Raw genomic sequence first — 55,750 nt, 5'->3', positions numbered from 1 at the left:
ATCGGCTACACACATCATTACATTGGTGTGATAGATTGGAAGTCTTTCTGTGCCTACAGTCTGGAAAGAATGGAATACAACGGGAGTAAATCCGTATTTTGTACAGAATTCTCTGAACAGTTTTTCATCCAGCCTCAAAGAAACAGAGCCGTAAGCAATTTTGTTATCGTGATCAAAAATCATACTTCCTGTTCCTTCCAGAAAGTGTCCCTGGGTTTCAGAGAAAGACCAGTCATCAATTTCAGCCACTTCAAACCCTTGATCTTTGATACTTTCGATAATATCTTCTCTTCTTTCCACTCTTCTGTTGGAAGCGAACATCGGGTACAAAACCACTTTTCCGTCTTTATGGAAACTTACCCAGTTATTCGGGAAAATAGAATCCGGAGTGTGGGGATCCAACGTATCTTTTATAGTGATCACATTAATTCCCTTTTCTCTCAGCTTTCCGACAAAGGTGTTGAATTCTGCCAACGCTTTTGACTGGATGTCAGAGCCTGTCTGTTCTACCTGGAAATAATTATTTTTCGCTGTTTCAGCGTTGTAACCGAATGCAATCGGTTCTATCATTAATACTGTATCTGTTGTTTGCATTTTTTTGATTTAAAAATTAAAAGATTGAAAGATTAAAAACCCCCACTCCCAAACACTAAAACTCTCCAACTCAATTACTCTCTCACAAGTGGCATTGTAGAGCATCTCAGCAAGCCTCCCATTTTAGAGATTTCTCTGTAAGGAATTTCTTCAACAGTCATTCCCCACTCGTTTCTCAGGTGGTCATTCATTCTTGTGAATGCTTTGTCCGAAACGACAACATCAGGAGAAATGGAGAAAATATTCGGGAACATTTCAAACATTTCTTCATCATTGATATGGAAACAGTTTTCTTCTCCAAAAATATCAATGATTAAACGATAGTCGCTTTCATCTACAAATCCGTTTTTATAAATAATACATTTGTCTTCACCTACCGGATTAAATGTACAATCCAAATGAAGAATGCCTTCAAAAGGAACCTTATCGTTTTTCTTCAGTTCCAGGTCAATGATTCTTTTCTTCGGAAAATATTCTTTTAATATTTCAATGGCATATTCATTGGTTCTTGCCGTCTTATAGTTTCTGTAATCTTCACTGAAGCAGGTTCCGATGAAAAGGAAATCATTCCATACGATCACATCACCTCCTTCGATATGTGCAGTTTCGGGAAGATTGATGATCTTTCTCCATGCTACTTTTTCAAAAACGCTTTTATAGGCTTCCTGCTCGTCTGCTCTGTCTGCAATCACATTGGAAATGATCATTTTATCATCAATTACAAAGGCTACATCTCTTGAAAAAACCTGATTGTAATCTTTGATGATGCTGGGACGCAGTACTTCAACGCCATACTTTTTTAAAACCGCTTCAAAAGCGTTCATTTCATTAATAATATCCTCTTCTTTAGGATAAATGTTGTGCTCGATTGAGTAATATGACTTTGCGTCATAACTTTCCTCTAGTGTGGGAACAGGCCCCAATGAATTAGGCTGGCCCAGAACTACTGACTTCAGCCTGCCCGTTTCGTTTTTAATGTTTAGTCTCATAAAGATTTATGCAATACTACAAATATAAGTAAAGGTCTCTACCTGTAAAACTTTTGGATTATTTTATGTATTAAATTTGGTTCCCAAAATCAACACCCTTCGGCAAAATTTGCTTGTATGCAGTGCCAACTTTAGTGAATAGTTCCAAAAACATCTACAACTTACTATTTTCCATCTACATAAGAACAAAAAAATAGATAATCATATTATTTAATTTCCTATATTAGTGATATAATTTTCGCGAAATTATAAACCGTAAAATTGAACTATTAACACCAAAAATCAAGTCATGAACAAGAACAATCCGGTGCTGAAAAACGCACAAAAGTTAGGAAGAGATCAACAAAAATCCGTAATGGGAGGCGCTCCAATCTCAACAGGCAGAAGATGCTGTGAATGGGATGATGCAGGAAACTGTTATATCTGGACTTGCGACAGATGCCAATGTCCTTAATAAACAAAGAAAGCCTGCTTTTTTAAGCAGGCTTTCTTATTGAGCTAATTGATATAAATAAAAAATCCCAAAGCGTGCTTTGGGATTTTTTTATGATGTAAGCAAATATTATCTGCTTGCAATATCGATGTAGTTTCTTTGCTGAGCACCTTGGTAAACCTGTCTTGGTCTTCCGATCGGGTCTCCTTTCAGTCTCATTTCTTTCCACTGAGAAATCCATCCCGGAAGTCTTCCTAATGCAAACATTACGGTGAACATTTCTGTAGGAATTCCTAAAGCTCTGTAGATGATACCTGAGTAGAAGTCTACGTTTGGATATAGTTTTCTTTCTACGAAGTATTCGTCTTCCAGCGCTACTCTTTCCAGCTGCATTGCAATGTCAAGAGCTTTATCCTGGATACCTAATGCTTTAAGGATATCGTCAGCAGCTTTCTTGATGATTTTCGCTCTTGGGTCGAAGTTTTTGTACACTCTGTGTCCGAATCCCATTAAACGGAAGTTATCATTCTTATCTTTAGCTTTAGCAACATATTTAGATACATCACCACCGTCTTTCTCGATAAGTTCAAGCATTTCGATTACAGCCTGGTTAGCACCACCGTGAAGCGGCCCCCAAAGGGCAGATACTCCGGCAGAGATAGAAGCGAAAAGACCTGTGTGGGCAGAACCTACCATTCTTACTGTAGAAGTAGAACAGTTTTGTTCGTGGTCTGCGTGAAGGATTAATAATTTATCTAAAGCATTTACAACTACCGGATCGATTTCGAAATCAGCGTTTGGTAATCTGAATGCCATTTTGTAGAAGTTCTCTACATAGTTCAGGTTGTTATCACCATGGTTTAATGGTAAGCCCTGAGTTTTTCTGTAAGTCCATGCACAAAGGTGAGAAAACTTAGCGATCATAAGCTCAGCAGCGTGATCCATTTCTTCTTTAGAGTTTACGTTAACGGCTTTCGGGTTGAAAGCTGTTAAAGCAGACGTTAAAGAAGATAAAACTCCCATAGGGTGAGCAGAGCGAGGAAAAACATCAATGATTTTTTTCATTTCGTCTGCGATGAAGTTATATTTTTTAATATTGTTGTCGAATGAAGTAAACTGATCCTGAGTAGGTAATTCTCCATGTAATAAAAGATACATTACTTCAGTGAAGTTAGATTTTTCAGCAATCTGCTCGATTGGATAACCTCTGTAGAATAATTCTCCTTTATCTCCGTCTAAGTAAGTGATGTCGCTAATAGTAGCTCCTGTATTTTTGTAACCTAAATCCAGAGTGATTAAACCTGTCTGGTCTCTTAATTTTGAAATATCAATCCCTCTGTCTCCGATAGTACTATCCACGATTGGATATTCATATGAATTACCGTCGTAATTCAATATTACTTTGTTGTCTGACATTATTTATTTATTTTTTTTAAATATACCACTTTCCATAAAATACGGCAAACTAAAAATTTCGCTTGCCGTTATTTATAAATTCGATTAATTATCTTTTGATTTTAAAAGCTTCCAACCCTGGGAAAATTGCAGTTTCGCCTAAAGCTTCTTCAATTCTTAATAACTGGTTGTATTTTGCCATTCTGTCTGATCTTGAAGCTGAACCGGTTTTGATCTGTCCACAGTTCATTGCTACTGCTAAATCAGCAATTGTAGAATCTTCAGTTTCTCCTGATCTGTGAGACATTACTGAAGTGAATTTGTTATTCTGAGCCATCTGTACAGCAGCCATTGTTTCAGAAAGAGAACCAATCTGATTTACTTTTACAAGGATAGAGTTCGCAATATTTTCTTTTACTCCTCTGGATAATCTTTCTACGTTGGTTACAAATAAATCATCTCCTACCAGCTGTACTCTGTCACCAATTTTATCTGTTAACATTTTCCAACCTTCCCAGTCGTTTTCCTGCATACCATCTTCGATAGAAATGATTGGATATTTTGCAGCCAGTTGCGCTAAGTAAGAAACCTGCTCGCTGCTTGAAAACTGAGCTGCGTCCGGAGTCTGGAATTTTCTGTAATCATAGATTCCATCTTTGTAGAATTCCGAAGCCGCACAGTCAAGTGCCAACATAATATCGTCACCTGGCTTATAACCTGCTTTTTCAATAGCTTGAAGTAAAGTATCCAAAGCATCTTCAGTTCCTTTGAAAGTTGGTGCGAAACCACCTTCATCACCTACCGCAGTAGATAAACCTCTTGAATGAAGAATAGATTTTAGGTTGTGGAAAATTTCAGTTCCTTTTCTCAATGCATGAGAGAAAGAATCAGCTTTTACCGGCATAATCATGAATTCCTGGAATGCGATAGGAGCATCTGAGTGAGATCCACCGTTGATTACATTCATCATTGGAACAGGAAGTGTGTTGGCGTTCACTCCACCTACATATTTATAAAGAGGCATTCCCAATTCTGCAGCAGCAGCTCTTGCTACGGCCAGAGAAACACCAAGAATAGCATTGGCACCAAGATTTCCTTTGTTAGGCGTTCCATCAAGATCAATCATAATCTGATCGATATAGTTTTGTTCAAAAACCGGCTGTCCTACTAAATTCTCTGCAATTACTTCTTTTACATTTTCAACAGCTTTCAGAACTCCTTTTCCCAGATATTCTGAACCACCGTCACGTAATTCTACCGCCTCGTGTTCTCCTGTAGATGCTCCTGAAGGTACAGCTGCACGGCCCATTGCCCCGCTTTCTGTAAATACATCTACTTCAATGGTAGGATTTCCTCTGGAATCTAAAATCTGTCTTGCTTCTATGTAAGAAATTGCACTCATTTTTTAATTTTTTTAGTTTAGACAAATTTAATCAAAATTTAACTTTCAAGGGTATTTCACAGCATTTTTTTGAAATAAATCCAAGTTAAATTTTAGTTAATTTATATTATGATAATTCCCCATTTTTAAGGGAATGGATCAGGAATTAAAAAATGGAAGATCATAACAAAACTCACCTTGAAAAGTGAGCTTTATGATACGGTATAGGAGTTATTATTATTTTCTGGGCGTGGGAGATAAAAGACCGGCCAGGGCACCTATTGCTCCTGATGAAATCGTTGCAAATATAGTGACCAGCTGACTATCGGGAGTTTTCCCATTACCCCAGAAAGAGATAAGAATAAGACCTGCTATGATTGCAATAATTGCGAAGCCAAGCATGAGCACTATGATTCTGTAGATCCAGCAATCGGTGTCTTTCGGACTTCTTATTTCCACTTCTTTAATAGCTTCTATGGGATTGGTCCTGAATTTTTCCTGAAGATCACTGCTGTTTTTTAAAGCAGCTTCCAGATCTTCGATACTGTCGTTAATAAGAGTTTTCATGGCCTTTGATTTTATATCAAATTTCCCTCTAAAAAACGGACCAGTCAATTACACAAAAGGGTAATTTATAATTTTGTTTTGAAGACCAGACAGGTTCCGGGATTTCCGGAGATGATTGTACAATCGCCGGATAATTCGCTCATTCTTCGTTTCATATTTCTAAGACCGTTCCCTTCTTTATGGCCGTCGGAAATTCCCTTTCCGTTATCAGAGATTTTCATAGAAAAATTATTTTCTTCCTGCGAAAATGAAAGCTTCAGGCTGTTGGCATGGCTGTGTTTATAAACGTTATTAACGGCTTCTTTTAGACAAAGAAAGAGATTACGCCTCATTTCGGTGGAAATCGGTGTTTCTGCTATGATATTTTCATATTCTGAATACACGATTATTTTTGTTTTCTTCAAAAAGTTTCCGGTATAAAGGACAGCATAATCGATAAAGCTCCCCAATGTGTCATTTCCTGAATTCAGGCTCCACAGCATTTCTCTCATGGAAATATTCATTTCTTCGGAGGTTTTCAGAAGCTCATCGATATCGTTTTGCAGATCATCGTCTTGCGCTTTCTGTTTGAGAAATTCAGCCTGAAGCTTCAATGCAGAAATTCCGGCTCCAAGATCATCATGCATATCGTGGGAGATACGTTCCCGCTCCTGCTCCAGCACCTTTTGTTTTTCCAGTTCTTTCTGAAGAAGCTGGTTTTGATGTTCAGATTCTTTAAGCTGCTGCTGCTGAATAAAAAAAAGCTGTCTTTTGTTATACAGAACAACGATTAAAACAATAAAGATGACAAAAGTTATTAATAAAATAACAGCAATAATATAAGCCAATCTTATTGTATCCGGCAGTTGCTTCATATTGTGTTTTTATTTTCAAATTTCCATAAAGCAATATAGAACATTCCATACATAATGATATTTACACAATACTGCATCACTTTCAGAATTTGCAGAAGCCCCGGATCATTATCCCGAAGAAAAAACATGGGTATAGATCTGAAAATAAAGAAAATACTCCAAAAAAGCAAACCACAGGAAACCCAGAAATGCGGATCGTCCAGAATTTTTATTTCGTCAAAATTCTTTAGTCTGATATACAACCAAACCAACACATTAATGATGAAATAAAAGCATACTAATATTCCTAATGTATTTTCATAGTTAGCACTATAAAACTTTATAAACAGAATAATATACACAAGTATGGCCATCAGAACATACCGGGAAAATACACTGATTTTTTTGGGGAAAATTTTAGCATAGTAGATACCAAAAAAAATAATCAAAAAAATGCTGTAATAATTAAACAGATAAGCAAAGTCAAATTCTTTATTGAATATTTTATAATGGCCATACAGCTCCAGACAAAGCGAAAGAAATAAAAATATCGCAAAATAGTTTTGGCTGGAAAGACCTTTCTTCCCAGCTAAAACTATGGACTTTACAGTAGCCGCCAGGAGTACTGCGATGTATATTATCTGGATTACCATTTTACGGATATAATGACCCCATATCGTAATATCCTTCGTCTGTACTAAAAACCAGTGTCATTTGTTTTTCATGGGTTTCAAAATGTCTATTATATTGGTCTTCGCGAAATTTATCGCCAAGATTATTTTCAAAAACGACTTTCTTCACATCACTGATCTCGCAAAGATTAATGATAAATGTCTCACTATCATCTTTTGACAGGGTATCTATCAGATCAACGATATGATAACTGATATAAAATGTATTATTTCGTCCTAAATAATTAGTCAATACCTGATGTCCGTTCTTAAGATAAAAATCATTAAGTGCTTTTACATTCTCATCGGAGATTTTCAGATCCTTAAGTGAAAGATCCTGCTTGGCATTAATGATAAAATAATTATGCTCATCAATGGTATTTTTCCCCTCTGTTTGCAAAGAGGCCACCATGTAGATCATCTTGTTTTCAGAATTAGGTGTAAGTCGCAACCTGGAATCCCGGGGATCTATCTGTACAAAAGTGAATGTTAAATAGGTCGCTTTAATATCATTCATGAGGTCACAAATATTTTTCAGTAATGAATGTTTTACAGCATAAATACCTCCGAGATTAAAATTCACATTTTGATTTTGCATAAATAGCAAAACTCCCCTTTTAGCACTGTCAATAAAACTTTTTGCCAGAATGTGACTAATGGGCCTCATTTCCGACACATCTTCAACCAGCTGTTCAAGTTTATTACCGATAGGGCCTTCTCTGTAAGCTAAATTGTCATCAAGGATTACCTGACTTGTTGCATTTGAATTTTCCATAATTTCTTAGTTTTTTGATTGATTAAATTTATTAACTGCCTCCACTTTGTTGTTGACGTGGAGTTTCCTGTAAATATTTCCTACGTGCTTCTTGACGGTGTCAATACTGATGAATTTTTTATCTGCAATCTCTTTGTAAAGAAGTCCCTGTGAAAGGAGTTCAAGAATTTCTTTTTCGCGTTCCGTAAGTTCATCAAAGCCTTTTATTTCCGGAAGCTTTTTTTCAAAATGATTCAATACTCTTCTTGCAATAGAAAAGCTCATAGGAGCACCTCCCTGATATACGTCCCGTATCGAAGTAAGAATCTTATCCATACTTTCACCTTTTACAAGATATCCCATGGCGCCAGCCTTTAAAGAATTAAAGATCTTTTCATCATCATCAAAGCTGGTACACATGATAAACTGTGTATTAGGCATTTCTTTTCGTAATTTTTCTATGATTTCAATTCCCAGCATATCCTGTAATTGGATATCCATCATCACAACGTCAGGAGAAATATCGGGTAGATTTGTTATGGCATCATTGCCATCAAAGAACTGGGCAACCACTTTCATATCCTTCTGATAATTGATGACCTTCTTCAACGCATTGTTGTAGTTTTTTTCGTCTTCTACTATGGCTATGGAAATGCTCATGACTTTGTTTGTTTGAAGCAAATTTCAACAGAAAACAATTTGAAATCAATTACACCTTTGTGTAATATTATTATTTGAGTTTGAAGTTATGGCTTAGTGTTTTAGTTGTATTAAATTTAATCAATTTTTCACTTCAAAAACAATATTATTATAAATATTTCATAATAAATCAAAATAAAAAATTACAAATCCGTTTTTAAAATCAATTATTACTCACAATCTGATCAAGGATAGGATGATCAATACTGATTATTGTATGGTGAAACTTAATCTGTTCAAAGATCTGAATCCTGTTTTTGCCTTTTTTCAGCCATACTCCGGGAATGTAAAGTGTTTGCTGAGGACCTGCAGTACTCCAGTATCTTCCTGCATTTTTCCCATTAATAAAAACAATACCTTTTCCAAAATTTCTCATATCAAGAAAAGTATCACCGATTTCTTCAAGCACAAATTCTGCCTGCTGAATAATAGGTGAATGGTCTGCAATTTCTTTATTTTTAAAATGATGTTTTGGAAAAGTATCAAAAGGAAGAGGAAGCATTTCCCAGTTCCCGGAAACTTCAGCGCCATTAATTTTTATGGGGCTGATAATTCCTTTTAAATTATGAGCAATCTCTGCTCCGTAATTGATTCTTCCCATATTTTCAACAAGAATTTCCAGCCGGTCTCCGGATTTTATTTCAATAGCAAGATCATACTTTTTATATACTCTGTTCAATTCGCCTTTCCATTGGCCATTGATGTAAATATTCGCATAATCACGGAGTCCTTTCATTTCCAAAATCCCTTTATGGTCTTTGTCAAACTTTCTTCTGTAAAGAACATATCCGTTTCCGATGTTCAAATCTTCAAACGTCAGTGGCTGGTCATTAATAACAGGTTTCTGATGATCGGTAAGATCAAACAGAGAATTTACTTTTGAAAATTTTATCCGGGGAATGGTGATGACTTTTACTGGTTTTGGAACATCCGGAAGCTTACTTTTATTGAGGGATTGAAAAATTTCTCTCAACGCATTATATTTAGGGGTTGCCCATCCTGCTTCACTGATGGGAGCATCATAATCATAGCTCGTAAGATCCGGCTGGATATCATGATCCTTATCGTAATTGGCACCACTGGTAAATCCAAAGTTGGTTCCGCCATGAATCATATAATAATTAAAAGAAATATCATTTTCTATATAGAGCTTTGTTTGCTTCACCACTTCTTCTGTGGAGACCTTAACGAATGGTTCTGCCCAATGATCGAGCCATCCGGGATAATATTCTGCAACCATATAAGGACCTTTTCCACCATTATACTCATTGATGCTTTTCTTTAAAACAGCAATATCACCTTCTCCGTTTGCGGTAGGTAAAGCACCTTCAATAGATCCTCCTTTAAAAAGTGAACTGCCGTCTGAGGTAAATAAAGGTACCGAGATTCCGCTTTTCAACAGCACATCTTTAATCTTATGACTGTATTCCCTGTGTTCTTCCAACGGAATATCTTTTCGCTGGGCAACGTAAGATCCAAATTCATTCTCTGCCTGTACCATAATAACCGGGCCGCCATTATTAATCTGCAGAGGTACGATCTGCTTTGCCAGCTGACTGATATATTTACGGCATTCCTCTAAGAAAGCTTTGTTGTCTCTTCTTATTTCAAGGTCTTTATTTTTCTGCAGCCACCACGGATATCCTCCGAATTCCCACTCTGCACAAACATAAGGCCCCGGACGAATGATAACGTATAAGCCAACTTCCTGTGCCGTTTTGATGAACTTCTGCAAATCTTTTTCACCTGAAAAATTCCATTTTCCCGGGGCTTCTTCATGATAATTCCAAAAAACGTAGGTCGTAACGGTATTCAGTCCCATTGCTTTCATCATCTCCAGACGATGCTTCCAATACTCCGACGGAACTCTGGGATAATGCATTTCTCCTGAATACACGGTAAATGATTTTCCGTTCAGGAAGAAATGTCCATCTTTAATTTCAAAATTTCCTTTCTGTGAAAACACAGTATTCAAGGAGAAAAATAAAAGAATTATGCATAAATAACGGTTAAAATTTCTCATATTGTAAGGCATGATTTTTGTAAAATTTAAAATATAAAAATCAATTGAATATCAAATAATATAATCATGAAAAAAAGTCTTTTAGCACTGGGTGCTGTATTGGCACTGGCAGTAGTCAGCTGTAAAAAAAGTGAAAGCGGAAATAAAAGCGTTATCAAAACAGACAGTTCAGAAACTGTAGTTACAGACAACAACGGAAAGATAGATTCGGTAACACAAAGTTCTTCGACTGTAGATATCAACGGAAAGAAAAATGAGAAAACCGATTTTGTCTATAAAGCTACTGACGGAACACTGGTGAAAGTAGTATTTAAAAACGATCCGAAAGAAAGTACGGTAGCCATCACCAGCAATAAGAAAACATTTACGTTACCTAAATCGGAAACCAAAGGGGATGAAACGATTTACAAAAAAGATGATATGACGGCAAGGGTAAAAGGAGACAGCCTTCACCTTGAACAAGGGAATAATATTATTGAGCTTAAAAGAACAAAGATTTAAATAAAAAATGTCCTTCAAAATTGAGGAACATTTTTATTTGATAAGTAGTACATAAAAAAAACCATCCGGAATCCGGATGGTTTTTTTTATATATCTGAATGAATATTATTCTTCAGTTTTTTCCTCAGTAGTATCAGCTTTAGCTTCTTCTACTTTCTCTTCAACTGCAGGAGCATCAGCAACTACTGCTTCAGCTTTTTTAGCAGTTGTTGATCTTCTGCTTCTTCTTGTAGCTTTTTTCTCTTCAGCATTAGGGTTGTAAAGCTCGTTGAAATCTACTAATTCGATAAGAGCAGTGTCAGCAGCATCACCTGGTCTGAATCCTGTCTTTATGATTCTTGTATAACCACCGTTTCTTTCAGCGATTTTAGGAGCTACAGTTCTGAATAATTCAGCAACCGCAAATTTATTTTGAAGGTAAGAGAATACTACTCTTCTGTTGTGTGTAGTATCTTCTTTTGCTTTTGTTAATAGAGGCTCAACATATACTCTTAAAGCTTTAGCTTTAGCTACAGTAGTGTTGATTCTTTTATGCTCAATTAGAGAACAAGCCATATTAGAAAGTAAAGCACTTCTGTGAGAAGCTGTTCTTCCTAAGTGATTGAATTTTTTACCGTGTCTCATTATTAATTATTTATCAGCGTCTAACTTATATTTTGCAACGTCGAAACCGAAGTTAAGACCTTTTGAATGCACTAATTCTTCTAGTTCTGTCAAAGATTTTTTACCAAAATTTCTGAATTTCATCAAATCAGACTTACTGTAAGAAACCAGTTCTCCAAGAGTTTCTACTTCAGCCGCTTTCAGACAGTTAAGGGCTCTTACAGAAAGATCCATATCTGCTAATTTAGACTTAAGAAGTTGTCTTGTGTGAAGAGTTTCTTCATCGTACTGGATAGATGCTTTTACAGCTTCAGTTTCAAGCGTGATTCTCTCATCAGAGAATAACATGAAGTGATAAATTAATATCTTAGAAGCTTCAGTTAAAGCATTCTGAGGGCTGATAGACCCATCAGTTTCTATATCTAATACAAGTTTTTCGTAGTCTGTTTTTTGCTCTACACGATAATTTTCAATGCTGTATTGTACTTTCTTGATCGGCGTGAAAATAGAGTCAATAGCAATAGTTCCTACAGGAGCATTGTTTGATTTATTTTGTTCAGAAGGAACATACCCTCTACCTTTTTCAATATTGAAAGTAATTTCGAAAGTTACATCACTGTTTAGGTTGCAGATCACTAGATCCGGGTTCAGAACCTCAAATCCATTGATAGACTTTCCTAAATCACCAGCAGTAATAACCGTTTGACCTGAAACTTTAGCAACAACCTGCTCGTTAGCCTGGCCTTCTGCTGCAGCTTTTAATCTTACCTGCTTAAGGTTAAGAATAATTTCGGTAACGTCTTCGATTACTCCTGGAATAGTTGAAAATTCGTGCTCTACACCTTCTATTTTGATAGATGAAATAGCGTATCCTTCCAGAGAAGAAAGCAACACTCTTCTCAAAGCATTACCGATTGTAAGCCCGAAACCTGGTTCTAAAGGTCTGAATTCAAATTGACCTTTAAATTCATCAGAGTTAAGTAAAATTACTTTATCGGGTTTTATGAATTGTAAAATTGCCATATTATTGGGTTGAGCAAAAATTTGATTAAAAAATTATTTAGAGTAAAGTTCGACGATAAGGTTCTCCTTAATATCCTCCGGAATCTGGATTCTTTCAGGAGCAGAAACGAAAGTTCCTTCTTTCTTCTCATCGTTGAATTGTAACCACTCATAGTTTGACTTAGAAGCCAATGCATTGGTAACAACTTCAAGAGACTTAGACTTTTCTCTTACAGCGATTACATCACCAGCTTTTACCAAGTAAGAAGGGATATTAAGAATTTCCCCGTTCACAGTGATGTGTCTGTGAGAAACCAATTGTCTAGCTCCAGATCTTGTTTTAGCAAAACCTAATCTGTATACTACGTTATCCAATCTTGATTCACAAAGTTGTAATAGAACTTCCCCTGTTACACCTTTACTTCTGTGTGCTTTGTCAAATAGGTTAGCAAACTGTCTTTCTAAAATACCGTAAGTATATTTAGCTTTTTGTTTTTCAGCTAACTGAATTGCATATTCTGATTTTTTAGCACCTCTTCTTTTGTTAGGACCGTGTTGTCCTGGCGGTTGGTTCTTTCTTTTTTCGAAGTTTTTATCATCTCCGTAGATTGCAGCACCAAACTTTCTAGCAATCTTAGTTTTAGGTCCAATATATCTTGCCATAATGGGTAAATTCTAAAAATTAAACTCTTCTTCTTTTTGGTGGTCTACATCCATTGTGTGGCATAGGAGTCACATCAATGATTTCGCTAACTTCAATTCCTGAATTGTGGATAGATCTGATAGCAGATTCTCTACCTGCACCTGGACCTTTCACAAACACCTTTACTCTTCTTAAACCAGCTTCGTGAGCTACAGCAGAGCAATTTTCAGCTGCCATCTGAGCAGCAAATGGAGTATTCTTTTTAGAACCTCTGAAACCCATTTTACCGGCAGAAGCCCAAGAGATAACCTCTCCGTTTTTATTTGTTAAAGAAATGATGATGTTATTGAAAGAAGCCTGAATATGAGCTTCACCAATAGCTTCAACTTTTACTTTTCTTTTCTTAACTACTTTAGTTTGTTTTGCCATAATTCCTAACGATTATTTACTAGCTTTTTTCTTGTTAGCAACAGTTTTTCTCTTCCCTTTACGTGTTCTAGAGTTGTTTTTCGTTCTCTGGCCTCTTAAAGGTAATCCAAGTCTGTGACGTATTCCTCGTTGGCATCCTATGTCCATCAATCTCTTGATGTTCAATTGCACTTCAGATCTCAATTCTCCTTCTACTTTTACGTTTTCAGAGATATATGTTCTGATTGCAGCCAATTCATCGTCATTCCATTCGTTGACTTTCTTGTCTTCGCTGATACCGGCAGCTTTAAGGATTTCAGAAGAAGTACTTCTTCCTACTCCATAGATGTAAGTTAAACCGATAACACCTCTTTTGTTTTTTGGTAAATCAATACCTGCAATTCTCGCCATAATTTAATGTTAACCTTGTCTTTGTTTAAATTTTGGGTTCTTCTTGTTGATTACGAATAGTACACCTTTTCTGCGTACGATTTTGCAATCAGCGCTTCTTTTTTTAATTGATGCTCTTACTTTCATTTTGATAGTATTTATTTTTTACAAATGCCAAATGGAATGTGTATTCCATTTGGCTAATTGTTTTTAATATCTAAATGTGATCCTCCCTTTTGTTAAATCATAGGGAGACATTTCTAGTTTTACCTTATCTCCAGGTAAAAGTTTAATATAATGCATTCTCATTTTGCCGGAGATATGAGCAATAAGGATATGCCCATTTTCCAGCTCTACACGGAACATGGCGTTAGAAAGTGCTTCCACGATCACGCCATCTTGTTCAATATGTTTTTGTTTTGCCATAAATTAATATCCAGTCGTTCTTGATAATTTAGACTGCATTAAGCCATCATAATGATGGTTCAGCAGATAAGTATTAATCTGTTGAACTGTATCTAAAATTACACCCACCATAATTAATAATGATGTTCCCCCGAAAAATAGGGCAAACGCATCTGTCTGAACAAAGCTTCCATGCACAATTGCTGGAAGGACTGCAAAGATAGATAAAAAAATTGCACCTGGCAAGGTAATTTTTGATAAAATATCATCTAAATAATCAGCGGTCTCTTTACCGGGTCTTACTTTCGGTACTAAACCTCCATTTCTCTTCAAGTCATCAGCCATCTGGTTTACCGGAATTGTAATCGCAGTATAGAAAAATGAGAAGATAATAATTAATAGCGCAAACAATACGTTGTACTGCCAGCTAAAAACATTCTTGAAACCTGCAAGAAAAGTGTTAGACTCATCGAATTTTGTTAATAATCCTGGTACGAACATCAATGCCTGGGCAAAGATAATCGGCATTACACCAGCAGCATTTACTTTCAATGGAATCCATTGTCTTGCTCCCTGCATAAGATTTCTGTTTACACCTCCTCTTGCTTGAGCTCTGCTTACATACTGAATTGGAATTTTTCTAACAGCTACTGATAAGATTACTGCTAAAAGAACTACCAACATCCAGAATAATACTTCAATAAGGATCATGATAGATCCCATTCCTCCTTTTCCGTTCTGCACGGCCATCTCCTGTACGAATGCCTCAGGTAATCTTGAAAGGATCCCCACCATAATAAGGATAGAGATACCATTTCCGATTCCTTTATCGGTAATCTTTTCACCCAGCCACATTGCGAATACTGAACCGGCAACCAAAATAACAATACTTGGCAACCAGAACATGATTGAATTTGGCTCTACATAGTATGCAGACTGGAACTGAGCATATGGTAAGAATAATTGAGTAATAGAAGTTAAGTAAGAAGGTGCCTGTACCAGACAAACTCCAATTGTTAACCATCTTGTAATTTGGTTCAATGTATTTCTACCTGACTCTCCATCTTTCTGAAGCTTCTGAAGATAAGGAATAGCCATCCCCATCAACTGAACAATAATAGAAGCAGAAATATAAGGCATGATTCCCAACGCCATTACGGAAGCGTGGCTGAAAGCTCCCCCCGTAAACGACGAAAGCAAGCCAAGGAGACCTGCTCCTTGCTTGTTACCGCCTTGATTTTTATAATGCTCTAAGAGATCTCCCACCTCTGCAAGGTTAATTGCAGGAAGCGAGATATAAGATGCGAATCTATACACAAGGATAATCCCTAAAGTGAAGAGAATTTTATCTCTAAGTTCTTTAAGACTCCAAATATTTTTAAGTGTTTGTATAAATTCTTTCATTAGTAAGTATTATAAGGTAATTGCTTTTCCACCTGCTTTAGCAATAAGCTCTTCAGCAGATTTAGTGAATTTGTCAGCAGAGATTGAAACCGCAGATTTCAATTCTCCTCTACCCATAATTTTCACTAATTCGTTTTTAGAAATTATTCCGTTTGCTACTAAAACTTCTTTCGTGATATCTCCGGTGATGGATTTGTTCTCGATTAAAGTCTGGATAGTATCAAGGTTAACTCCTCTAAACTCTTTTCTGTTTACGTTTTTGAATCCGAATTTAGGTAATCTTCTTTGTAAAGGCATCTGTCCACCTTCGAAACCGATTTTTTGAGAATAACCAGCTCTAGCTTTCTGACCTTTGTGTCCTTTTGTTGAAGTACCTCCTTTTCCACTACCTTGACCTCTACCAATTCTCTTTGAGTTGAAAGTAGATCCTGCAGCAGGTTTTATGTTATTTAAATTCATTTTAATTTCTCTTTTATAAAATTATTTTTGAACTTCAAGTAAGTGGCTTACTGCAGCGATCATTCCTAAGATAGAAGGAGTAGCTTCGTGTTCTACAACTTGGTGAAGTTTTTTTAATCCTAATGCTTCAAGCGTTCTCTTTTGGGTTTTTGTTCTACCAATAGCGCTTCTTACTTGCTTTACTTTAATTGTTGCCATTGTTTTAATTATTAACCGTTAAACACTTTACTTAGAGAAATTCCTCTCATTCTAGCGATCTCTTCAGGTCTTCTGATGTCTAATAACGCTTTGAAAGTAGCTTTCACTACGTTGTGAGGGTTAGAAGATCCTTTAGATTTTGAAAGGATATCGTGAATACCAGCAGATTCCAATACCGCTCTTACCGCACCTCCGGCGATCAATCCTGTACCGTGAGAAGCAGGTCTTAGGAAGATATCTGCACCACCGTATCTAGCAGTAGTTTGGTGAGGGATAGTATGGTTCATTACAGGAACTTTCACAAGGTTTTTCTTAGCGTCTTCAACTGCTTTAGCAATTGCAGAAGCAACCTCTTTAGATTTTCCTAAACCGAAACCGATAACACCTTCTTCGTTACCTACTACAACAATAGCAGAAAATCCGAAAGCTCTACCTCCTTTTGTTACTTTTGTTACTCTGTTAACAGCTACGAGACGATCTTTTAATTCTAATCCTCCCGGTTTTACTCTTTCTATATTATCTAGTCCTAACATATTTTCCGAAATTTAATGATTAGAATTTAAGTCCTCCTTCTCTTGCACCATCAGCAAGAGCTTTTACTCTACCGTGGTATACGAATCCGTTTCTGTCAAATACAATACTTTCGATTCCTGCAGCGATAGCTTTAGCAGCGATAGCTTTACCAACAGCAGCAGAAACTTCAGTCTTAGTCCCTTTAGCGTCTACACCTTTCTCTCTTGAAGAAGCTGAAACTAAAGTTTTACCATTTTTATCGTCGATTAACTGAGCGTAAATTTCCTTATTACTTTTGTATACAGATAATCTTGGCAATTCAGAAGATCCAGAGATTTTCCCTCTTACTCTTCTTTTGATTCTTATTCTTTTTTCTAATTTACTTAATGCCATAATACTTATAATTTATTAAGCAGATTTACCAGCTTTACGTCTAACAATTTCTCCTACGAATCTTACACCTTTTCCTTTGTATGGCTCAGGCTTTCTGAAAGAACGGATCTTTGCAGCTACCATTCCTAGAAGTTGGTTGTCGTGAGACGTTAAAGTAATAATTGGGTTTTTACCTTTTTCAGTCAATGTATCCACTTTTACTTCACTTGGAAGTTCTAATACGATACCGTGAGAGAATCCTAAAGCCAACTCAAGTTTTTGACCTGCGTGTGAAGCTCTATATCCTACCCCTACTAGTTCAAGTTTCTTTTCGAAACCTGCACTTACACCAACAATCATGTTGTTGATTAACGCTCTGTATAAACCGTGAAGCGCTTTGTGTTGTTTAGAATCAGATGGTCTGTTTACGTTAAGTTCACCATCTTTTTGTTCTATAGTAATTCCTGCAGTAAGCTCCTGAGAAAGCTCTCCTTTAGCTCCTTTTACAGTTACTACACCGTTGTTTTCAGTGATTGTAACTCCTGCTGGAATTGTTATAATTGCTTTACCAATTCTTGACATTTTCCTCTGATTAAAAATTAATAAACATAGCAGATTACTTCACCGCCTACTTTCTCTTCTCTAGCTTTCTTGTCAGTCATTACTCCTTTAGAAGTAGAGATGATAGAAATACCCAAACCGTTTAGTACTCTTGGAAGCTCAGCTGAACCTTTGTACTGTCTCAAACCTGGTCTAGAAGCTCTTTGAATAGACTTGATAGCCGGTTTGTTAGTTTGCTTATCATACTTTAAAGCGATTTTGATCACTCCTTGAACAGCGTTATCTTCAAACTTGTAGTTTAAGATATACCCTTGATCAAATAAGATCTTAGTAATCTCCTTTTTGATTTTCGATGCAGGAATTTCCACCACTTTGTGGCCTGCGCTTTGTGCGTTCCTTACTCTTGTTAGGAAATCTGAAATTGGATCTGTTACCATTTTTCTTTTATAAATTATTGGTTAAAGAACAATCAGTTTTGCAAAGACTTGAAGAGTAAAATATCAGACTTCAGAAATCTTCGGTCTGATATTTTTATCTTTAGTATCTGAACAACTTAATTGTCCCGATTTTTTAATTAGTAATAATTACCAACTAGCTTTTCTTACACCTGGGATAAGACCGTTGTTTGCCATTTCTCTGAAAGTTACTCTGGAAATACCGAACGTTCTCATGTATCCTCTTGGTCTACCTGTTAGTTTACATCTGTTGTGTAATCTTACAGGAGAAGCATTTTTAGGCAATTTTTGAAGTCCTTCGTAATCACCAGCTTCTTTAAGAGCTTGTCTTTTAGCAGCGTATTTAGCAACTAGTGCTTCTCTTTTGCGCTCACGCGCTTTCATTGATTCTTTAGCCATTTCTTAGTTCTTTTTAAATGGTAAACCGAAGTGAGTTAATAATGCTTTAGCTTCTTTATCTGTTTTCGCAGTAGTAACGAAAGTGATGTCCATCCCCTGGATTTTTTTCACTTTGTCAATTACGATTTCAGGGAAGATAATCTGCTCAGTAATACCTAAGTTGTAGTTACCTCTACCATCGAAACCATCAGCTTTGATACCAGAGAAATCTCTGATACGTGGTAAAGCAGAAGCAGTAAGTCTGTCTAAGAATTCATACATCTGGTTTCCTCTTAAAGTAACTTTTGCACCTACAGGCATACCTTTTCTCAATTTGAAAGCAGCTTCGTCTTTCTTAGAGATTGTACCAACAGCCTTTTGACCTGTGATATTTGTAAGCTCTTCTACAGCATAATCAATGATTTTTTTGTCTGCAGTAGCATCACCTAAACCTTGTGATACAACGATTTTCTCTAATTTAGGTACTTGCATTACTGACTTATACCCGAATTCTTCCATCATTGCAGGAACAATTGTCTCTTTATATGCTTTTTTGGGTCTTGCTATATATTCCATGTTAATTCAAATTATAAAGTTTCACCCGTTTTTTTGTTAATTCTTACTTTCTTATCTCCTTCGATTTTGTAACCGATTTTGATAGCTTTTCCGTCTTTACCAACTAAAGCTACGTTTGAGATATGAATAGAAGCTTCCTTCTCAGTAATTCCTCCTTGAGGATTAGAAGCTGAAGGCTTAACGTGTTTTTTAACGATGTTAAGTCCTGCAACGATTACTCTTGGGTCTCTACCTTCTTTCTTGATCACTTCAATAACTTCACCAGTCTTACCTTTGATATCTTTCTTACCAGTAGTAATGATTACGTTATCTCCTCTTTTTATTTTTAACTTTGACATTTCTTTTAAAAATTTTTAAAATTAAAGTACTTCAGGAGCTAATGAAATGATTTTCATATATTCTTTGTCTCTCAACTCACGAGCAACTGGTCCGAAAACACGCGTTCCTCTCATTTCTCCCGCTGCGTTTAGTAATACACAAGCATTGTCGTCGAATTTGATGTATGAACCATCTTTTCTTCTTACTGCTTTCTTAGTTCTTACTACTACAGCTTTAGATACCTGACCTTTTTTAGCGTTTCCAGATGGCGTAGAATCCTTGATCGTAACAACGATTTTATCACCAACTGAAGCATATCTTCTTCTGGTTCCTCCCAGAACTCTGATCACTAGTACTTCTTTAGCACCCGTGTTATCAGCAACTTTTAATCTTGATTCTGTTTGTAACATTATTACTTAGCTTTTTCAATGATTCTTACTAATCTCCATCTCTTGCTCTTGCTCAAAGGTCTAGTTTCCTGGATCAAAACTGTATCACCTTCTGTGCATTCGTTATTCTCGTCGTGTGCAGTATATTTTTTCGTTTTCAAAACGAATTTACCGTACATCGGGTGCTTTACTCTTGTAGTTTCACTAACAACAATAGTTTTTTCCATTTTATTGCTGGAAACCACTCCGATTCTTTCTTTTCTTAAATTTCTATCCATTGTAAAATGAAATTATTGTTTGTTAGTTAACTCAGTGTTTAGTCTTGCGATTGTTTTTCTCAAATCTCTGATTTGAATCGGGTTTTCAATTGGGCTGATTGCATGAGCCAATTTCAATTTAGAATATTGAGCTTTTGCTTCAGTTAATTGAGCTTGAATATCACCCGCGCTTAAATTTTTAATATCAGCATTTTTCATTGTATTCAAAGATTATAGAGGTTTAACAAAATCGTTAGCAACGATGAATTTAGTAACTACTGGTAATTTTTGTGCAGCAAGTCTAAGAGCTTCTTTCGCAATTTCGTAAGGAACTCCTCCAACTTCGAACATAATTTTACCTGGTTTTACTACAGCTACCCAGTATTCAACAGCACCCTTACCTTTACCCATACGTACTTCCGCTGGTTTCTTAGTAATTGGCTTATCTGGGAAGATTTTGATCCATAGTTGACCTTCTCTCTTCATATATCTTGTCGCAGCGATACGAGCCGCTTCAATCTGTCTTGCAGTGATCCAAGCTCCTTCCGTTGCTTTGATCCCAAAAGTTCCGTAAGCAAGTTGACTACCTCTCTGGGCATTCCCCTTCATCTTCATCTTATGAACTCTACGGAATTTGGTTCTTTTTGGTTGTAACATAATTTCTAAATTTTAGATTTTAGATTTTAGATTTTAGATTTTTTTTATTTTAAAAAAGTAACGGTAATTTAAAATTCAAAATTTCTAATCTAAAATTTTAATTATTATTGTTATTGTTGTTGTTTTTTCTAGGTCTTCTGTTGTCTCTGTCTCCTCCTCTGTTTCCTCTGTCTGACTGACCTCCTTTTTTCTGTTGTCCCACTAGTGGAGAAAGTTCTCTTTTACCGTAAACTTCACCCTTCATGATCCAAACTTTTACCCCTAGTCTACCGTAAGTAGTGTGAGCTTCTGCCCAGTGGTAATCAATATCAGCTCTGAAAGTTGACAATGGAATTCTTCCTTCTTTGAAAGATTCTGATCTTGCCATTTCAGCTCCGTTTAATCTACCAGAGATTTGAACTTTGATACCTTCAGCACCCATTCTCATAGTACTTGCCATTGCCATTTTAACAGCTCTTCTGTAAGAAATTCTGTTTTCAATTTGCTTAGAAATACTATCAGCAACTAGTACAGCATCTAATTCAGGTCTTTTGATTTCGAAAATGTTGATTTGAATATCCTTACCAGTCAATTTCTTCAACTCTTCTTTCAATTTATCAACTTCCTGACCTCCTTTACCGATGATAAGTCCCGGTCTAGCAGTAGTAATAGTTACTGTAACTAATTTTAAAGTTCTTTCAATATAAATTTTTGAAATACCACCTTTAGATAATCTAGCTTCAAGGTATCTTCTGATTTTGTAGTCTTCAGCGATTCTGTCTCCATAATCGTTTCCACCAAACCAGTTAGAATCCCATCCTCTGATGATACCTAATCTGTTACCAATTGGATTTGTCTTCTGTCCCATACCTTGATTAATTTTCTTTGTTACCTAAGATTAATGTAACGTGGTTAGATCTTTTTCTGATTCTATACCCTCTACCTTGTGGAGCTGGTCTTAGTCTCTTCAATTGTCTTGCACTATCCACAAATATTTCTTTAACGATAAGGTTTGCTTCCTCAATGTCAGCACCTTCGTTTTTCACTTGCCAGTTAGCCATAGCAGAAAGAAGTAATTTCTCTAACTTGTTAGAAGCATCCTTCTTAGAATATTTTAGGATATAAAGTGCTTTGTCTACCTGCTCTCCTCTAATGATATCAGCAACTAATCTCATTTTTCTTGGAGAAGACGGGCAATTATTTAATGAAGCTTTTACAACGTCTTTGTTAGCTTCTTTTCTTGCGATTGAACTATCTTGTTTTCTTGATCCCATGATTATCTGCTTCCTTTGTTTTTGTTACCACCATGACCTCTGAAAGATCTTGTTGGAGAAAATTCGCCTAACTTGTGACCAACCATGTTTTCTGTAACGTAAACAGGGATAAAAGATTTCCCGTTGTGTACAGCAATAGTTTGTCCTACGAAGTCCGGAGAGATCATAGATGCTCTAGACCAAGTTTTGATAACTGTCTTCTTACCAGACTCTATATTTGCCTGAACCTTCTTATCTAAAGTATGATGAATGAACGGTCCTTTTTTAAGTGATCTTGCCATAATTATTTTCTTTTAGATACGATGTAACGGTTAGACACTTTGTTTTTCTTTCTAGTTTTGTAACCTTTAGCCGGTTTACCGTTTCTAGATCTTGGGTGACCTCCTGAAGAACGTCCTTCACCACCACCCATTGGGTGATCTACTGGGTTCATTACAACCGCTCTTGTTCTTGGTCTTCTACCTAACCATCTGCTTCTACCAGCCTTACCTGATACAGTTAATTGGTGATCTGAGTTGGAAACAGAACCAATCATTGCCATACATTCAGTAAGGATCATTCTTGATTCTCCTGAAGGTAACTTGATGATTGCATATTTACCATCTCTTGAAGTTAATTGAGCTGAAGAACCAGCACTTCTTGCTAAAATTGCACCTTGTCCAGGCTTCATTTCAACACAAGAGATTACAGTACCCAATGGAATGTTTTTCAATTTCATTGCGTTACCTACGTTTGGTTCAACGCTTTCTCCTGATACTACTTTCTGATCAACTTTGATACCGTTTGGAGCGATGATATATCTCTTCTCTCCGTCTGCGTACTCTAATAAAGCGATAAATGCAGTTCTGTTTGGATCGTATTCTACAGATTTTACAGTGGCTTCAACGTTTGCTTTGTTTCTTTTGAAGTCAATAATTCTGTATTTCTTTTTGTGTCCACCTCCGGTGTAACGCATGGTCATTTTACCTGTTTGGTTACGTCCACCTGACTTTTTAATACCAACTGTTAGAGATTTCTCTGGTTTGTTGGTAGTAATTTCCTCAAAATTGTTTACAATTCTGAATCTCTGTCCCGGGGTGATAGGTTTTAATTTTCTAACAGACATTACTATTATTTATAATTAATAATTAATTTACAGCAAAAATATCGATAACCTCGCCTTCAGCAAGTTTGATTACCGCTTTTTTCAATTTATTTGTCTTTCCTACTTGAAGACCTTTTTTAGTGTATTTTGAAGAAACCTTCGGAGCATAAATCATTGTGTTAACGTCTGCTACTTTTACACCGTAAGCTGCTTCAACAGCTTTTTTGATCTCGATTTTATTCGCCTTAGGATTCACTAAGAAAGAATAAGAACCTCTTAAATCTGTAAGGTAATTAGCCTTTTCTGAAATAACTGGTTTAATAATAACTGACATGATTTATTTCTTTAAATTTTCCTGGAATTTTTCAACTGCACCTTCGAAGAAAATGATCTCACCAGCGTTTACTAAATCGTAAGAACTGATCTCGTTGAAGTTCATTACTTTAGTTTTAGGTAAGTTTCTTGAAGATAAATACACATTCTTGTTAGCTTCAGGAAGAACGAATAAAGATTTTTTACCGTTAAGTTCCAATGCATTTAATACATTGATGAAATCTTTAGTCTTAGGAGCGTCAAAGCTCACATCTTCTAAAACTTTAATGCTGTTGTCTCTCATTTTTTGAGATAAAACAGATTTCTTAGCCAATCTCTTAAGAGCTTTGTTCAATTTGAATCTGTAGTCTCTTGGTTTTGGTCCGAATACTCTACCTCCACCTCTGAATACTGGAGATTTGATATCACCATATCTAGCAGATCCTGATCCTTTTTGCTTCTTAAGCTTTTTAGTAGAAGCAGTAATTTCGCTTCTTTCTTTTGCTTTATGAGTACCTTGTCTTTGAGCAGCAAGATACTGTTTAACTTCTAAGTAAACCGCGTGCTGATTTGGCTCAATTCCGAATACTGTTTCGTCTAGAGTTACTTTTCTTCCGGTCTCTTTTCCTGATGTATTTAATACTACTAGTTCCATTTTCTGATAATTACATAAGAATTTTTAGCTCCCGGAACAGCACCTTTTACTACTAAAAGATTTTGTTCTTGATCAACTTTTAACACTTGAAGGTTTTGAACAGTTACCTGCTTACCTCCCATTCTTCCAGCCATTCTCATCCCTTTGAATACTCTTGAAGGGTCTGAACCAGCACCGATAGAACCTGGAGCTCTAAGTCTGTTGTGCTGACCATGAGTTGCCTGCATTACACCTCCAAATCCGTGTCTCTTAACAACACCCTGGAAGCCTTTACCTTTTGAAGTTCCTGTTACGTCAACATATTCACCTTCAGCGAATAAATCAACTTTTACTTCTTCTCCTACTTTTACTTCATCAACGAACTCTCTGTAGAATTCTACTAATTTAGCTTTAGGAGCAGAACCAGCCTTTTTAAAATGACCAGCTAACGCTTTACCAACGTTCTTCTCACTCTTGTCATCGAAACCTAACTGAACAGCTTTATAACCGTCTTTTTCTAAGGTTCTGACCTGTAAAACCGAGCATGGACCAGCTTGGATAACTGTACAAGGAATGTTTTTTCCTTCTTCGTTAAACAAAGATGTCATACCGATTTTTTTACCAATAATACCTGACATTGTTTATATTATAATAAAATTTATCCTTTATTTATCCCCATTTTTCGGAAGTCTGAAGTAATTTCTACTTTTGATATAGGCATACTACGCCCCTAAAATGAGTGTGCAAATTTATGAATAATTTTGTAACTGACAAATATTTCGACTAAAATATTTTGATTTTTAATCATTTAGCAGTTTCAGAAAAAAAACTATCCAAAATTTTGAAAATATTCATTGAAGTTTAAAAGAAAGTCATTAATATATTTTTTTCCGGCATCCGATTTTCTTACCACCAGATAATGTTTTCTTTTCAAACCCTTACTTCCGATTTTTTTAAATTTCAGCTCATCAGACAGCCTGAATGAATGCAATGCCCATTTCGGCATACAGGTAATCCCCATATTGGCCTGCACCATTTCCAAAGTAACTTCTGTTAACGGAACTGCTGAAATCTTCACAGGCATCATTCCGTTGGGATTAAGGAACCGATCGTAAACAGAAACTGTTTCTAAAGGAAAAGAATGAATGATTAAATGAGCATCCCTAAAATCCTCAGCACTAAGATATTCAGTATCATTTAAAAGGTTTTCCTGATGAATTACTGCATAAACTTCATCCTCAAAAATCTCAATGCAGGTCAATTCCTTATTTACGGAAGGTTTTGAAGTGACCACTGCAATATCAATTTCATTGGATATGATTTTTTCCACAGGCTTATGAGTTGCTTCCAATACCAGATCCACTTCAATCTCAGGATATAATACTTTCATTTTCTGAATAAATAACGGCAGTCCCTGATAGAATGAGTAACATTCTGTACTGATTTTTATAGTACCCGCTGCTCCTGCTCTTATCTGTTGAATCTCATTCAGACCATTCCCTATACTATCTATTACCGTACATGCAGTTTTGTAAAGCACACTTCCCTCCTCAGTAAGCTCCCATTTGTTCCTTGCCCTGTAAAACACTTTAAACCCGAGCTGGATTTCCAGATCTTTAAGCTGATGGCTTAATGCCGACTGTGTCAAAAAAAGTTTTTCAGAAGAACCTGCAATACTCCCTTCCTCCGCAATTGTTTTAATAAGTTTTAAAAACTTGATTTCCATAGCGCAAAGTTAATCATATAACAAAAAACACTATCTGAAAATATTTCATTTAACACTGCAGAACATTCAATTTCAATCTTAGGAAAAGAATAAACCCGATCATAGCTTTGCACTACAAACAATTTAACATTATGCAAGAACAAATTGAATTCTACCAGAAAAAATTAATGTATGAAATGGATCCTTCAGATTTATATGATGGATTTCAAAACAGCACAGATTACATTGCAGTAGATACCAGAAGACCACATGGCTACAGCAAAGAACACATCCCATCTGCAATTAATCTGCCCCATCGGGAAATGACAGAAGAAAGCACCCGGCACCTTGATAAGTCAAAAATATATGTCTGCTACTGCGACGGGATAGGCTGTAATGCTTCCACAAAAGGAGCTTTAAAAATGACCCAATTAGGATTTAAGGTGATGGAATTAATAGGAGGAATGGAATGGTGGAAATTTGACGGCTATGCCACAGAAGGAACAGATCCTACCAATGGTTCCGCTTTTGTATGCGCCTGCTAATTCATCAACATAAAGATATGAAAATAAGATTCGCCGAAGAAAAAGACATAAGTTCCATTATTGAATTATGTAAAGCCCATGCGCACTATGAAAGAAACTTTTTTAACGAAGAAAACAAAAAGGAACAGCTCGCTAAACACCTCCTTGATCCGGATTCCCATATAAAATGTCTGGTTGCAGAATCTGATACTGAAATAACAGGATATGCAACATTTTTCAAACAGTTCTCCACCTGGGACGCAGGTTACTATATGTATGTTGACTGCTTATTCCTAAAAGAGAATGCAAGGGGAAACGGAACAGGAAAACAAATAATGGAATTAATAAAAATCCACTCAAAAGAAGAAGGCTGCTCAATAATTCAATGGCAAACCCCAATTTTCAATACAAGAGCCATTAAGTTCTACACTCTGCTTGGAGCGGAAAGAAAAAACAAAAAGAGATTTTTCTGGAAAGTATAAGTCAAATGATTTCTGATTAAAACAGAGACCGCCTGAAGTCAGACGGTCTCTATTTTTAACTATTTAATTAAGCTGAATACAGCCTATTTTACAATAACCGTAACCCCTCTCTCTTCCAACGCAGACCGGTCTTCTTCACCGATACCATTATCTGTGATCAGATAATCCACTTCGTCCAATGAGGCAATTTTACCAAACCCCTTCTTATTCAGTTTGGACGAATCTGCCAAAACGACTGTCTTATCCGCACACTCAATCATTACCTGATTAAGATGTGCCTCCGCCGCATTGGAGGTACTGATTCCAAATTCAAGATCAATACCGTCTACCCCCAGAAAAAGTTTATTACAGGAAAACTGTTTGAGAATTCCTTCCGAAATGGATCCTACAATTGAAGTTGAACTTTTCCTCACCTCCCCTCCCAGTTGGATCACATTAATATTAGGATTGTTACAAAGCTCAATAGCCACCCTCAATGAGGACGTTAAAACAGTAAGCGAATTGAAATTCACAAGCATTCTGGCAAGATAATGCATGGTTGTTCCGGACGCCAATATAATACAGTCATTTTCCTGAATCAGTGATAATGCCGCTTTGGCAATAATCTGCTTCGCTTCCACATTGATGTTTTCTTTCTCCCCGACGTTTTTCTCGTAAGCATATCTTACCTGCTTACTTGCTCCTCCATGATTCCTGAAAAGAAGTCCCAGGCTTTCGAGATAGTTCAGATCCTTTCGGATCGTAACTGAAGAAACATTGAGCTTTTCACACAGATCCTGGACAAGTACATGCCCTTTCTCATCCAGCTCTTTAAGTATTTCATCCTGCCTTGGTAATAGCTTTTCCATTTTATTCGTTTCATCAAAATTACCGATTTTTTCCGATATTTTAAAATTTCATTTATTTTCTTTTTGCTTTCATTTTTAATTTATATATTTGAAAACGAAACATAAACGAAACATTTATGAAACGAAACGAAGAACTCAGTAAGTTAACCAATGTAAAAGAATGGGACTTTATTGTCATAGGAGGAGGAGCCAGTGGTTTAGGTTCAGCATTAGATGCGGTAAGCAGGGGATTCAAAACTTTATTGCTTGAATCTCATGACTTCGCAAAAGCAACATCCAGCAGAAGTACCAAATTGGTACACGGCGGCGTTAGATATCTCGCTCAGGGAGATGTCGGATTGGTAAAAGAAGCATTAAAAGAAAGAGGACTCTTAGCAAAGAACGCAGCACATATTGTAAAAAATCAGTCTTTTATTATTCCTAACTATACCTGGTGGGGAGGAATCTATTATAAGATAGGACTATCTGTTTATGATTTTCTTGCCGGAAAATTGAGCTTAGGTAAAACGAAATACATCAGCAAATCAAAAACCATCGAAAAGCTTCCCACTATTGAACAAAATCACTTAATGAGTGGAGTTGTTTACCAGGACGGACAGTTTGACGATGCCAGACTTGCGATCAACCTTACCCAGACTATTATTGAAAAAGGCGGAAGTGCTGTCAACTATGTTAAAGTAATCAACCTTTTGAAAGATGATTCGGATAAAATAATCGGTGTAGTTGCAGAAGACCAGTTTTCTAAACAACAATATCAGATCCATGGTAAAGTAGTGATCAATGCGACAGGTGTGTTTACCAATGACATTCTGAACATGAACAACCCTAAACATGGTAAACTTGTGGTACCAAGCCAGGGGATTCACCTGGTACTGGATAAATCATTCCTGAAAAGTGATGATGCCATCATGATTCCAAAAACATCGGACGGCAGAGTGTTATTTGTTGTTCCATGGCATGACAGAGCTTTGGTAGGAACTACAGACACCCTTCTGAAGGATGAAAGCTTTGAGCCTCGTGCACTGGAAGAGGAAATCAGTTTTGTATTGAATACAGCGAGACAATATTTAGCTAAAAAACCGACACGTGAAGATGTAAAATCTGTTTTCGCAGGTCTTCGTCCGCTTGCTGCTCCTAAAGACGGAAGCAAAAGTACAAAAGAAGTATCAAGAAGCCATAAAGTCATTACTTCAGAGACCGGATTAGTTTCTATTATCGGAGGTAAATGGACTACCTACCGTAAAATGGCAGAAGATACCGTAAACGAAGCCATGAAAGTTCACAGATTGGGAAACAGCCCATCTAAAACAGAACATCTTTCCATCCATGGAAATGTAAAACCGGAACAGGTAGACAGAACCAATCATCTGTATGTGTACGGATCTGATATTCCGGCTATCAAAGCCTTGCAACAAAGCAATCCGCTTTACGCACAGAAGATCCACCCGGATCACCCTTTTACTGTAGCAGAAGTGGTATGGGCCGTAAGAGCTGAAATGGCAGAAACGATTGAAGATATTCTGGCAAGAAGAGTACGTTTATTATTCCTGGATGCCAGAGCTGCTATAGACAGCGCACATAATGTAGCAAGAATCATTGCTGAAGAAAAAGGATATTCTGAAGAATGGGCTCAGCAGCAGGAAAATGAATTCATTGAACTGGCAAGAGGATATTTACTGACCCCTTATTCACCTAAAGTAATCAACCTAAATTAGCATTATATACATGAATGAAAAACTAATTCTCGCTCTAGACCAGGGAACAACTTCCTCCAGAGCGATTCTCTTCAATCATAGTGGAGAAATAGAATATGTATCTCAAAAAGATTTCAGACAAATATTTCCTACTCCGGGTTGGGTAGAACACGATCCAAACGAAATCTGGTCTTCACAGATCTCTGTAGCAGCTGAAGTTATTGCAAAGGCAGGAATCTCAGGACTTGAAGTTGCAGCCATCGGAATAACCAATCAACGTGAAACTACAATTGTTTGGGATAAGGAAACCGGTGAACCCATCTATAATGCCATTGTATGGCAGGACAGGAGAACTTCAAAATACTGTGACGAACTAAAGGAACAGGGACATGCTGAAACCATTAAAGAAAAAACAGGACTGGTTCTGGATGCTTACTTTTCAGCAACCAAATTAAAATGGATCCTTGACAATGTAGAAGGAGCAAGACAGAAAGCCGAAGAAGGAAAATTATGTTTTGGAACTGTTGACACATGGCTTGTGTGGAAACTTACCCGCGGAAAAATGTTCATCACGGATGTTTCCAATGCCAGCAGAACAATGCTTCTGAATATTCATACTTTAGAATGGGATAATGATTTATTAGAGCTGTTCAATATTCCTAAAAACATTCTCCCTGAAGTAAAGCAAAGCAGTGAAATATATGGAGAAACAGCAACTACCCTTTTCTCTACCAAAATTCCAATCGCGGGTATTGCCGGCGATCAGCAGGCAGCTTTATTCGGACAGATGTGCACCACTCCGGGAATGGTAAAAAACACCTATGGAACAGGATGTTTCTTATTAATGAACACAGGAACGGAAGCAGTTTCTTCTAAAAACAATCTTCTTACCACTGTAGCCTGGAAAATCAATGGAGAAGTCAACTACGCTTTGGAAGGAAGTGTATTCGTAGGAGGCGCTGCTATTCAATGGCTAAGAGATGGTCTTAAGCTTATTCATTCTTCTGATGAAATCAATAAACTGGCAGCTTCCGTACCAGATAATGGTGGTGTTTACTTCGTACCTGCACTGACAGGTCTTGGCGCACCTTACTGGGATCAGTATGCCCGCGGAACGATTGTAGGAATTACCCGTGGAACGACTGATGCACACATCGCAAGAGCAACATTGGAAGGAATTGCATTTCAGGTTTATGATATTGTGAAAGCCATGGAAGCAGATTCAGGGAGAGCAAGTCTTGAGCTGAGAGTAGACGGCGGTGCTTCTGCAAGTGATCTTCTGATGCAGATACAATCCGACCTATTCGGGTTCAAAACCACAAGACCTAAAACCCTTGAAACAACAGCATTAGGAGCAGCTTACCTTGCCGGACTTGCAGTAGGATACTGGAAAAGTATAGACGAAATCCAGGAACAATGGATTGTGGACAAGGATTTCCACCCTCAGCTGGCCAGAGAACAAGTGGATAAAATGACCCACTTCTGGAAGAAAGCTGTAAAAAGTGCCCAAAGCTGGATAGAAGATTAACTCACTCATAAAAAAACTTATATGACCCCATTTATTGCAGAAGTGATCGGAACGATGCTTCTTATATTGTTAGGCAACGGTGTTGTAGCCAATGTTGTCTTAAAAGATACGAAAGGAAATAATTCCGGATGGATTGTTATTACTACCGCATGGGCACTGGCCGTATTTGTGGGAGTAACCGTTGCAGGGCCAATAAGTGGGGCCCATCTGAATCCGGCTGTAACCATTGGTCTTGCGACTGCAGGAAAGTTTTCATGGGACCTGGTTCCCTCTTATATTGCAGCGCAAATGATTGGAGGAATGCTGGGTGCATTTCTGGTATGGCTGTTTCATAAAGATCACTTTGCGATTACAGACGATGAAGCAGCCAAGCTGGCATGCTTCAGTACAGGTCCTGCTATCAGAAAAACATCGTCAAATCTTATCAGTGAGATTATCGGAACATTTGTACTGGTATTCAGTGTATTCTATTTTGCAAATCCTAGTATTTCTTTACAGGCAGACCCAACCGCTAAAGTAGGTCTGGGTTCTATCGGAGCAATTCCTGTTACGTTTATAGTCTGGGCAATAGGCTTATCTCTGGGAGGAACTACAGGCTATGCCATTAACCCGGCAAGAGATCTTGCACCAAGAATCATGCATGCCATCTTACCTGTAAAAGGAAGCAGTGACTGGAGCTATGCGTGGATTCCTGTAGTAGGTCCGGTTACCGGAGCGATTATCGCAGCAGTATTATATGGATTTTTAAAATAAAACACATGATGAAAAAAATCTTAAAAGGGATTTTCCTTCTTGTTTTAGGGACAGGAAAGCTATTTTCACAGGAAAGTGCTGAAGCTACGGAATCCAAAGAAGGAAGACTTGATTTTACGGCCAACATTCAGAGCAATCATTTATGGAGAGGGCTTATTATTACTGATAAACCTGTCGTAATGGGAAATCTTTCCTATGCTCTGGATGCGGAAAAGAAATGGAAGGTAGGAATCTGGGGAGCTTCTGCATTAGCGGATGATAAAGACAACACCCATTATAAAGAGATCAATTATTATGTTCAATATTCTGACGGTCGTTTTTATATTGGATTATGGGATCTTTATAACTCCAGAAACATCAATACTGCAGTAGCTGCAGATGATATTTTCAGTTATTCACAGAGAAGAACTGCTCATATTATTGATTTAAGAACCAACTATACTTTCGGACCGTCATTCCCGATCAATATTGAGGCTGATATCATGCTGTATGGGGGTGCCAATGCAGGAGAAGTAATTCTGGAAGCTGATGGAAGTTACAAAAAGAACAGATATTCTACTTATGTACAGGCAAGTTATCCTGTTATTAAGGGACAGAAAGTCAATCTGGATGCATTTGTAGGAGCCGGGTTTGCGCTCAATGATAAAACGTTCTTATATGGCAATGGCAAAAACAGCTTTGACATCGTAAATGTAGGTTTGAAAGCCGGAAAAGTGGTTAAGATTACTGATCATTACAGCCTTCCGGTATCCATGATGGCGATGTGGAATCCATCCAATAAGTTTGCAAGGATTCAGCTTGCTGCAACTGTTTTTTAATCTGATTATAACTCATTATAGAAAGCCACTTCTTTTGGGAGTGGCTTTATTGTTATAAAAAACTTTCAGTGAAAGAGATTTTGTACAACGCATCATTTAAACAACCGTATTTTTACGGTGAATGTTTTTGCTTAAAAATCTTTACTTTTGAAAAAAATATCTATGAAAAAATTTTTCAGTGTAATGATTCTGTGTATCAGTATTTTTACGTGGGCACAGCAGACAGAGCTTCCTTTTATCGGATACAGGGCTTTTGACATTCTGAAAGGATATAGCGGCACCGGTACTCCTCATTATTATCTGGATGTAAAAAATAATGGTGATGTATATTTTGGATATGTCCAGATCAATCAGGCTAGCGGAGAAGAAACCACGGAAGAAATCAATGCAGGGAAATATGCTCCTAATAAGGTCATGAAAGTGGTCTTTAAAAAATATGAGGAAACGTTTTTCCTGAAATTTGATAAAGATAAAATCTACCTTACCGATGAAAAGGGAAATGTTAAAAACCTTGAAGGCTGCTGCTCATCTTCTGACAGCATCAAAAAAGAAACCTGTACCTGCGAGAGCGAATTTTTTAAGTAGTACAATTATATAGAGAGAAAGCCACTCCATCAGGGGTGGTTTTCTTGTTGTGGAAAACCACCCCGTCAAATTATAAATTTGCCACCCCTTCGGAGGAGAGGAATCGTTATACAACCTACTGCATTTGAACAAATCATACTACATCAATACAATATTTTTTGCTTATTACCTTTAATCACCGGGATTTTACGGTTTATATTCTGCCAAAATATCTTTAATTTTGAAGGGTGATTTACACCAATGAAACATTTAAAGATTTTATTTCTATTTCTTCTTTTCCTTATTGCATCATGCAGCAGGAAAGAGAATCATCCTTACACGTTTTATTACTGGAAAACCAAACTGAAGCTTGATAATGCAGAAAAGAAAGCACTGGAGAAAGCTACGATTCCTTATTTGTACACCAGATTTTTTGACGTAGATAAGGTGAATGGGAAATTTCAACCTGTTGCAGTAATTACCAAAGACCCAAGTTTTCAGACAGACAAACAGATTGTTCCTACGGTTTTCATTACCAATCAGACCTTGCTGGGCATTTCTGCAGAAGAGATCAGATTTCTGGCAGAAAGCATTCATCTTTTAATTCAGAAGAAAGCAATAGAATATCAACTGAAAACCAGCAATGAAATTCAAATTGACTGTGACTGGACTGCGGGAACACGGAATGATTATTTTAAATTTCTGAAAGAACTCAAAAGAATTTCCGGAAAAGAAATTACCTGTACCCTTCGCCTTCATCAGGTGAAAGATAAAAAGCAGACAGGAATTCCTCCCGTAGGAAAAGTATATCTCATGTGCTACTCTACTTTATCGCCTCTTGAAAACTCTGACAAGAATTCTATCCTGGATGTAAATATTCTGAGAAGCTATCTTTCAAAAATGGAAGATTACCCTATCAAAAATGTTGAAGTGGCACTTCCTATATATTCATGGGGAATTGTCACCAATCATTTAGGAAAACACAGACTTATTAATGCCTTATCGAAAAGAGATCTGGAAAACTCCAGTTTCAAAAAGATTTCAGATCACGAAGTTGAAGTCATGAAAGACGGCTTCTACTTTGGAAGTTATTTGAATAAAGGTTTCAAAATAAAGGCAGAGGAAATATCTGAAGAACAGCTTAACGATGTCATTGTATTTTTACAGAAAAAAATCCCGCATTTTAATATCATTTATTATCAATTAGATAGTAAATTTGTGTCAGACCGGAAATTTTAATCTCCTGGAGATAGAGGCACACTTGCCAGAACACTACCATCATACAATATTAAAACTAAAAAAACACTGCACACCCTATGAAAAAGTATATTCTTTCACTTGCGGTTGTATCACTTTTCTATACCCAATCTGACGCCTGTGCGTGGTCGGATCCTGATTATGATTACTTCAACCTTTTTACGCAAACCATCATCAAAGACAAGGCTTATCTTCCCTTCCTGCACAATTATTCAAGCAGATTTTATGGAGGATATAATTCTGCATTGATTCCTGATGATAATGTTGAAACGTGGAAAAAGTTTTTTAACAATCAGCTCAGTTATTCCGAAACCCAGAATCTGGTGTATAAGATCAGTATGAACGACCTGAATGCTTTAAAGAACGGAAATCCAACCAACCCTCTTTTACAAAAGCTAGGCACCGGATTTTACCAGAAATATAAGGAAGGTATTGATTATTTGATTGAAGCCAAGTATCTTGAGCCTTATATGAGCATCAATTATATAGAAAGTGAAAACTCATTCTATTACGACAGGGATGCCAACAGAAAAAATGCTACTGCTCTTGATTACCATAAAACAATTGCAGCCTTAACCTCTCTGTACAATGCAGCAAGAAATCCGGAAATCAAACAGCGTTACGGATATCAGCTGGTACGTCTGAATCATTATACAAGAAATTACGATTCTGCAGTACAGGCTTTCAAAACATATGTTGCACCCATCAAACTGAAAGGAACGGTCTACTTCATGTCTCTGGACCAATTGGCAGGAGCTCAAAGAGGACTGGAAATGAACAGTGATGCCAACTGGAACTTTTTTCAGGTATTCATGAACAGTAAAGACCGTAAGGAATCTGCTTTTGTTTCGATGAAACTTTCAGACACTGCCTCTTTCAGCAATATCATGAAAAGAGCCAATACGAATGAAGAAAAGAATATGGCTTACTTCCTTCTGGGTTATGAAGATTTCAACAATCCTATTCCGATGATGGAAAAGATGTATGAAATTGATCCAGATTCCGAGATTCTGAAGGTAATGGCTGCCAGAAGTATCAACGAGCTTGAAAGAAGCTATCTGCCTACCTATTACTACACTTCAGACGCTCAAAAAGCAACTACGAAAGAAAATTCAACGGATAACACCTCAAAAGAGACATCTGCAGATTCAACCAAAACTGAGGTGAAAGAAGAAAAGCTTTCTTTCTGGCAGAAAATTGTAAGGTTTTTTAAAAATCTTTTCGGTGGTTCTAAATCTGATAAAACAGGTAATAACGTTAAAGCTGATCAAAGTGACGATGAGCTGTTCAGTAATCCGGACAGAATCCCCTTTTATAACAGAACGGCTTATTATTACGATGAAAAAACACAGGATTTCCTTGACAGTCTGGAAAAATTCACCGATAAAACAAAGGAAAAGTCTAAGGATGAGTACTGGCAGATTGCAGACGCTTATCTTAAGTTTTTAAAGAAAGACTATAAAGAAAGTTCTGAAATTCTGAATGACATCAAAACCACCAATCCGGAATATCTGGAAGAGATCAAAAGAATGAAAGTTCTGAACGATATTGTTTCCCAGCCGAAAATTGATGCAGACTATGAAGACCATCTGATGAAAGAGTATGCAGAATACTTTGTAGAAAAAAAGGTAGAGAAAGATACAGCCACTACAGATAATTTCGATTATTATGGTGAAGTACCTTCAACGGCAGATTTCCTTAAGGATGTTATTGCGAACCGTTACTTCCTTCAGGGTGAGGACGGAAAATCATTCCTGATGAATAATAAGCTTTCGGATCTGCAGTATAATCCGAACTCCAGCCTGGTAAAAAGTGTGGAAGAATTTTACAGAAAGCCTGATAAAACCCAGTTTGAGCAGCAGATCATCGCCAAAAACATGGACAGCGTAGGTAATATTGATGCCTTCTTCAATACCATTTATGGAGACAGAGCCATGAGACTTGCTGATTTTGAAAAAGCTAAGGCCTATTATGAAAAAGCAAAAAGCTTTGCGGGTATTCCAAGACAAAATTATGAATGGACAGAAAAGAATGGCCAAACCATCACTCCAAAACAATACGCTCCTGCAGAATACGACGGATTCAAAAATATTTCAAATCTTGTATTCGGACATAATGTATGGGAAAGTTTCGGAAGCCCTGATACCGAAAGTATGAAAGCGGAAAATTACGCTGATTTCCCATTCATCAAAACAAGTATGAATAAACTTGAGCTGGCAGACGCTTTGATTCAGTTGAAAAAGATCGGAAACGGTACAGGTGAAAAAGCGGCAAAAGCCAATCAGCTGATCGGAAACTTATTGTATAATACTTCTATTTTAGGATATTACCGCGAATTGTTTGTTATGGATATCGACAACAGCAATGGTGGTAAATATGATTTCTGGAATACAGACAGAAAGAATCCTTATAAGTATTATTATAAAAACTTCCTTGATACTTCTTATATTGAACCTGATAATTTTGACCTTTCCATCAATTATTATCAAAAGGCGCTTAAGCTTTCCAATAATAAAGAAGAAAAAGCTAGAATCCTATTCCAGATGGCAAGTGCTGAACAAGGCAAATATTATCAATATGAAGCCAAGGCACCCAAGGATTTTGATTATTCTGATCCGAAATGGTCTGAAAAAGAAGATGCCAGACAAAAAGAAATGGACAATCTTAAAAACCAGAAGTACAGAACTTATTTTGCTCAGCTGAAGGCTCAGTATTCTGACACTGAAACTACCCGAAATCTGATGGGAAGCTGTAGTTATTTCAACTATTTTATGAGATAAGACAAACCATAAAAAAACCTCTGAATGATCAGAGGTTTTTTATTTTGATGGATGACCTGATTATTTTTTAACAAACTTAGTTGTACTCTTTTCTTCTTTATTATTGATGGTAATAAAATAGATTCCTTTCACAAGAGTTTTTAGATTAATTTTGCCGTCTCCAATAGTTCCCCTGGCAATGATCTGCCCCGGAGCACTGAAAATTTCATAAGAAGCGCTTGAAGAAACATTTGTGACGTTCAATACATCTTCTGCAGGGTTTGGATAGATCTTAACAGATTTCACATTCCCGGCTTCAGAAACTGCCAATAAACCGGATACGGTAGCCTGCTTCACAGCATAGAAAACATTTCCAATAGCAGAGACTCTCAGGTGAATCGTTTTTCCAGCTAAAGATGCCGGGATAAAAACATTCGCTGATCCGTTATTGGGAACTGATGCAGCCAGGTCATTCCAGGTTGCTCCGCCATCTGTTGTATAATCAATTTTTACGTTAGCTACATTATATGGAGCAGCTGTTGTTCCGGAAACAGTCCATGCAATTGCAGAGTTCACATTAGGTGTCAATGATGTTGTGTTTACAGTAAATGCCGCTGCAGAACCTACTACAATAGTTTGTGTGGCATAAGCTGTCTGGGCCTGCCCTCCTGGTTTGTTATCTCTTACCGTCACGCGGAAGTTTGTAATTCTTGCAACGGTACTAGCTGCTTCAAAATCTGCTGCTTTTTTTACTGCTCCTCCCAAGACCGTTGACAGCTTAGGAAAATATCTGGTAGGATTTGCAGCAGGTGCCCAGGATCTGAAATTGGCTCCAGTTGATGTACTACCTATAGCTGAAGCTCCAGTACTTGCACTCGATGATTTACCAATACCATCAACTAGTAAACTGGAATTTACCTGTTCCCAGCAGTAGGTTAGGGCATCACCGTCCGGATCTGTTGCTGATGCAGTCAGCACAAATGCGGTAGATTTCGGTATGGTATAAGTTGTATTCATGGCAGCTACAACTGGTGGATTATTGGTGATAGGTGTTTCCACATCAGCAGTTACTGCAGCAAGATTGGTCTGCACCTGGTCAATGCTTACGCTATGGAAATAGGCATCAGAATGTTGCTGAACATCTGTATTGGTCCCTGTAATTCCGGCATAGCCCATAATGGTAGATCCCGATCCTGGTTCCACATAGGTATTAGAGCCTGTTTCTTCATCATAACTGAAGGTATGATTATCCCCCAACTGATGTCCCATTTCATGCGCTACATAATCTATGTCGAAGTTATCTCCCTGTGGTATACCGTCTGCAGGAGATGTAAAACCGCTTCCTTTGTAGTTCTCCGGGTATGTATAAGCATAATAATTCCCTGTAGCATCCTGGCAATCACTTTGTGCAACGGTATAAGAAGTCGCGCTGATATCATTACTTCCAATACAGCCAATACAGCCTGCATTTCCACCACCACCTGTAGCGCCGAACAAGTGTCCTATATCAAAATCAGCATCTGTAACACCATACGCTCCTCCATGCAATGCATTCATCAATTCATAATTCCATTTACACATAAGGTCAGAGGTACTGTAAGGATCAGTAGATGCATTGGTAAAGATCAGATCCGGAGCATTGATTGCATTAACATGTACATTAAATTCTTTTTCAAATACACCGTTTACTCTTGATAAAGTAGCATTAATCTGGGTAAGTGCACCGGCAATACCACCAAAATAAGCAGTGTATTCACCTGTCACAGACATCGCTAATCTTAAGGTATGAAAAGTTTTATTACCAGATTTTGCTGCACTACCTGCATTTTTCATTTTTTGAAGATTGGCAACAGATTCTTTATCTTCTTTGGTAGAGCAGGCAAATGCATGTCCGCTTTTATTAGTCTTTCCATGTACGGAATAGTAGGACTTATCAGATGTTGCCGGTTCTATAAATTCATATTGGCCGTCGGCACCAATGATCATAGACTGAAAATCATTGGGAGCAACACTGAACCTGATATATTTGGTTGGATCATCCACTCCGATCCCAACATAGGAACCCAACTGGTATTTGTTAGCCAGAGTCTCATCCATTACCGGAAAGCTGTTGACTGTAAATTTCTCTATTTTCCCATCAAGAGTAGGAATATTAATGGTGATGGGAGAACCTTCGCCTATTTTAGAAGCTCTTAGCAGCTGTGTCCTTATCTGGCTAATATCAAGCTGGTAGTAAACAGAATGATCACTCTTTTTTATTATTTTTTGTTGAGGCAGCCCTCTGTTCCATTGGGCATTTGCAGATATTGCCAACAGGAATACCGGCAAACAAAATAATTTTGTTTTCATATGTTTTTTTTAATAAAAGTAGATATTTATCAAAAAAAACACTAAAAGCATGGCGGAAAATTAAAAACAAACATTAAAAACACCATAATATGAATAGAAAAATTAAGAATATATCACAATATTTCACATATTCTGAAAATTTTTAATTAATCCTTTTTTTGTTTCTGTATCCATTCTTCATGTTTTCTTTTGAAGAATTCATATTTATAGTCATGGTTTCTTTCCGCAGCATCAATAGAATGAGAAGTATGAATATCCGTCTCTTTTTTGGCCAGATGTCCTAGTCTTTCATAATAAACGTGAAGCTGATCAAGTTCTTCTTCTGTAAGGTCTTCAATATCCACAATACGATTGCTTGCTTTTTCATGAGCAGCTATAAGTTCATTCAGCTTAATCTGTATCGCTTTGGAGTCTTTATTCTGCGCTTTCTGAATCAAAAATACCATCAGAAAGGTAATGATGGTAGTTCCGGTATTGATCACCAGCTGCCAGGTTTCGGAATAATCAAAAAAAGGTCCGGTTACTGCCCATATTACTACAATAATAAAAGCTCCTATAAAAGCATATGGACTTCCTGTAAATTTTACAGCCCAGTTTGAAAATTTTTCAAAAAAACTATGGCTTTTTTTTCCCATAACCGTCATTTTATAGATTGATTAAATGTATAAAATTAACAGGAATCCGGAATAATAAATACTAAAAAACATTAAGACAAAAGTTCTGTCTTAATGTTCTTTGAATTAAAATTGATATGAATGATTGAAACTAAATTATTTTATTTTTCCTGAGAAATGCTTTTCAAGATTTTGTTTTTCTTCTGCTATCATACTCTTTCCGACCTGTCCAGGTGAAAAAGTTTTTGGATAAGAGGTATTGTACCAATGATCTTTCCAGGGAGAAATATTACCCCATGAATATATACTTCTGGGATTTGTGTAATGTCTTTCTATATTTTCTCTTGCTGTTTTCAGTTCCTCTTCAGACAGATGTTCTTCGGAACATGAAGTTAAACCGGCAATGGCAATAAATACTAAAAATACTATTCTGGCAATTTTCATAATAATTTTTTTGTGTTAGAATTTATAGTTTACCTGTACAGCAAAGTTTCTTGGCTGGATCTGATCGATATATCCACCTCTGAAATAGGAACTGTAGCCTACACTATCAAAAATATTATTAAAGAATACTCTTATTCCCATTCCATTTTTCAGGGTATACCCTGCCTGGGCATCTACTGTAGTATATTCCGGCATATCGAAAGGTTTGTCTCCGGGTTTCACACTGTTCAGGTGTCCCGCTGTAAATGTTTTCTGGGTCCATTCGTCAACCGGTCTTTTTCCTACGTAATAAATTCCTGCCCCTACATCAAGTCCTGCTAAAGTACCTTTATTGAATTTATAATTCAGCCATCCGTTTGCAGTATGTTTAGGAGCATTCATTGGTGCGGATCCGTTAATATAAGCAGGGCTGTCCTGATATTGAGCATCCAGATATGCCCACCCCGACATCACCTGAAGGTTGGGAAGAATTCTTCCTATCAATTCTACTTCAACTCCTTTTCTTCTAAGATTTCCTGCAAGACCATACATCGTTTGTTTGTCGATCACAACAGGGTTATAATTTTCGTCAAGAATAGTGAACGAAAGGTGATCTGTTTTAATATCGAATACAGTAACGTTAAATCTTAAACGCTCATTAAACCAGTCTGATTTAATTCCTGCTTCCCATTGTTTAGTCATTGACGGGCCTACTCTTCCACCCTCTAAAAGGAGGTTATTAGAAGATCGTAAAGAGGTTGTTGTAGTATATGATCCAAATACATTAACATTGGGAAGTGGAGAAATAATCAATCCGAAATTAGGATTCCATGTATCTACAGATTCATTGGTGGATCCGTTTAGTCTGCTGTAACGAAGCCCCAAATGAGCTTTTACATATTTCCCGATAGCCATTACATCCTGAGCCATTGCTCCGATACTTGGTGTCAACACAGCATTTGATCTTCCCAGGTTTTTATAGATGACATTTACCGGAAGCTGATTGGGAATACTTCCGTTCACTACGTCAAAAATATCAAGCGGATTGGCTGCATAAGTTATATTATCAATTTTTGTAGCACGTGCCGTAATTAAATTTCCGGGTGCAATTGAATTTTTATAGGCTTCGTAAGTTGTGGATGAAGTTTCTGTTTCTCTCCAGTCAAAACCAACCTGGAAAGTATGGTTGATAAATCCTGTCTTTATTTGCTCTCCTATGAAGTCTAACTGTAATACTTTGTTGATATCTTCTCCCTGTGACTTTCCTATAGTACGCTGTCTGATATTATAGTTGGTTTCGCCGGCCGGTAGTGATACGGAAGAAGCTTCAGAATCCGTATTGCTAACAGAATTAACAAAAGCAGCTCTCACTTTAAATTTATCTGTAAGGTTACGTACGATGGTAGTCGCAAAGTTGAATGTCTCTGTTTTTGAATAATCAGATGTATATCCTAAAAACTTCCCTTTCGGCATATGATATAATGCTTCAACAGTTCCCGGAGCAAGATTGATTGTTCCTCTGTCCGGTGTCCTTCTATCATGAAGATAATCCATTTCCACATTGATTATTGTTTTATCATCCGGGCGGAAAGCAACAGATGGATTCACATAAATTCTTTCTCCCTGCACGTGGCTTCTGAATGAATTATTATTCTGATATGCTCCGTTGAATCTTACAGCTACCTTTCCCTGGGAATCCAATACTCTCTGGAAATCTACTGTAGGTCTGTAAAAATCCCAGCTTCCATAACGGAATCCTACATTAGTCTGGTCAATAAACTGAGGCCTTTTTGTTACCACATTAATTACACCTCCTGCAGATCCCAAACCATTTCCGATCCCCTGACCAATAGCAGCGGATCCTTTGATGACCTGAATGCTTTCTACTCCCTGCATATCCGTAATCATTCCTGCAGTACGGAAATCTGAATCCAGCTGAACTCCGTTTTTCAGTACAGGAACTCCACGATATCCTCTGATGGACATACTCTCATTTCCTCCGCCATAGCTTGAAAATAAGGTTACCCCCGGAACGTTTTTGGCAACATCAGTAACTGTAAGTGCTCCTAATTCTTCAATGGCCTTATGGGAAATTACAGAAATACTCTGAATCTGATCTCTGGTCTTCAATGGCAATCTGGTAATTGCGTCCAGCCCTTGCGGCTGTTTCTTTTTCTCACCAAATAGTTCTACTTCTTCAATTTTTTTGTGTTTAACTGAATCATTTACTTTCTGCGCATTGGCCAGAACCCCACCCAATACAAGCAGAGAAAAGGATATTACTTTATTCATCTGATAATTTTTTGCAAAATTATTATTTTTATTAATTCTAAATAAATAAAATAGTGTGACATATGTCACCACGAAAAGCCCTGATAATATCAGATCATTAATCCCATCTGGAGACTCATTACAATCATCAAACAGATCTGATCCATTATTAAGACAAATCTTTTAAAGTTTTTTTATGATTACAAAAAGTATAATTCAAAAAAAAGCAGATTTGATGTATTACAAATCTGCTTTTTGCTATTGATGCGGTTATATAAAATAGCATGTACATAAAAAAATCCGTCCCTGAAAAGGAACGGATTGTATAATCATTGCAAAGTATGCATTTATCACACTTTAATTTCAACGTCTACACCTGAAGGAAGTTCTAATTTCATTAGAGCATCAACAGTCTTAGAAGAAGAAGAGTAGATATCCATTAGTCTCTTGTGAGCTGAAAGTTGGAACTGCTCTCTTGCTTTCTTGTTTACGTGCGGAGATCTCAACACTGTGAAGATTCTCTTATTCGTTGGTAATGGAATAGGACCGTTTACAACAGCACCAGTAGCCTTTACCGTTTTTACGATTTTCTCAGCAGACTTGTCTACCAAGTTGTAATCGTAAGATTTTAGTTTTATTCTGATTCTTTGTGACATTTCTTTAATTTAAAAATTAACCTTTTGCTTTAGCTATGATTTCTTCAGCAACGTTTTGTGGAGTAGCCTGGTACTTCTCTAATTCCATAGAAGAAGTAGCTCTTCCTGATGAAAGTGTTCTTAGAGTTGTTACATATCCAAACATTTCAGAAAGTGGAACAGAACCTTTGATTACAACAGCTCCGTTTTTCTCTTCCTGCCCACTGATAGTACCTCTTCTCTTGTTAAGGTCACCAATGATGTTACCCATATATTCTTCCGGAGTTACAACTTCCAGTTTCATAATAGGCTCCATAATTACTGGCTTAGCAGCACGTCCCGCTTCTTTAAATCCTAATTTAGCAGCCATTTCAAATGAAAGAGCATCAGAATCCACCGCGTGGAAAGATCCATCTTTAAGAACCACTTTAATACCTTCAACTTCGAAACCAGCCAATGGACCGTTCTTCATTGCAGCTTTAAATCCTTTTTCAATTGCAGGAACGAATTCTCTAGGAACGTTACCACCTTTGATCTCATTGATGAATTCTAAACCAACTTTACCTTCGTCTGCAGGTCCTAGTTCAAATACAATGTCAGCAAATTTACCTTTACCTCCAGATTGCTTTTTGTAAACTTCTCTGTGGCTGGCAACTTTTGTTAAGTTTTCTTTGTACTCTACCTGAGGTTGTCCCTGGTTTACTTCAACCTTGAACTCTCTCTTCATACGGTCTACAATGATATCTAAGTGAAGCTCACCCATACCAGAGATGATCGTTTGTCCAGAAGCTTCGTCAGTTCTAACAGTAAACGTTGGATCTTCTTCAGCCAATTTAGCTAGAGCGTTACCCATTTTATCCTGGTCAGCTTTAGTTTTAGGCTCAACAGCGATACCGATTACCGGATCAGGGAAAACCATCGATTCAAGAACGATTGGGTTTTTCTCATCACACATCGTATCACCAGTTTTGATAGACTTGAATCCTACCGCAGCACCAATATCACCCGCTTCAATATATTCTACCGGGTTTTGCTTGTTAGCGTGCATCTGATAGATTCTTGAGATTCTTTCTTTATCTCCTGAACGGGAGTTCAAGATATAAGAACCTGCATCAAGTCTTCCAGAGTAAGCTCTGAAGAATGCTAATCTTCCCACGAACGGGTCAGTAGCAATCTTAAATGCTAAAGCTGCGAAAGGCTCATCTACAGATGGCTTTCTTGTAATTTCAGCGTCTGTTCTTGGATCAGTACCTTTGATATCATCTTTATCCAATGGAGAAGGTAGGTATTTACATACTGCATCCAACATAAACTGTACTCCTTTATTCTTGAATGAAGAACCACAAGTCATTGGGATAATAGATAAATCGATAGTAGCAGCTCTCAATGCAGCATTGATTTCTTCTTCTGTAATTGAATCCGGATCTTCGAAGAATTTCTCCATCAAAGTTTCGTCATACTCAGAAACAGCTTCTACAAGTTTCTCTCTATATTCAAGAACTTCATCTTTCATATCTTCAGGAATTGGCACTACTTCGAAAGTAGCTCCTTGTCCTGCTTCATCCCAGATGATCGCTCTGTTTTTAATTAAGTCAACAACTCCTTTGAAATCTTCTTCAGCACCGATTGGTAAAACGATTGGAACTGCGTTAGATCCTAACATTTCTTTAACCTGGTTTACCACGTTAAGGAAGTCAGCACCTTGTCTGTCCATTTTGTTTACGAATCCCATTCTTGCAACTTTGTAGTTGTCAGCAAGTCTCCAGTTTGTTTCAGACTGAGGCTCTACTCCATCTACTGCAGAGAATAAGAATACCAATCCATCCAATACTCTTAAAGATCTGTTTACCTCTACTGTGAAGTCAACGTGTCCCGGTGTATCAATGATGTTGAAGTGGTAAGGTTTAGTTTCTGGTAAAGCTTTTCCTTGATCTGTTGGAAAGTTCCAAGAACAAGTGGTAGCTGCAGAAGTAATAGTAATACCTCTTTCTGCTTCCTGCTCCATCCAGTCCATTGTAGAAGCACCATCGTGAACCTCTCCAATTTTGTGGTTTACCCCTGTATAGAATAGAATCCTTTCTGTAGTGGTAGTCTTACCTGCATCAATGTGAGCAGCGATACCAATATTTCTTGTAAATTTAAGATCTCTTCCCATTTCAGATTAGAATTTGAAGTGTGAGAAAGCCTTGTTAGCTTCCGCCATTTTGTGAGTATCAGATTTCTTTTTGAAAGCAGCACCTTCTTCTCTTGAAGCAGCTACAACTTCGTTAGCTAATTTCAAAGCCATAGACTTATCATTTCTAGCTTTAGAATACTTGATTAACCATTTCATTGCCATAGAAATCTTTCTGTCAGCTCTGATTGGCATAGGGATCTGGAAGTTAGCTCCACCTACTCTTCTAGAACGTACTTCTACGTGAGGCATTACATTTGTAAGTGCATCTTTCCAGATTTCAAGTGCAGTTTTTTCGTTATCTCCTTTTTTAGTTTCTACAATATCTAATGCATCATAGAAAATTTTAAATGCGATTGACTTCTTACCGTCAAGCATTAAGTTGTTTACGAATCTCGTTACCAATTGATCATTAAATTTCGGATCTGGTAACAACGGTCTTTTTTTCGCTTTTGTCTTTCTCATTGCTTTTGTACCTTATTTAATGATTATTTTTTCTTTCCTTTTGCAGGAGCAGCAGCTGCTTGTCCTGGTTTAGGTCTCTTAGCTCCGTACTTAGATCTTCTCTGAGTTCTTCCATTTACACCAGCTGTGTCTAATGCACCTCTTACGATGTGGTAACGTACTCCCGGTAGGTCTTTCACCCTTCCGCCTCTAACCAATACTATCGAGTGCTCTTGAAGATTGTGTCCTTCGCCCGGGATATAGGCATTAACTTCTTTACCGTTAGAAAGTCTTACCCTTGCTACTTTTCTAAGTGCAGAGTTAGGTTTCTTCGGTGTAGTTGTATATACTCTCGTACATACACCACGTCTTTGTGGACAAGAATCAAGGGCAGCCGATTTGCTCTTCTTGGCAAGCGTGGCTCTTCCTTTTCTTACTAATTGTTGAATAGTAGGCATTTAATTGCTTTTTATTTTAGGGTGCAAAAATAGTAATATTTTTTTAATCTGCAAACACTTATATAAAAATTAAAATCAAATACTTACATCAAAAATAGAAGACGTTTCGATATAACATTCAAAGAAGTATAATATACATAAGGAAAAGAGATAGAAAAGAAACTTTTTTCCAAGCTTAAAAAATGGGTATTAAATAATTATGAATTTATAATTCTAAATCAGATCTGTAAATCATAATCACATACCCGATATATCCAAACTATATTTAAAAACTTTCTTATAGTTATGATCTATGAATAATCCAACGAGTTCGGCACGATATTTCGTAAATTTGGGATATACAATGATAAACACAGCAATCATCATTAAAAAGCTTCATATTCTACTGAATCGAAGTGGTGATTGTATCACAATTTAAAAATAAATATATACATATGAAAAACGCAAGTATTATCGGTCTTAAAGAAGCCGACTGTAAAAACATCTCAGAAAAATTAAATGTACTATTAGCTAACTATTCAGTATTCTACCAGAACACAAGAGGTTCTCACTGGAATATTAAAGGTGATCAGTTCTTCACCCTTCACCCGAAGTTTGAGGAATTGTACAATAGCCTGGTCTTAAAGATTGATGAGATTGCAGAAAGAATCCTTACGTTAGGAGCTACTCCTGCACATAATTATTCAGATTACTTAAAGGTAGCAACCATTAAAGAAAGTAAAGAAGTAACGGACGGTACCAAAAGTGTGGAACAGATTCTAAGTTCATTCAAAGTAGTAATTGACCTGCAGAGAGAACTTTTAGATATCACAGATAAAGCAGGAGACGAAGGTACGAATTCGCAGATGAGCGACTATATCACCGAGCAGGAGAAAGAAGTTTGGATGTACAATTCCTATCTTGGAAAATAACTCCATCCATAAGCATGGAAATATTTCAAAAAAATCGCCTTACATTTAGGCGATTTTATTTTTTATTTTTATATTTGCGTTAAAATTACACATATTATGAGCGACGTCAGATTAAACTCTATCCTTGATAATGATTTCTATAAAATAACCATGCAGAATGCTGTGGTAAAGCTATTCCCGAGTTCTATCGTAAAATACGAATTTATCAACAGGGGAAAACACCACTTTCCGGAAGGGTTTGACGCTGCTTTAAGAGAAGCTGTCAATAAAATGGCCGAGCTTAAACTTACGAAAGATGAAAAAAAGTTCATGGCAAGAACATGTCCTTATATAGATCTGCCCTATCTTGATTTTTTGGAAGGTTATCACTATGATCCTTCTGAAGTAAAAATCCATCAGGAAGGAGGTGATCTTTCTGTCATTGTTGAAGGGCTTTGGTACAGAACGATTCTTTGGGAAGTTCCACTGCTGGCATTGATCAGTGAACTGCATTACGAAATGAACCACATGGAAAGAGATTCCAACGAGGTGGTAATGAGCAAAACGATAGAAAAAGCAGATTCATTGGGCAGACTTGGAGTAACATTTGCAGAATTTGGAACGAGAAGAAGACACTCTTATAAGGTACAAAATCTGGTGATGGAAGCTTTAACCCAGAAAAAAGAGTCTACTTTTATCGGAAGTTCAAACGTACATTTTGCGATGAAATACGGTGTAAAACCTATCGGAACGCATGCTCATGAATGGTTTATGTTCCATGCTGCCGAATATGGATTCAAAATGGCCAATGAGTTGGCACTGGAACATTGGGTAGATGTTTACAGAGGTGATCTTGGAGTAGCTTTGTCTGATACTTATACCACAGATGTATTTTTCCAGCAGTTTGACAAAAAATTTGCTAAGCTTTTTGATGGCGTTCGTCATGATAGTGGAGATGCTCTGGAATTTGCAGATAAAACCATTGCTCACTATCAAAGAAATGGGATCAATCCGATGTTTAAATATATTATTTTTTCAGATGCATTAAATCTTGAAAAAGTAGAGGAAATTACCAATTATTGCAGAGGAAAAATTGGCATCTCATTCGGAATCGGCACCAACCTTACCAATGATGTGGGATTGAAGCCCATGAATATTGTAATGAAACTTATTGGTGTACAAGCTCCCAATAAAGAATGGATTCCTACAGTAAAACTTTCCGATGAGCATGGTAAATATACCGGAGATCCAAAGATGATCGAACTGGCGAAAGAATTTTTAAGAATAAAAGATTAGTAACCTCATCAGAACAATTAGATATAAGCCTCGAAATCATCGAGGTTTTTTAGTTTCATAGTGACATTTGAAATTCAGTTTTCAGAAATCTATAAGGATTTATTATATTTATCAAAATAAAACAAGATGAAATCAAGAACTTTACTACTCGCAGGTCTTCTCCTATCAACATTTTCCTTTGCTCAGGAAAAGAAAGCAGAAAAGCCTAAATACAACCAGGAACTGGCTACTTCTTTAGGTGCTGACAAATATGGGATGAAACCTTATACGATTGTTATGCTGACAACAGGTACCACGAAAATTGAAGACAAAGCTAAAATTAGCGAACTCATGAAAGGGCACATGGCCAATATCGGTAAACTGGCCAATGAAGGCAAAATTGTTGTTGCCGGACCTTTCCTTGAAAAGAATAAGGAAAACTACCGTGGCATGTTTATTTTCAATACCAAATCTAAAGAAGAAGCTGAACAATGGGTAAAAACAGATCCTGCAGTTCAGGCCGGTGTATTCAGCTATGAAATTTTCCCTTGGTACGGCTCTGCAGCGCTGCCATTGTATCTTAAACATCATGATGAAATCTCGAAAGAAAATCCTTAAACAAAACACAGCGCAAATACTATTTGCATTTTTTTCATTATCATTAATGATAAACTGCAAAAAACAACCTCCTATTTTTGAATTTAACATTGAAAAAGTTGACAAAAATATTGTTGATGAACTAAAAACAATAAAATTACCTCCCGCAGGATTATTGTACAGCGATACAATATACGAAGTTTGGAAAACCTGTTCAGGTGAATGGGGTGGTACTGTTTATTTTAAAAATAAAAAATCAGGGAAAATCTACAATGCAACAGCAAGTTGTCCAGTTTCCGTAAATAAAATTAATAATACATATTATCTCTCGAATTCTATGTCACATCTTTCTGGAAATTCTGAAATTCTGCAAATTGCTGATCCTGAAAAGATGGAACAAGTTACAGAAATTCCCGTTCATGGTCGTGGCGTTAGCACAAGAGCATATGAATCTCAATCATTAAAGGGAACAAAAAAAATAGTCGGTTGTTTTGAAACCCTACTTATGTCAAGTTTTGTGTATCAACAAAAACTATATTCAATTTTATCCCATAACGACTCCGGTAAAGTTACAATTTCGGAACTCCGGGGAAATAAATTCTATTCCATACGGGAAATTGACAAAAAGTTTTTTTCTGACAATCCTTTAATTATAAAAAAGTCAGAAACTTATCAGAAAATTTACTTTCAGCAACCCAATCCGGGGATTCTTGAAATTAATAAAAATAAAATCAGATTTATATCTTATACGAAGAGTAAAAAATAAAGGCTACTTTTAAAGCAGCCTCCTTATTTTTTATAAATCAAAACAGATAAATGGTTTTCTTGGCGGATAGCAGCAATAAGGGTTGCTGCAGAATGTGTACCCTGCCGGACATCCCCCATCTACAGGTGCTTCACAGGCTAATGCTGTACCTCCTAAAACAGTCTTTAACTCTTTTCTGTTTAAGCTTTTTAAATTTTTCATGATTAATTTAGTTTAATTTGATTTCCTACTCTTGAAGATTTTCGGATTCCTCTTTATTATTTCTCTTCATCTGGAAATAAATATACAATTTATTTTTTAATTCATTAAATCTCAAACAATTATACTTAAATAAATTAAAAATTTTAATTAATACACTTTGTTTCTATGAATTAATTTAACTATTTTAGCTTATTGACAATTAGCATTATTCAACTAACTACCAATAAGTTAACCATCAAATTAATACCATAATTAAAAATAAACTCATGAAAAAATTAAACATTACAAAACTTTCGAGAAGAGAGCTGAAAGATGTATTCGGCGGAACACTGTACCCGGCAGAATGTCCCGGAGGATGCCCTGGTGAAGGCATTATCAGATGTCCTGACGGTACTACCACAATGACTAACTTTATATGCATGGGAGGAACCTGCCAACCGGCTGCCATGTGCAAGCCACTGATTCTTGAACCTTTTCCAGATCCGATTATCATCACTGATCCGGTTACCATCACCCCATAATCAGAATGAACCATACATAAAGTGAGCTTTGCGGCTCACTTTTTTAGTATCTTTAAATAACAAAAAACCATCATGAAAACCATTGACGAAGTTCTTAAAAAACTGGATGAAATTATTATCTGGTGTAAAGAAAACAAGAGTCCGGCAGGATATTTTGCCTGTACCTACAGAATTATGACCGCACAGGTTCTGAAAGGAATTCAGCAGAAAAAATTTGAAGATAATCCCAGAATGACATTGCTTGATATTGCTTTTGCACAAAGATATCTTCAGGCGTGGGAAAGCTACAGTAAAAATGAAAGATGCACCAACTCATGGTACATCGCTTTTGAAGCTGCTAAAAACAGGAATATTTTAATATTACAGCATATATTTCTTGGTATGAATGCTCACATCAACCTGGACCTTGGTGTTTCTGCCGCTTCTATTATGCCTTACCGGAAAATAAACCCCTTGAAAAAGGATTTTGAAAACATTAATAATGTCATCGCTTCCATTAATCAGAATGTACAGAATTCGCTGAACAAAATCTGTTATCCTGTAGATCTTGTTGACCAACTCTCCAACGGAAAGGATAATGCTGTCCTTGATTTTGCCATATCCAAAGCAAGAGACACTTCCTGGGCAACGGCAGTCATTGCCTCCAATACGCCGAATTTTTTAAAAGAATCTGTGATTGGTATTGTAGATTATGCCGCTGCAAAAGTTGCCACCCAAATTCTGAATCCGAAAATCCTCACTCCTTCCCTTTTAAAAGAACTTAAAAATTGTGAAAGCAGTGATGTGGTAAAAAATATTGAAATTTTAGAATCTACAAAAAATTCATAACAAAAAAGCCGGGATCTTCCTCACGGATCCCGGCTCATAATGAACAAAATAAAAGAAACTATATTGCTTCCTTATGCTTTTTACGGTAGGCATAATGGAAAATAATTGGTAACACAGTAAATGACAGCAGCATACAGATAATCAGTCCTCCTACAATCATAATGGCTAAAGGTTTCTGAATTTCCGATCCCATTCCATTCGACATGGCTGCCGGAAGAAGTCCCATAGAACCCATCAGGGCGATCATCACCACCGGACGTATTCTGCTTTTCACTCCCTGAGCTATGGATTCTTTGAGTGACATTCTGTTTTGCAGATTTTCTTTCATCACTCCAATGAGTACAATACCGTCTATGGTAGCCACTCCAAACAGGATGATAAATCCGATTCCCGCTGAAATTCCGAAGATGGTTCCCGTAAACCAAAGGGATAAAAACCCTCCGATAAATGCAAATGCGAGTGTAATGGATGAAATCAGCGTATCTTTTATATTTCCGAAATTAAAGTACAACAGCATCAGAATAAGAACTAAAGAAATCGGCACTACCATGGCCAGCTGTTTTGCAGCTCTTTCTTTACTTTCAAACTCTCCGGCCCACGTCATTTTATGCTTTTTTGGAAGCTTCACTTCTTTATCTACTTTCGCTTTGGCTTCTTTAATGGTACTTCCCAGATCGCGTCCTTCAATATTAAATCCTACTCCGATATATCTACTGTTTCCTTCACGGTAAATAAATGATGGCCCCGTATGATAATCAATGGTTGCAATTTCTTTCAGCGGAACTTTTTTATTGTCCTGAGTCGGGATGAGAATATTTCCCATCTTTTCAGGCGTATCTCTGTAATCTTTTTCAAACCTGAGCATTACGTCAAACATTCTTTCTTCTTCGTAAAATTTGGTGGCTGCCTGACCTCCGATTGTCATTTCAATCACAGCCTGTGCATCTGCTGTGGAGACTCCATATTTTGCCATTTTGGAATCGTGAAGCTGTATTCTCAATTCCGGAAGTCCGATATTTTTGAAAACATTCACGTCCGATATTCCCGGAACGGTTCTGATGGAATTAGCTACTTTATTGGCGTAATTTTCCAGCTCAAATAAATCATTTCCGAAAATTTTAATAACCAGCGGAGCTTTTACTCCTGCCACATATTCTTCCACGTTATCCTGTATCGGCTGGCTGAATCCAAAATTGATACCTGGAAATCTCTCAAGGGAGATTCTCATTTCTTCAAGAAGTTCTTCTTTGGATATTTTTTTCTTCCATTCATTTTCCGGTTTCAGCTGAATATTAAATTCGATATTAAAGAACCCGGTGGGATCGGTTCCGTCATTGGGACGGCCTGTCTGGGTCATGACAAATTTTACTTCATCATACTTCATGAGAATTTCCTTCATTTCTTTAGTCAGTCTTACAGATTCATCCAGATTGACACTGTTGGGAAGTGTCGCTCTTACATAGATAGCACCTTCGTTCAGTTTGGGTAAAAACTCGGATCCATAATTGGAAAATCTCCATCCACACACGGCAAGCAAAGCAACGAAACCAACAATGAATCCTTTTTTATGGCGGTCACTGAATTCGTAAATTTTATAGATATTAACTCTGAAAAATCTTGAAATAAAGTTTTCTTTCTCTTCAATATTTTTTGTCAATAGCAGTTTACACATTGCCGGAACGTAGGTCAAACTTAAGATCAATGATCCTAATAATGCATATCCCAGCGTAAATGCTAATGGAGAGAACATCTTACCTTCTACTTTCTGGAAAGAGAAGATAGGCATCAGGGCAACGATCAGAATCAGTAGGGCGAAGAAAATATAGCTCGCTACGCTTCCCGCACTTTTCTTGATGATTCCGAGTTTTGAAATTTTATTGAATCTGCGCAGTCCTATCTTTTTCGCTTTAAGTTCGAGGGCGACAAAGACATGTTCCACGATAACCAACGTTCCTTCCAGAAGCAATCCGAAATCCAGCGCCCCCATGGAAATAAGGTTGGCCGGCAATCCCTGAATTTTCAGCATAATAATAGCGAACAGAAAAGCCAAAGGAATTACTGATGCCACGATGAAAGTTGTTCTCCAGTTGTAAAGGAAAATAAATACAATGATGGAAACCAGAATGACTCCTTCAATAAGGTTTTTAGAAACCGTATGCACTGTAGTATTCACAAGCTCCGTACGGTCGATGATCGGAACAATCTGGACATCTCCCGGCAGTTCTCCTCCGTTCAGTTCTTCTATTCTATCTTTCAGCCTTGCAATGACTTCACTTGGATTTTCACCCCGAAGCATAATCACAATTCCTTCTACAACATCATTGTCTTTGTTGTATCCTACCTGTCCCAATCTAGGTTTTGCAGAAACTTTTACTTCCGCTACGTGTTTCACCAAAATAGGGGTAGAACCTTTTACCTCGATCTGAATATTCTCAATATCTTCTTTCTTCTCTAAAAGACCGATCCCCCGCACTACATAAGCCTGATCACCTTTTGCTACTACATCTCCTCCTACATTGATATTACTCTTCGAAACCGCTTCATACACATCCAGGGGGGAAAGGTCGTAATTGTGTAATTCCGTAGGATTAATTTTTATTTCATATGTTTTTTCTTCTCCACCAAAGCTTACCACATCCGCAACACCGGGAACGGCAAGCAATTCTCTTTCTACTACCCAATCCTGAATAGCGGTTACTTCTTTGATGGGAAGTTTACTTTTTATAATATATCGGTAAATTTCACCTGTAGCACCGGACGGAGGCTCAATGCTGTATTCTGCTCCGGCAGGAAGTTCTACATTTCCCAGTTTATTGGAAGCATATTGCTGGGCATAAAAATCATTGACATGATCATCAAAAATAACCGTCACCACAGACAATCCAAATAAGGAAATGGAACGCACCGAAGTTTTATTCGGGATGGCATTCATTTCCTTTGAAATAGGTAATGTGACGAATTTCTCTATTTCTTCAGCACTTCTTCCAGGCCACTGGGTAATCACTCTTACCCTGGTATTGGTAACATCCGGAAATGCTTCAATGGGGGTATGCAGATAGGAATAGATTCCTCCGGCGAGCAATAGAAAAGTTCCCAAAAGAACAATCAATGAGTTTCTTAGTGAGAAGGAAACTATATTCTGTACAAATTTTCGCATTACTTCGTGGAATTATTTAATTGGTTTTTCAGGTTTTCATAGATCAGCAGTCCGTTGGAAGCAATGACATTTTCACCTGGTTTTAAATTGCCTTCTACATAAATATACTGGCTGTTGGAAGCAATTTCTGTTACCGGTCTGATTTCAAGCTCACAATCTTTTTTGTAAACCACTACATAACTCTGGTTGTTATCAAAGATTAAAGCCTTTGCCGGAATAGCCAGTGCGCTTTTGTTTTGTGAATTAACTGGTAATACAACATCTGCAGACATTCCCGGCCTTAGCTTCATTCCGTTATTATCCATAATGATTTTGGCTTTGAGTACTCTTTCATTTTCATTGAAAACCTGAGAAATATTGTTGATCTTCCCTGAAAAACTGTCATCAGGATAAGCAAGCGTTTTTACCACGACCGGCTGATCCACATAAACGTGTCTCATATTGGTAGCATACACATTGGCCATTACCCATACCTTATCCAGATTGGAAATGGTAAACAATTGATCTCCTCCGGCAGTAACAGGCATTCCTTTTGAAATATTCTTTGAAATCACATATCCGTCCGCAGGTGCTTTTATCTGAATCGTGCTTCCTCCTGCGGAATACAGCTGCATATTTTTCTGTGTTTTGGAAATATTGGATTGCAATATGGCCACCTCTGATCTTGCTTCCTGCAAATCTTTCTGGGAGGCAATATCATCTTTATACATGGCTTCTACGGAAGACAGTTTTCTTTTTGCAACAGCCAGCTGCGCCTGAAGGGTCCGGGTATCATCCTGCATTTCGTTAACGGCCGTACTTTTTACACTAGCCAGCGTTTGCCCTTTTTTCACATAATCACCAAGAGAGAAATAGGTATCTATTACTACTCCGTCTACAAGACTTACAAAAGGAACCGTTTTATCGGAATTACTTTCCACTTCCCCGGTAAGCGTAATACTTTCTTCTATGGGAAGCATTTCAGCTTTGGCCAGTTTAATCTCTTGTTTAAGTTCTTTGCTGATGCAATAGGCTTTTTCGGTTTTTTTATTTTCTACTTTTTCGGCACAGCCTGTAAAAATGACGAGGGCAGACAGGTAAGCCGCAGCAATGTATGGGTTCATAT

The 55,750-nt window shown here is 37.1% G+C and carries 68 protein-coding genes (2 of these 68 cut by a window edge); 17 read left to right on the top strand and 51 right to left on the bottom strand.

Features of this window, described 5'->3' with window-relative positions; translation table 11 throughout:
- A protein-coding gene (ctlX, locus tag DEU40_RS03680; RefSeq protein ID WP_110008565.1) for a citrulline utilization hydrolase CtlX crosses the window boundary here: on the bottom strand, positions 1 to 594 show its 5' portion. It extends 330 nt beyond the left edge of the window; the window shows 594 of its 924 coding nt (coding positions 1–594); its start codon is at positions 592 to 594; the stop codon falls past the left edge of the window.
- Positions 595 to 668: 74 nt separating this feature from the next.
- Positions 669 to 1,583, bottom strand: a complete 915-nt coding sequence (locus DEU40_RS03675) for a dimethylarginine dimethylaminohydrolase family protein (RefSeq protein ID WP_110008564.1) — start codon at positions 1,581 to 1,583, stop codon at positions 669 to 671.
- A gap of 289 nt (positions 1,584 to 1,872) precedes the next feature.
- Here DEU40_RS03675 and DEU40_RS22315 point away from each other — a divergent pair, with 289 nt between their 5' ends.
- Entirely contained in the window at positions 1,873 to 2,037 is a 165-nt protein-coding gene (locus tag DEU40_RS22315; RefSeq protein ID WP_156121335.1) for a hypothetical protein, read from the top strand.
- A gap of 108 nt (positions 2,038 to 2,145) precedes the next feature.
- Here DEU40_RS22315 and DEU40_RS03670 read toward each other — a convergent pair whose 3' ends face one another.
- The 8 genes from DEU40_RS03670 to DEU40_RS03635 all read right to left on the bottom strand — a co-directional run bounded on the left by DEU40_RS03670 (position 2,146) and on the right by DEU40_RS03635 (position 10,339).
- Positions 2,146 to 3,432 (bottom strand): citrate synthase, encoded by a 1,287-nt coding sequence (locus DEU40_RS03670; protein WP_110008563.1) that lies wholly within the window; start codon positions 3,430 to 3,432, stop codon positions 2,146 to 2,148.
- A gap of 88 nt (positions 3,433 to 3,520) precedes the next feature.
- The gene (eno, locus tag DEU40_RS03665; RefSeq protein ID WP_110008562.1) at positions 3,521 to 4,813 is read right to left on the bottom strand and encodes a phosphopyruvate hydratase; all 1,293 of its coding nucleotides are present in this window, start codon (positions 4,811 to 4,813) and stop codon (positions 3,521 to 3,523) included.
- A 216-nt stretch (positions 4,814 to 5,029) separates the two neighbouring features.
- Complete coding sequence (locus DEU40_RS03660; RefSeq protein ID WP_110008561.1) at positions 5,030 to 5,359, bottom strand: hypothetical protein; 330 nt, start codon at positions 5,357 to 5,359, stop codon at positions 5,030 to 5,032.
- Positions 5,360 to 5,424: 65 nt separating this feature from the next.
- Entirely contained in the window at positions 5,425 to 6,213 is a 789-nt protein-coding gene (locus DEU40_RS03655; protein ID WP_110008560.1) for a sensor histidine kinase, read from the bottom strand.
- The gene (locus DEU40_RS03650) at positions 6,210 to 6,845 is read right to left on the bottom strand and encodes a hypothetical protein (protein ID WP_110008559.1); all 636 of its coding nucleotides are present in this window, start codon (positions 6,843 to 6,845) and stop codon (positions 6,210 to 6,212) included. Before DEU40_RS03650 ends, DEU40_RS03655 begins: the two co-directional genes overlap by 4 nt.
- Before the next feature lies 1 nt (position 6,846).
- Positions 6,847 to 7,638: a hypothetical protein gene (locus DEU40_RS03645; RefSeq protein WP_110008558.1), complete on the bottom strand. Its 792-nt coding sequence runs from the start codon at positions 7,636 to 7,638 to the stop codon at positions 6,847 to 6,849.
- 6 nt (positions 7,639 to 7,644) lie between these two features.
- Positions 7,645 to 8,277, bottom strand: a complete 633-nt coding sequence (locus DEU40_RS03640) for a response regulator (protein WP_110008557.1) — start codon at positions 8,275 to 8,277, stop codon at positions 7,645 to 7,647.
- A 202-nt stretch (positions 8,278 to 8,479) separates the two neighbouring features.
- Positions 8,480 to 10,339, bottom strand: a complete 1,860-nt coding sequence (locus tag DEU40_RS03635) for a glycoside hydrolase family 35 protein (RefSeq protein WP_110008621.1) — start codon at positions 10,337 to 10,339, stop codon at positions 8,480 to 8,482.
- A 66-nt stretch (positions 10,340 to 10,405) separates the two neighbouring features.
- Here DEU40_RS03635 and DEU40_RS03630 point away from each other — a divergent pair, with 66 nt between their 5' ends.
- Complete coding sequence (locus tag DEU40_RS03630; RefSeq protein WP_110008556.1) at positions 10,406 to 10,840, top strand: hypothetical protein; 435 nt, start codon at positions 10,406 to 10,408, stop codon at positions 10,838 to 10,840.
- 105 nt (positions 10,841 to 10,945) lie between these two features.
- On the opposite strand, the gene rplQ is transcribed toward DEU40_RS03630, so the two are convergent.
- The 29 genes from rplQ to DEU40_RS03485 form a co-directional block, all read right to left on the bottom strand.
- A complete protein-coding gene (rplQ, locus tag DEU40_RS03625) occupies positions 10,946 to 11,464 on the bottom strand; it encodes a 50S ribosomal protein L17 (RefSeq protein ID WP_110008555.1) in 519 nt (172 codons plus the stop codon).
- Positions 11,465 to 11,470: 6 nt separating this feature from the next.
- A complete protein-coding gene (locus tag DEU40_RS03620) occupies positions 11,471 to 12,466 on the bottom strand; it encodes a DNA-directed RNA polymerase subunit alpha (protein ID WP_047376582.1) in 996 nt (331 codons plus the stop codon).
- A gap of 33 nt (positions 12,467 to 12,499) precedes the next feature.
- Positions 12,500 to 13,108, bottom strand: a complete 609-nt coding sequence (gene rpsD, locus DEU40_RS03615) for a 30S ribosomal protein S4 (RefSeq protein WP_110008554.1) — start codon at positions 13,106 to 13,108, stop codon at positions 12,500 to 12,502.
- A gap of 19 nt (positions 13,109 to 13,127) precedes the next feature.
- Positions 13,128 to 13,517, bottom strand: coding sequence for a 30S ribosomal protein S11 (gene rpsK, locus DEU40_RS03610; protein ID WP_002983263.1), 390 nt, complete (start codon positions 13,515 to 13,517; stop codon positions 13,128 to 13,130).
- A 12-nt stretch (positions 13,518 to 13,529) separates the two neighbouring features.
- On the bottom strand, positions 13,530 to 13,907 hold the full coding sequence (gene rpsM / locus DEU40_RS03605) for a 30S ribosomal protein S13 (RefSeq protein WP_002983260.1): 378 nt from the start codon (positions 13,905 to 13,907) through the stop codon (positions 13,530 to 13,532).
- A 9-nt stretch (positions 13,908 to 13,916) separates the two neighbouring features.
- A complete protein-coding gene (gene rpmJ, locus DEU40_RS03600) occupies positions 13,917 to 14,033 on the bottom strand; it encodes a 50S ribosomal protein L36 (RefSeq protein ID WP_007839480.1) in 117 nt (38 codons plus the stop codon).
- 63 nt (positions 14,034 to 14,096) lie between these two features.
- Positions 14,097 to 14,312, bottom strand: a complete 216-nt coding sequence (gene infA / locus DEU40_RS03595) for a translation initiation factor IF-1 (protein ID WP_002983257.1) — start codon at positions 14,310 to 14,312, stop codon at positions 14,097 to 14,099.
- 3 nt (positions 14,313 to 14,315) lie between these two features.
- Positions 14,316 to 15,695: a preprotein translocase subunit SecY gene (secY, locus tag DEU40_RS03590; RefSeq protein WP_002983253.1), complete on the bottom strand. Its 1,380-nt coding sequence runs from the start codon at positions 15,693 to 15,695 to the stop codon at positions 14,316 to 14,318.
- 9 nt (positions 15,696 to 15,704) lie between these two features.
- Positions 15,705 to 16,154: a 50S ribosomal protein L15 gene (rplO, locus tag DEU40_RS03585; RefSeq protein WP_110008553.1), complete on the bottom strand. Its 450-nt coding sequence runs from the start codon at positions 16,152 to 16,154 to the stop codon at positions 15,705 to 15,707.
- 21 nt (positions 16,155 to 16,175) lie between these two features.
- The gene (gene rpmD, locus DEU40_RS03580; protein WP_029297759.1) at positions 16,176 to 16,352 is read right to left on the bottom strand and encodes a 50S ribosomal protein L30; all 177 of its coding nucleotides are present in this window, start codon (positions 16,350 to 16,352) and stop codon (positions 16,176 to 16,178) included.
- 11 nt (positions 16,353 to 16,363) lie between these two features.
- Positions 16,364 to 16,885, bottom strand: coding sequence for a 30S ribosomal protein S5 (rpsE, locus tag DEU40_RS03575; RefSeq protein WP_002983245.1), 522 nt, complete (start codon positions 16,883 to 16,885; stop codon positions 16,364 to 16,366).
- Between the two features lie 19 nt (positions 16,886 to 16,904).
- A complete protein-coding gene (rplR, locus tag DEU40_RS03570; protein WP_002983242.1) occupies positions 16,905 to 17,258 on the bottom strand; it encodes a 50S ribosomal protein L18 in 354 nt (117 codons plus the stop codon).
- A 15-nt stretch (positions 17,259 to 17,273) separates the two neighbouring features.
- Positions 17,274 to 17,819 carry a 50S ribosomal protein L6 gene (rplF, locus tag DEU40_RS03565; RefSeq protein ID WP_110008552.1) on the bottom strand — a complete coding sequence of 182 codons (546 nt, stop codon included), beginning with the start codon at positions 17,817 to 17,819 and terminating at the stop codon, positions 17,274 to 17,276.
- Positions 17,820 to 17,836: 17 nt separating this feature from the next.
- A complete protein-coding gene (gene rpsH, locus DEU40_RS03560) occupies positions 17,837 to 18,235 on the bottom strand; it encodes a 30S ribosomal protein S8 (protein ID WP_002983236.1) in 399 nt (132 codons plus the stop codon).
- A 147-nt stretch (positions 18,236 to 18,382) separates the two neighbouring features.
- Entirely contained in the window at positions 18,383 to 18,652 is a 270-nt protein-coding gene (rpsN, locus tag DEU40_RS03555; RefSeq protein ID WP_002983233.1) for a 30S ribosomal protein S14, read from the bottom strand.
- 3 nt (positions 18,653 to 18,655) lie between these two features.
- Positions 18,656 to 19,207 carry a 50S ribosomal protein L5 gene (gene rplE / locus DEU40_RS03550; RefSeq protein ID WP_034694682.1) on the bottom strand — a complete coding sequence of 184 codons (552 nt, stop codon included), beginning with the start codon at positions 19,205 to 19,207 and terminating at the stop codon, positions 18,656 to 18,658.
- A gap of 11 nt (positions 19,208 to 19,218) precedes the next feature.
- The gene (gene rplX, locus DEU40_RS03545; RefSeq protein ID WP_047427597.1) at positions 19,219 to 19,545 is read right to left on the bottom strand and encodes a 50S ribosomal protein L24; all 327 of its coding nucleotides are present in this window, start codon (positions 19,543 to 19,545) and stop codon (positions 19,219 to 19,221) included.
- A 21-nt stretch (positions 19,546 to 19,566) separates the two neighbouring features.
- On the bottom strand, positions 19,567 to 19,935 hold the full coding sequence (rplN, locus tag DEU40_RS03540) for a 50S ribosomal protein L14 (RefSeq protein WP_002983226.1): 369 nt from the start codon (positions 19,933 to 19,935) through the stop codon (positions 19,567 to 19,569).
- Between the two features lie 2 nt (positions 19,936 to 19,937).
- Positions 19,938 to 20,192 (bottom strand): 30S ribosomal protein S17, encoded by a 255-nt coding sequence (rpsQ, locus tag DEU40_RS03535; protein ID WP_027371715.1) that lies wholly within the window; start codon positions 20,190 to 20,192, stop codon positions 19,938 to 19,940.
- A gap of 12 nt (positions 20,193 to 20,204) precedes the next feature.
- Positions 20,205 to 20,390 (bottom strand): 50S ribosomal protein L29, encoded by a 186-nt coding sequence (rpmC, locus tag DEU40_RS03530; protein ID WP_034694678.1) that lies wholly within the window; start codon positions 20,388 to 20,390, stop codon positions 20,205 to 20,207.
- Positions 20,391 to 20,402: 12 nt separating this feature from the next.
- A complete protein-coding gene (rplP, locus tag DEU40_RS03525) occupies positions 20,403 to 20,828 on the bottom strand; it encodes a 50S ribosomal protein L16 (protein WP_034694677.1) in 426 nt (141 codons plus the stop codon).
- A gap of 97 nt (positions 20,829 to 20,925) precedes the next feature.
- Positions 20,926 to 21,675 carry a 30S ribosomal protein S3 gene (rpsC, locus tag DEU40_RS03520; RefSeq protein WP_034694675.1) on the bottom strand — a complete coding sequence of 250 codons (750 nt, stop codon included), beginning with the start codon at positions 21,673 to 21,675 and terminating at the stop codon, positions 20,926 to 20,928.
- 7 nt (positions 21,676 to 21,682) lie between these two features.
- Entirely contained in the window at positions 21,683 to 22,081 is a 399-nt protein-coding gene (rplV, locus tag DEU40_RS03515) for a 50S ribosomal protein L22 (RefSeq protein WP_002983214.1), read from the bottom strand.
- A 2-nt stretch (positions 22,082 to 22,083) separates the two neighbouring features.
- Entirely contained in the window at positions 22,084 to 22,362 is a 279-nt protein-coding gene (gene rpsS, locus DEU40_RS03510; RefSeq protein WP_002983209.1) for a 30S ribosomal protein S19, read from the bottom strand.
- 2 nt (positions 22,363 to 22,364) lie between these two features.
- Complete coding sequence (gene rplB / locus DEU40_RS03505; RefSeq protein WP_027381305.1) at positions 22,365 to 23,186, bottom strand: 50S ribosomal protein L2; 822 nt, start codon at positions 23,184 to 23,186, stop codon at positions 22,365 to 22,367.
- Between the two features lie 22 nt (positions 23,187 to 23,208).
- Positions 23,209 to 23,499, bottom strand: coding sequence for a 50S ribosomal protein L23 (rplW, locus tag DEU40_RS03500; RefSeq protein WP_002983204.1), 291 nt, complete (start codon positions 23,497 to 23,499; stop codon positions 23,209 to 23,211).
- 3 nt (positions 23,500 to 23,502) lie between these two features.
- The gene (rplD, locus tag DEU40_RS03495; protein WP_034694672.1) at positions 23,503 to 24,132 is read right to left on the bottom strand and encodes a 50S ribosomal protein L4; all 630 of its coding nucleotides are present in this window, start codon (positions 24,130 to 24,132) and stop codon (positions 23,503 to 23,505) included.
- Positions 24,123 to 24,749: a 50S ribosomal protein L3 gene (gene rplC, locus DEU40_RS03490; protein ID WP_002983195.1), complete on the bottom strand. Its 627-nt coding sequence runs from the start codon at positions 24,747 to 24,749 to the stop codon at positions 24,123 to 24,125. Before rplC ends, rplD begins: the two co-directional genes overlap by 10 nt.
- 191 nt (positions 24,750 to 24,940) lie before the next feature.
- Positions 24,941 to 25,837: a LysR family transcriptional regulator gene (locus tag DEU40_RS03485; protein ID WP_110008551.1), complete on the bottom strand. Its 897-nt coding sequence runs from the start codon at positions 25,835 to 25,837 to the stop codon at positions 24,941 to 24,943.
- 131 nt (positions 25,838 to 25,968) lie between these two features.
- Between DEU40_RS03485 and DEU40_RS03480 the strand changes: the two genes are divergently transcribed.
- Both DEU40_RS03480 and DEU40_RS03475 read left to right on the top strand, forming a co-directional pair.
- Positions 25,969 to 26,361 carry a rhodanese-like domain-containing protein gene (locus DEU40_RS03480; RefSeq protein ID WP_110008550.1) on the top strand — a complete coding sequence of 131 codons (393 nt, stop codon included), beginning with the start codon at positions 25,969 to 25,971 and terminating at the stop codon, positions 26,359 to 26,361.
- A gap of 17 nt (positions 26,362 to 26,378) precedes the next feature.
- Positions 26,379 to 26,822, top strand: a complete 444-nt coding sequence (locus DEU40_RS03475) for a GNAT family N-acetyltransferase (RefSeq protein WP_110008549.1) — start codon at positions 26,379 to 26,381, stop codon at positions 26,820 to 26,822.
- 83 nt (positions 26,823 to 26,905) lie between these two features.
- On the opposite strand, the gene DEU40_RS03470 is transcribed toward DEU40_RS03475, so the two are convergent.
- Positions 26,906 to 27,670, bottom strand: coding sequence for a DeoR/GlpR family DNA-binding transcription regulator (locus tag DEU40_RS03470; protein ID WP_110008548.1), 765 nt, complete (start codon positions 27,668 to 27,670; stop codon positions 26,906 to 26,908).
- Positions 27,671 to 27,786: 116 nt separating this feature from the next.
- Between DEU40_RS03470 and DEU40_RS03465 the strand changes: the two genes are divergently transcribed.
- From DEU40_RS03465 to DEU40_RS03435, 7 genes are all read left to right on the top strand, one after another.
- The gene (locus tag DEU40_RS03465) at positions 27,787 to 29,385 is read left to right on the top strand and encodes a glycerol-3-phosphate dehydrogenase/oxidase (RefSeq protein WP_110008547.1); all 1,599 of its coding nucleotides are present in this window, start codon (positions 27,787 to 27,789) and stop codon (positions 29,383 to 29,385) included.
- 10 nt (positions 29,386 to 29,395) lie between these two features.
- Complete coding sequence (glpK, locus tag DEU40_RS03460) at positions 29,396 to 30,892, top strand: glycerol kinase GlpK (RefSeq protein ID WP_110008546.1); 1,497 nt, start codon at positions 29,396 to 29,398, stop codon at positions 30,890 to 30,892.
- A gap of 21 nt (positions 30,893 to 30,913) precedes the next feature.
- Positions 30,914 to 31,645 (top strand): MIP/aquaporin family protein, encoded by a 732-nt coding sequence (locus tag DEU40_RS03455; protein ID WP_110008545.1) that lies wholly within the window; start codon positions 30,914 to 30,916, stop codon positions 31,643 to 31,645.
- An 8-nt stretch (positions 31,646 to 31,653) separates the two neighbouring features.
- The gene (locus tag DEU40_RS03450) at positions 31,654 to 32,463 is read left to right on the top strand and encodes a hypothetical protein (protein WP_110008620.1); all 810 of its coding nucleotides are present in this window, start codon (positions 31,654 to 31,656) and stop codon (positions 32,461 to 32,463) included.
- Positions 32,464 to 32,625: 162 nt separating this feature from the next.
- Complete coding sequence (locus tag DEU40_RS03445; protein WP_110008544.1) at positions 32,626 to 33,048, top strand: hypothetical protein; 423 nt, start codon at positions 32,626 to 32,628, stop codon at positions 33,046 to 33,048.
- 240 nt (positions 33,049 to 33,288) lie between these two features.
- The gene (locus DEU40_RS03440) at positions 33,289 to 34,266 is read left to right on the top strand and encodes a hypothetical protein (protein ID WP_110008543.1); all 978 of its coding nucleotides are present in this window, start codon (positions 33,289 to 33,291) and stop codon (positions 34,264 to 34,266) included.
- Between the two features lie 77 nt (positions 34,267 to 34,343).
- Entirely contained in the window at positions 34,344 to 37,064 is a 2,721-nt protein-coding gene (locus tag DEU40_RS03435; RefSeq protein ID WP_110008542.1) for a hypothetical protein, read from the top strand.
- 60 nt (positions 37,065 to 37,124) lie between these two features.
- Here the strand turns inward: DEU40_RS03435 and DEU40_RS03430 are convergent, their stop codons facing one another.
- From DEU40_RS03430 to rpsL, 8 genes are all read right to left on the bottom strand, one after another.
- A complete protein-coding gene (locus tag DEU40_RS03430) occupies positions 37,125 to 39,392 on the bottom strand; it encodes a zinc-dependent metalloprotease (protein ID WP_110008541.1) in 2,268 nt (755 codons plus the stop codon).
- A 146-nt stretch (positions 39,393 to 39,538) separates the two neighbouring features.
- Complete coding sequence (locus DEU40_RS03425) at positions 39,539 to 40,036, bottom strand: low affinity iron permease family protein (RefSeq protein WP_410493745.1); 498 nt, start codon at positions 40,034 to 40,036, stop codon at positions 39,539 to 39,541.
- A gap of 126 nt (positions 40,037 to 40,162) precedes the next feature.
- On the bottom strand, positions 40,163 to 40,450 hold the full coding sequence (locus DEU40_RS03420) for a hypothetical protein (protein WP_110008540.1): 288 nt from the start codon (positions 40,448 to 40,450) through the stop codon (positions 40,163 to 40,165).
- Between the two features lie 15 nt (positions 40,451 to 40,465).
- A complete protein-coding gene (locus DEU40_RS03415) occupies positions 40,466 to 42,721 on the bottom strand; it encodes a TonB-dependent siderophore receptor (RefSeq protein WP_110008539.1) in 2,256 nt (751 codons plus the stop codon).
- Positions 42,722 to 43,050: 329 nt separating this feature from the next.
- Positions 43,051 to 43,356 carry a 30S ribosomal protein S10 gene (gene rpsJ / locus DEU40_RS03410; RefSeq protein ID WP_002661363.1) on the bottom strand — a complete coding sequence of 102 codons (306 nt, stop codon included), beginning with the start codon at positions 43,354 to 43,356 and terminating at the stop codon, positions 43,051 to 43,053.
- Between the two features lie 16 nt (positions 43,357 to 43,372).
- Positions 43,373 to 45,490, bottom strand: coding sequence for an elongation factor G (fusA, locus tag DEU40_RS03405; RefSeq protein WP_110008538.1), 2,118 nt, complete (start codon positions 45,488 to 45,490; stop codon positions 43,373 to 43,375).
- Between the two features lie 6 nt (positions 45,491 to 45,496).
- Positions 45,497 to 45,973 (bottom strand): 30S ribosomal protein S7, encoded by a 477-nt coding sequence (gene rpsG, locus DEU40_RS03400; RefSeq protein ID WP_062673583.1) that lies wholly within the window; start codon positions 45,971 to 45,973, stop codon positions 45,497 to 45,499.
- A 23-nt stretch (positions 45,974 to 45,996) separates the two neighbouring features.
- Entirely contained in the window at positions 45,997 to 46,410 is a 414-nt protein-coding gene (gene rpsL / locus DEU40_RS03395) for a 30S ribosomal protein S12 (protein WP_002983146.1), read from the bottom strand.
- Positions 46,411 to 46,844: 434 nt separating this feature from the next.
- Between rpsL and DEU40_RS03390 the strand changes: the two genes are divergently transcribed.
- The 4 genes from DEU40_RS03390 (at position 46,845) to DEU40_RS03375 (ending at position 49,938) form a co-directional block, all read left to right on the top strand.
- Positions 46,845 to 47,321 (top strand): Dps family protein, encoded by a 477-nt coding sequence (locus tag DEU40_RS03390; protein ID WP_062673577.1) that lies wholly within the window; start codon positions 46,845 to 46,847, stop codon positions 47,319 to 47,321.
- A gap of 96 nt (positions 47,322 to 47,417) precedes the next feature.
- Positions 47,418 to 48,596, top strand: coding sequence for a nicotinate phosphoribosyltransferase (pncB, locus tag DEU40_RS03385; protein WP_110008537.1), 1,179 nt, complete (start codon positions 47,418 to 47,420; stop codon positions 48,594 to 48,596).
- Positions 48,597 to 48,722: 126 nt separating this feature from the next.
- A complete protein-coding gene (locus tag DEU40_RS03380) occupies positions 48,723 to 49,193 on the top strand; it encodes a YciI family protein (RefSeq protein ID WP_110008536.1) in 471 nt (156 codons plus the stop codon).
- Complete coding sequence (locus tag DEU40_RS03375; protein ID WP_110008535.1) at positions 49,165 to 49,938, top strand: hypothetical protein; 774 nt, start codon at positions 49,165 to 49,167, stop codon at positions 49,936 to 49,938. Before DEU40_RS03380 ends, DEU40_RS03375 begins: the two co-directional genes overlap by 29 nt.
- Positions 49,939 to 49,968: 30 nt before the next feature.
- Here the strand turns inward: DEU40_RS03375 and DEU40_RS22310 are convergent, their stop codons facing one another.
- The gene (locus DEU40_RS22310; RefSeq protein WP_171006288.1) at positions 49,969 to 50,139 is read right to left on the bottom strand and encodes a bacteriocin-like protein; all 171 of its coding nucleotides are present in this window, start codon (positions 50,137 to 50,139) and stop codon (positions 49,969 to 49,971) included.
- A gap of 266 nt (positions 50,140 to 50,405) precedes the next feature.
- Here DEU40_RS22310 and DEU40_RS03370 point away from each other — a divergent pair, with 266 nt between their 5' ends.
- Both DEU40_RS03370 and DEU40_RS03365 read left to right on the top strand, forming a co-directional pair.
- Complete coding sequence (locus DEU40_RS03370; protein ID WP_110008534.1) at positions 50,406 to 50,660, top strand: hypothetical protein; 255 nt, start codon at positions 50,406 to 50,408, stop codon at positions 50,658 to 50,660.
- Positions 50,661 to 50,732: 72 nt separating this feature from the next.
- Positions 50,733 to 51,488, top strand: a complete 756-nt coding sequence (locus DEU40_RS03365; protein ID WP_110008533.1) for a DUF5995 family protein — start codon at positions 50,733 to 50,735, stop codon at positions 51,486 to 51,488.
- Between the two features lie 58 nt (positions 51,489 to 51,546).
- On the opposite strand, the gene DEU40_RS03360 is transcribed toward DEU40_RS03365, so the two are convergent.
- Positions 51,547 to 54,645: an efflux RND transporter permease subunit gene (locus DEU40_RS03360; RefSeq protein WP_110008532.1), complete on the bottom strand. Its 3,099-nt coding sequence runs from the start codon at positions 54,643 to 54,645 to the stop codon at positions 51,547 to 51,549.
- Positions 54,645 to 55,750, bottom strand: partial view of an efflux RND transporter periplasmic adaptor subunit gene (locus tag DEU40_RS03355; RefSeq protein WP_110008531.1) — the 3' portion only. It continues 10 nt past the right edge of the window; only the last 1,106 of its 1,116 coding nucleotides appear in the window; its start codon lies off the right edge, out of view — the gene reads right to left on this strand; its stop codon occupies positions 54,645 to 54,647. Before DEU40_RS03355 ends, DEU40_RS03360 begins: the two co-directional genes overlap by 1 nt.

This window comes from Chryseobacterium sp. AG844 (genome assembly GCF_003182335.1).
Classification (GTDB): Bacteria; Bacteroidota; Bacteroidia; order Flavobacteriales; family Weeksellaceae; genus Chryseobacterium; species Chryseobacterium cupriresistens.
The sequence above is the reverse complement of the archived record's forward strand: the minus strand, read 5'-3'. Positions and strand labels throughout refer to the sequence as shown.

Bases quoted from the DNA above. Each gene is read 5' to 3' on its own strand.
- rpmJ (WP_007839480.1), bottom strand. From the start codon at position 14,033: ATGAAAGTAAGAGCATCAATTAAAAAAAGAAGCGCTGATTGCAAAATC.
- rpsH (WP_002983236.1), bottom strand. From the start codon at position 18,235: ATGGTAACAGATCCAATTTCAGATTTCCTAACAAGAGTAAGGAACGCA.
- DEU40_RS03370 (WP_110008534.1), top strand. From the start codon at position 50,406: ATGAAAAAATTAAACATTACAAAACTTTCGAGAAGAGAGCTGAAAGAT.
- DEU40_RS03375 (WP_110008535.1), top strand. From the start codon at position 49,165: ATGATGAAATCTCGAAAGAAAATCCTTAAACAAAACACAGCGCAAATA.
- DEU40_RS03465 (WP_110008547.1), top strand. From the start codon at position 27,787: ATGAAACGAAACGAAGAACTCAGTAAGTTAACCAATGTAAAAGAATGG.
- rplN (WP_002983226.1), bottom strand. From the start codon at position 19,935: ATGTTACAAACAGAATCAAGATTAAAAGTTGCTGATAACACGGGTGCT.
- DEU40_RS03420 (WP_110008540.1), bottom strand. From the start codon at position 40,450: ATGAAAATTGCCAGAATAGTATTTTTAGTATTTATTGCCATTGCCGGT.
- rpsL (WP_002983146.1), bottom strand. From the start codon at position 46,410: ATGCCTACTATTCAACAATTAGTAAGAAAAGGAAGAGCCACGCTTGCC.
- rplQ (WP_110008555.1), bottom strand. From the start codon at position 11,464: ATGAGACACGGTAAAAAATTCAATCACTTAGGAAGAACAGCTTCTCAC.
- rpsC (WP_034694675.1), bottom strand. From the start codon at position 21,675: ATGGGACAGAAGACAAATCCAATTGGTAACAGATTAGGTATCATCAGA.
- DEU40_RS03655 (WP_110008560.1), bottom strand. From the start codon at position 6,213: ATGAAGCAACTGCCGGATACAATAAGATTGGCTTATATTATTGCTGTT.
- rpsK (WP_002983263.1), bottom strand. From the start codon at position 13,517: ATGGCAAAACAAACTAAAGTAGTTAAGAAAAGAAAAGTAAAAGTTGAA.
- DEU40_RS03650 (WP_110008559.1), bottom strand. From the start codon at position 6,845: ATGGTAATCCAGATAATATACATCGCAGTACTCCTGGCGGCTACTGTA.
- DEU40_RS03455 (WP_110008545.1), top strand. From the start codon at position 30,914: ATGACCCCATTTATTGCAGAAGTGATCGGAACGATGCTTCTTATATTG.
- rplR (WP_002983242.1), bottom strand. From the start codon at position 17,258: ATGGCATTAAGTAAATTAGAAAAAAGAATAAGAATCAAAAGAAGAGTA.
- DEU40_RS22315 (WP_156121335.1), top strand. From the start codon at position 1,873: ATGAACAAGAACAATCCGGTGCTGAAAAACGCACAAAAGTTAGGAAGA.
- DEU40_RS03470 (WP_110008548.1), bottom strand. From the start codon at position 27,670: ATGGAAAAGCTATTACCAAGGCAGGATGAAATACTTAAAGAGCTGGAT.
- rpsN (WP_002983233.1), bottom strand. From the start codon at position 18,652: ATGGCTAAAGAATCAATGAAAGCGCGTGAGCGCAAAAGAGAAGCACTA.
- DEU40_RS03630 (WP_110008556.1), top strand. From the start codon at position 10,406: ATGAAAAAAAGTCTTTTAGCACTGGGTGCTGTATTGGCACTGGCAGTA.
- rpsQ (WP_027371715.1), bottom strand. From the start codon at position 20,192: ATGGATAGAAATTTAAGAAAAGAAAGAATCGGAGTGGTTTCCAGCAAT.
- rplF (WP_110008552.1), bottom strand. From the start codon at position 17,819: ATGTCAAGAATTGGTAAAGCAATTATAACAATTCCAGCAGGAGTTACA.
- DEU40_RS03645 (WP_110008558.1), bottom strand. From the start codon at position 7,638: ATGGAAAATTCAAATGCAACAAGTCAGGTAATCCTTGATGACAATTTA.
- DEU40_RS03435 (WP_110008542.1), top strand. From the start codon at position 34,344: ATGAAAAAGTATATTCTTTCACTTGCGGTTGTATCACTTTTCTATACC.
- rpsD (WP_110008554.1), bottom strand. From the start codon at position 13,108: ATGGCAAGATATATTGGACCTAAAACTAAGATTGCTAGAAAGTTTGGT.
- DEU40_RS03670 (WP_110008563.1), bottom strand. From the start codon at position 3,432: ATGTCAGACAACAAAGTAATATTGAATTACGACGGTAATTCATATGAA.
- DEU40_RS03425 (WP_410493745.1), bottom strand. From the start codon at position 40,036: ATGACGGTTATGGGAAAAAAAAGCCATAGTTTTTTTGAAAAATTTTCA.
- DEU40_RS03640 (WP_110008557.1), bottom strand. From the start codon at position 8,277: ATGAGCATTTCCATAGCCATAGTAGAAGACGAAAAAAACTACAACAAT.
- rplX (WP_047427597.1), bottom strand. From the start codon at position 19,545: ATGTCAAAGTTAAAAATAAAAAGAGGAGATAACGTAATCATTACTACT.
- rpsE (WP_002983245.1), bottom strand. From the start codon at position 16,885: ATGTTAGGACTAGATAATATAGAAAGAGTAAAACCGGGAGGATTAGAA.
- DEU40_RS03475 (WP_110008549.1), top strand. From the start codon at position 26,379: ATGAAAATAAGATTCGCCGAAGAAAAAGACATAAGTTCCATTATTGAA.
- rpsJ (WP_002661363.1), bottom strand. From the start codon at position 43,356: ATGTCACAAAGAATCAGAATAAAACTAAAATCTTACGATTACAACTTG.
- eno (WP_110008562.1), bottom strand. From the start codon at position 4,813: ATGAGTGCAATTTCTTACATAGAAGCAAGACAGATTTTAGATTCCAGA.
- DEU40_RS03415 (WP_110008539.1), bottom strand. From the start codon at position 42,721: ATGAATAAAGTAATATCCTTTTCTCTGCTTGTATTGGGTGGGGTTCTG.
- DEU40_RS03365 (WP_110008533.1), top strand. From the start codon at position 50,733: ATGAAAACCATTGACGAAGTTCTTAAAAAACTGGATGAAATTATTATC.
- rplW (WP_002983204.1), bottom strand. From the start codon at position 23,499: ATGTCAGTTATTATTAAACCAGTTATTTCAGAAAAGGCTAATTACCTT.
- DEU40_RS03380 (WP_110008536.1), top strand. From the start codon at position 48,723: ATGAAATCAAGAACTTTACTACTCGCAGGTCTTCTCCTATCAACATTT.
- rpsG (WP_062673583.1), bottom strand. From the start codon at position 45,973: ATGAGAAAGACAAAAGCGAAAAAAAGACCGTTGTTACCAGATCCGAAA.
- rplO (WP_110008553.1), bottom strand. From the start codon at position 16,154: ATGAATTTAAATAACATAAAACCTGCTGCAGGATCTACTTTCAACTCA.
- DEU40_RS03675 (WP_110008564.1), bottom strand. From the start codon at position 1,583: ATGAGACTAAACATTAAAAACGAAACGGGCAGGCTGAAGTCAGTAGTT.
- DEU40_RS03390 (WP_062673577.1), top strand. From the start codon at position 46,845: ATGAAAAACGCAAGTATTATCGGTCTTAAAGAAGCCGACTGTAAAAAC.
- rpmC (WP_034694678.1), bottom strand. From the start codon at position 20,390: ATGAAAAATGCTGATATTAAAAATTTAAGCGCGGGTGATATTCAAGCT.
- DEU40_RS03430 (WP_110008541.1), bottom strand. From the start codon at position 39,392: ATGAAAACAAAATTATTTTGTTTGCCGGTATTCCTGTTGGCAATATCT.
- fusA (WP_110008538.1), bottom strand. From the start codon at position 45,490: ATGGGAAGAGATCTTAAATTTACAAGAAATATTGGTATCGCTGCTCAC.
- DEU40_RS03660 (WP_110008561.1), bottom strand. From the start codon at position 5,359: ATGAAAACTCTTATTAACGACAGTATCGAAGATCTGGAAGCTGCTTTA.
- DEU40_RS03450 (WP_110008620.1), top strand. From the start codon at position 31,654: ATGAAAAAAATCTTAAAAGGGATTTTCCTTCTTGTTTTAGGGACAGGA.
- rplD (WP_034694672.1), bottom strand. From the start codon at position 24,132: ATGGAACTAGTAGTATTAAATACATCAGGAAAAGAGACCGGAAGAAAA.
- rplE (WP_034694682.1), bottom strand. From the start codon at position 19,207: ATGGAATATATAGCAAGACCCAAAAAAGCATATAAAGAGACAATTGTT.
- pncB (WP_110008537.1), top strand. From the start codon at position 47,418: ATGAGCGACGTCAGATTAAACTCTATCCTTGATAATGATTTCTATAAA.
- DEU40_RS03440 (WP_110008543.1), top strand. From the start codon at position 33,289: ATGAAACATTTAAAGATTTTATTTCTATTTCTTCTTTTCCTTATTGCA.
- DEU40_RS03445 (WP_110008544.1), top strand. From the start codon at position 32,626: ATGAAAAAATTTTTCAGTGTAATGATTCTGTGTATCAGTATTTTTACG.
- DEU40_RS22310 (WP_171006288.1), bottom strand. From the start codon at position 50,139: ATGAAAAATTTAAAAAGCTTAAACAGAAAAGAGTTAAAGACTGTTTTA.
- DEU40_RS03635 (WP_110008621.1), bottom strand. From the start codon at position 10,339: ATGAGAAATTTTAACCGTTATTTATGCATAATTCTTTTATTTTTCTCC.
- DEU40_RS03485 (WP_110008551.1), bottom strand. From the start codon at position 25,837: ATGGAAATCAAGTTTTTAAAACTTATTAAAACAATTGCGGAGGAAGGG.
- infA (WP_002983257.1), bottom strand. From the start codon at position 14,312: ATGGCAAAACAAAAACATATTGAACAAGATGGCGTGATCGTGGAAGCA.
- DEU40_RS03620 (WP_047376582.1), bottom strand. From the start codon at position 12,466: ATGGCAATTTTACAATTCATAAAACCCGATAAAGTAATTTTACTTAAC.
- DEU40_RS03360 (WP_110008532.1), bottom strand. From the start codon at position 54,645: ATGCGAAAATTTGTACAGAATATAGTTTCCTTCTCACTAAGAAACTCA.
- rpsM (WP_002983260.1), bottom strand. From the start codon at position 13,907: ATGGCGAGAATTGCAGGTATTGATTTACCAAAAAACAAAAGAGGTGTT.
- glpK (WP_110008546.1), top strand. From the start codon at position 29,396: ATGAATGAAAAACTAATTCTCGCTCTAGACCAGGGAACAACTTCCTCC.
- rplV (WP_002983214.1), bottom strand. From the start codon at position 22,081: ATGGGATCAAGAAAACAAGATAGTTCAATCGCAAGAAAAGAAGCTAAC.
- DEU40_RS03480 (WP_110008550.1), top strand. From the start codon at position 25,969: ATGCAAGAACAAATTGAATTCTACCAGAAAAAATTAATGTATGAAATG.
- secY (WP_002983253.1), bottom strand. From the start codon at position 15,695: ATGAAAGAATTTATACAAACACTTAAAAATATTTGGAGTCTTAAAGAA.
- rpmD (WP_029297759.1), bottom strand. From the start codon at position 16,352: ATGGCAACAATTAAAGTAAAGCAAGTAAGAAGCGCTATTGGTAGAACA.
- rplB (WP_027381305.1), bottom strand. From the start codon at position 23,186: ATGTCTGTTAGAAAATTAAAACCTATCACCCCGGGACAGAGATTCAGA.
- rplP (WP_034694677.1), bottom strand. From the start codon at position 20,828: ATGTTACAACCAAAAAGAACCAAATTCCGTAGAGTTCATAAGATGAAG.
- rpsS (WP_002983209.1), bottom strand. From the start codon at position 22,362: ATGGCAAGATCACTTAAAAAAGGACCGTTCATTCATCATACTTTAGAT.
- rplC (WP_002983195.1), bottom strand. From the start codon at position 24,749: ATGTCAGGTATTATTGGTAAAAAAATCGGTATGACATCTTTGTTTAAC.